Source organism: Pseudoduganella sp. SL102, assembly GCF_027856995.1.
Classification (GTDB): domain Bacteria; phylum Pseudomonadota; class Gammaproteobacteria; order Burkholderiales; family Burkholderiaceae_D; genus Rugamonas; species Rugamonas albidiflava.
Genome location: NZ_CP115554.1, coordinates 5,740,769 through 5,798,108 on the forward strand (window position 1 = coordinate 5,740,769; position 57,340 = coordinate 5,798,108).

51 protein-coding genes, 1 tRNA gene and 1 pseudogene (2 of these 53 cut by a window edge) are annotated in these 57,340 nt (G+C 64.8%); 11 read left to right on the forward strand and 42 right to left on the reverse strand.

Features of this window, described 5'->3' with window-relative positions:
* Positions 1–192, reverse strand: the 5' end (the start) of a protein-coding gene (locus OU994_RS24175; protein ID WP_281608019.1) for a TetR/AcrR family transcriptional regulator. 465 nt of this gene lie to the left of the window's left edge; 192 of the gene's 657 nt are visible here — the first part of the coding sequence; its start codon is at positions 190–192; the stop codon falls past the left edge of the window.
* A gap of 83 nt (positions 193–275) precedes the next feature.
* On the opposite strand from OU994_RS24175, the gene OU994_RS24180 reads away from it, so the two are divergent.
* Positions 276–1,508 (forward strand): MFS transporter, encoded by a 1,233-nt coding sequence (locus tag OU994_RS24180; protein WP_281608020.1) that lies wholly within the window; start codon positions 276–278, stop codon positions 1,506–1,508.
* 172 nt (positions 1,509–1,680) lie between these two features.
* Here the strand turns inward: OU994_RS24180 and OU994_RS24185 are convergent, their stop codons facing one another.
* The 28 genes and pseudogenes from OU994_RS24185 to OU994_RS24320 form a co-directional block, all read right to left on the reverse strand.
* Positions 1,681–1,977: a hypothetical protein gene (locus OU994_RS24185; RefSeq protein WP_281608021.1), complete on the reverse strand. Its 297-nt coding sequence runs from the start codon at positions 1,975–1,977 to the stop codon at positions 1,681–1,683.
* Between the two features lie 11 nt (positions 1,978–1,988).
* Entirely contained in the window at positions 1,989–2,483 is a 495-nt protein-coding gene (gene ispF, locus OU994_RS24190) for a 2-C-methyl-D-erythritol 2,4-cyclodiphosphate synthase (RefSeq protein ID WP_131144721.1), read from the reverse strand.
* Positions 2,480–3,169 carry a 2-C-methyl-D-erythritol 4-phosphate cytidylyltransferase gene (gene ispD / locus OU994_RS24195; RefSeq protein WP_281608022.1) on the reverse strand — a complete coding sequence of 230 codons (690 nt, stop codon included), beginning with the start codon at positions 3,167–3,169 and terminating at the stop codon, positions 2,480–2,482. The genes ispF and ispD overlap by 4 nt, the downstream gene beginning before the upstream one ends.
* A 326-nt stretch (positions 3,170–3,495) precedes the next feature.
* Complete coding sequence (locus tag OU994_RS24200) at positions 3,496–4,191, reverse strand: hypothetical protein (RefSeq protein WP_307731737.1); 696 nt, start codon at positions 4,189–4,191, stop codon at positions 3,496–3,498.
* Positions 4,192–4,292: 101 nt separating this feature from the next.
* Positions 4,293–4,856, reverse strand: a complete 564-nt coding sequence (locus tag OU994_RS24205) for an NUDIX domain-containing protein (RefSeq protein ID WP_131144718.1) — start codon at positions 4,854–4,856, stop codon at positions 4,293–4,295.
* Between the two features lie 79 nt (positions 4,857–4,935).
* Positions 4,936–5,265 carry a DUF2818 family protein gene (locus tag OU994_RS24210; RefSeq protein WP_281608023.1) on the reverse strand — a complete coding sequence of 110 codons (330 nt, stop codon included), beginning with the start codon at positions 5,263–5,265 and terminating at the stop codon, positions 4,936–4,938.
* 3 nt (positions 5,266–5,268) lie between these two features.
* Positions 5,269–6,759, reverse strand: coding sequence for an NADH-quinone oxidoreductase subunit NuoN (gene nuoN / locus OU994_RS24215; protein WP_281608024.1), 1,491 nt, complete (start codon positions 6,757–6,759; stop codon positions 5,269–5,271).
* A 22-nt stretch (positions 6,760–6,781) separates the two neighbouring features.
* The gene (locus OU994_RS24220) at positions 6,782–8,281 is read right to left on the reverse strand and encodes an NADH-quinone oxidoreductase subunit M (RefSeq protein ID WP_281608025.1); all 1,500 of its coding nucleotides are present in this window, start codon (positions 8,279–8,281) and stop codon (positions 6,782–6,784) included.
* A 24-nt stretch (positions 8,282–8,305) separates the two neighbouring features.
* A pseudogene (gene nuoL, locus OU994_RS24225) lies at positions 8,306–10,433 on the reverse strand (NADH-quinone oxidoreductase subunit L).
* Between the two features lie 36 nt (positions 10,434–10,469).
* Complete coding sequence (nuoK, locus tag OU994_RS24230; RefSeq protein ID WP_131144713.1) at positions 10,470–10,778, reverse strand: NADH-quinone oxidoreductase subunit NuoK; 309 nt, start codon at positions 10,776–10,778, stop codon at positions 10,470–10,472.
* Positions 10,775–11,404 carry an NADH-quinone oxidoreductase subunit J gene (locus OU994_RS24235; RefSeq protein WP_131144712.1) on the reverse strand — a complete coding sequence of 210 codons (630 nt, stop codon included), beginning with the start codon at positions 11,402–11,404 and terminating at the stop codon, positions 10,775–10,777. Before OU994_RS24235 ends, nuoK begins: the two co-directional genes overlap by 4 nt.
* A gap of 18 nt (positions 11,405–11,422) precedes the next feature.
* Positions 11,423–11,911: an NADH-quinone oxidoreductase subunit NuoI gene (gene nuoI / locus OU994_RS24240; RefSeq protein WP_130188321.1), complete on the reverse strand. Its 489-nt coding sequence runs from the start codon at positions 11,909–11,911 to the stop codon at positions 11,423–11,425.
* Between the two features lie 12 nt (positions 11,912–11,923).
* Positions 11,924–13,003, reverse strand: coding sequence for an NADH-quinone oxidoreductase subunit NuoH (gene nuoH / locus OU994_RS24245; protein WP_131144711.1), 1,080 nt, complete (start codon positions 13,001–13,003; stop codon positions 11,924–11,926).
* The gene (nuoG, locus tag OU994_RS24250) at positions 13,003–15,342 is read right to left on the reverse strand and encodes an NADH-quinone oxidoreductase subunit NuoG (RefSeq protein WP_281608026.1); all 2,340 of its coding nucleotides are present in this window, start codon (positions 15,340–15,342) and stop codon (positions 13,003–13,005) included. Before nuoG ends, nuoH begins: the two co-directional genes overlap by 1 nt.
* Before the next feature lie 10 nt (positions 15,343–15,352).
* A complete protein-coding gene (gene nuoF, locus OU994_RS24255) occupies positions 15,353–16,651 on the reverse strand; it encodes an NADH-quinone oxidoreductase subunit NuoF (protein ID WP_131144709.1) in 1,299 nt (432 codons plus the stop codon).
* Positions 16,648–17,124 (reverse strand): NADH-quinone oxidoreductase subunit NuoE, encoded by a 477-nt coding sequence (gene nuoE / locus OU994_RS24260; RefSeq protein WP_131144708.1) that lies wholly within the window; start codon positions 17,122–17,124, stop codon positions 16,648–16,650. Before nuoE ends, nuoF begins: the two co-directional genes overlap by 4 nt.
* Before the next feature lie 17 nt (positions 17,125–17,141).
* Complete coding sequence (locus tag OU994_RS24265; RefSeq protein WP_131144707.1) at positions 17,142–18,395, reverse strand: NADH-quinone oxidoreductase subunit D; 1,254 nt, start codon at positions 18,393–18,395, stop codon at positions 17,142–17,144.
* A complete protein-coding gene (locus OU994_RS24270) occupies positions 18,395–18,988 on the reverse strand; it encodes an NADH-quinone oxidoreductase subunit C (protein ID WP_131144706.1) in 594 nt (197 codons plus the stop codon). Before OU994_RS24270 ends, OU994_RS24265 begins: the two co-directional genes overlap by 1 nt.
* A gap of 17 nt (positions 18,989–19,005) precedes the next feature.
* Positions 19,006–19,482 carry an NADH-quinone oxidoreductase subunit B family protein gene (locus OU994_RS24275; RefSeq protein WP_130188314.1) on the reverse strand — a complete coding sequence of 159 codons (477 nt, stop codon included), beginning with the start codon at positions 19,480–19,482 and terminating at the stop codon, positions 19,006–19,008.
* Between the two features lie 3 nt (positions 19,483–19,485).
* On the reverse strand, positions 19,486–19,845 hold the full coding sequence (locus tag OU994_RS24280) for an NADH-quinone oxidoreductase subunit A (RefSeq protein WP_131144705.1): 360 nt from the start codon (positions 19,843–19,845) through the stop codon (positions 19,486–19,488).
* A 181-nt stretch (positions 19,846–20,026) separates the two neighbouring features.
* Positions 20,027–20,111: transfer RNA gene (locus tag OU994_RS24285), tRNA-Leu, on the reverse strand.
* Positions 20,112–20,207: 96 nt separating this feature from the next.
* Positions 20,208–20,687, reverse strand: a complete 480-nt coding sequence (gene secG, locus OU994_RS24290) for a preprotein translocase subunit SecG (protein WP_281608027.1) — start codon at positions 20,685–20,687, stop codon at positions 20,208–20,210.
* 455 nt (positions 20,688–21,142) lie between these two features.
* Complete coding sequence (tpiA, locus tag OU994_RS24295; protein WP_131144703.1) at positions 21,143–21,892, reverse strand: triose-phosphate isomerase; 750 nt, start codon at positions 21,890–21,892, stop codon at positions 21,143–21,145.
* A gap of 155 nt (positions 21,893–22,047) precedes the next feature.
* A complete protein-coding gene (locus tag OU994_RS24300) occupies positions 22,048–23,028 on the reverse strand; it encodes an NAD(P)H-quinone oxidoreductase (RefSeq protein ID WP_281608028.1) in 981 nt (326 codons plus the stop codon).
* 167 nt (positions 23,029–23,195) lie between these two features.
* Positions 23,196–23,636 (reverse strand): hypothetical protein, encoded by a 441-nt coding sequence (locus tag OU994_RS24305; RefSeq protein ID WP_281608029.1) that lies wholly within the window; start codon positions 23,634–23,636, stop codon positions 23,196–23,198.
* Entirely contained in the window at positions 23,627–24,388 is a 762-nt protein-coding gene (locus tag OU994_RS24310) for a LysM peptidoglycan-binding domain-containing protein (RefSeq protein WP_281608030.1), read from the reverse strand. The genes OU994_RS24305 and OU994_RS24310 overlap by 10 nt, the downstream gene beginning before the upstream one ends.
* Positions 24,389–24,745: 357 nt before the next feature.
* A complete protein-coding gene (locus OU994_RS24315) occupies positions 24,746–25,351 on the reverse strand; it encodes a tetratricopeptide repeat protein (RefSeq protein ID WP_229420727.1) in 606 nt (201 codons plus the stop codon).
* A gap of 95 nt (positions 25,352–25,446) precedes the next feature.
* Positions 25,447–26,205 (reverse strand): GIN domain-containing protein, encoded by a 759-nt coding sequence (locus OU994_RS24320; RefSeq protein ID WP_281608031.1) that lies wholly within the window; start codon positions 26,203–26,205, stop codon positions 25,447–25,449.
* A gap of 438 nt (positions 26,206–26,643) precedes the next feature.
* Here OU994_RS24320 and OU994_RS24325 point away from each other — a divergent pair, with 438 nt between their 5' ends.
* Together OU994_RS24325 and OU994_RS24335 are read left to right on the forward strand one after the other, a co-directional pair.
* Positions 26,644–29,073 carry a TonB-dependent receptor gene (locus OU994_RS24325; RefSeq protein ID WP_281608032.1) on the forward strand — a complete coding sequence of 810 codons (2,430 nt, stop codon included), beginning with the start codon at positions 26,644–26,646 and terminating at the stop codon, positions 29,071–29,073.
* Positions 29,074–29,556: 483 nt separating this feature from the next.
* On the forward strand, positions 29,557–30,159 hold the full coding sequence (locus OU994_RS24335) for a transposase (RefSeq protein WP_281608033.1): 603 nt from the start codon (positions 29,557–29,559) through the stop codon (positions 30,157–30,159).
* A gap of 144 nt (positions 30,160–30,303) precedes the next feature.
* On the opposite strand, the gene axe2C is transcribed toward OU994_RS24335, so the two are convergent.
* The 5 genes from axe2C to OU994_RS24360 form a co-directional block, all read right to left on the reverse strand.
* Positions 30,304–31,359 (reverse strand): bifunctional acetylxylan esterase/glucomannan deacetylase AxeC2, encoded by a 1,056-nt coding sequence (gene axe2C, locus OU994_RS24340; protein ID WP_281611709.1) that lies wholly within the window; start codon positions 31,357–31,359, stop codon positions 30,304–30,306.
* Entirely contained in the window at positions 31,359–32,183 is an 825-nt protein-coding gene (locus tag OU994_RS24345) for a GDSL-type esterase/lipase family protein (RefSeq protein WP_373922484.1), read from the reverse strand. The genes axe2C and OU994_RS24345 overlap by 1 nt, the downstream gene beginning before the upstream one ends.
* 128 nt (positions 32,184–32,311) lie before the next feature.
* Positions 32,312–33,625 (reverse strand): cellulase family glycosylhydrolase, encoded by a 1,314-nt coding sequence (locus tag OU994_RS24350; protein WP_131144695.1) that lies wholly within the window; start codon positions 33,623–33,625, stop codon positions 32,312–32,314.
* A gap of 2 nt (positions 33,626–33,627) precedes the next feature.
* A complete protein-coding gene (locus OU994_RS24355) occupies positions 33,628–35,862 on the reverse strand; it encodes a beta-glucosidase (RefSeq protein WP_281608035.1) in 2,235 nt (744 codons plus the stop codon).
* A 34-nt stretch (positions 35,863–35,896) separates the two neighbouring features.
* Positions 35,897–37,171, reverse strand: a complete 1,275-nt coding sequence (locus OU994_RS24360; RefSeq protein ID WP_281611710.1) for a sugar MFS transporter — start codon at positions 37,169–37,171, stop codon at positions 35,897–35,899.
* 357 nt (positions 37,172–37,528) lie between these two features.
* Here OU994_RS24360 and OU994_RS24365 point away from each other — a divergent pair, with 357 nt between their 5' ends.
* On the forward strand, positions 37,529–38,533 hold the full coding sequence (locus tag OU994_RS24365) for a LacI family DNA-binding transcriptional regulator (protein ID WP_131144692.1): 1,005 nt from the start codon (positions 37,529–37,531) through the stop codon (positions 38,531–38,533).
* Between the two features lie 112 nt (positions 38,534–38,645).
* Here the strand turns inward: OU994_RS24365 and OU994_RS24370 are convergent, their stop codons facing one another.
* Positions 38,646–38,960, reverse strand: coding sequence for a hypothetical protein (locus OU994_RS24370; protein WP_281608036.1), 315 nt, complete (start codon positions 38,958–38,960; stop codon positions 38,646–38,648).
* A 32-nt stretch (positions 38,961–38,992) separates the two neighbouring features.
* Here OU994_RS24370 and OU994_RS24375 point away from each other — a divergent pair, with 32 nt between their 5' ends.
* The 4 genes from OU994_RS24375 to OU994_RS24390 all read left to right on the forward strand — a co-directional run bounded on the left by OU994_RS24375 (position 38,993) and on the right by OU994_RS24390 (position 44,497).
* Positions 38,993–40,240, forward strand: a complete 1,248-nt coding sequence (locus OU994_RS24375; RefSeq protein ID WP_373922485.1) for an AGE family epimerase/isomerase — start codon at positions 38,993–38,995, stop codon at positions 40,238–40,240.
* Positions 40,237–41,157, forward strand: coding sequence for a carbohydrate kinase (locus OU994_RS24380; protein WP_281608038.1), 921 nt, complete (start codon positions 40,237–40,239; stop codon positions 41,155–41,157). Before OU994_RS24375 ends, OU994_RS24380 begins: the two co-directional genes overlap by 4 nt.
* A gap of 39 nt (positions 41,158–41,196) precedes the next feature.
* Positions 41,197–42,606, forward strand: a complete 1,410-nt coding sequence (locus tag OU994_RS24385; protein ID WP_281608039.1) for a PQQ-dependent sugar dehydrogenase — start codon at positions 41,197–41,199, stop codon at positions 42,604–42,606.
* A 271-nt stretch (positions 42,607–42,877) separates the two neighbouring features.
* Positions 42,878–44,497: a methyl-accepting chemotaxis protein gene (locus OU994_RS24390; protein ID WP_281608040.1), complete on the forward strand. Its 1,620-nt coding sequence runs from the start codon at positions 42,878–42,880 to the stop codon at positions 44,495–44,497.
* A gap of 99 nt (positions 44,498–44,596) precedes the next feature.
* On the opposite strand, the gene OU994_RS24395 is transcribed toward OU994_RS24390, so the two are convergent.
* The 3 genes from OU994_RS24395 to rpsO form a co-directional block, all read right to left on the reverse strand.
* Positions 44,597–45,643 (reverse strand): serine endopeptidase, encoded by a 1,047-nt coding sequence (locus OU994_RS24395; protein ID WP_281608041.1) that lies wholly within the window; start codon positions 45,641–45,643, stop codon positions 44,597–44,599.
* 173 nt (positions 45,644–45,816) lie between these two features.
* Entirely contained in the window at positions 45,817–47,934 is a 2,118-nt protein-coding gene (gene pnp, locus OU994_RS24400; protein ID WP_281608042.1) for a polyribonucleotide nucleotidyltransferase, read from the reverse strand.
* Between the two features lie 209 nt (positions 47,935–48,143).
* Positions 48,144–48,413 (reverse strand): 30S ribosomal protein S15, encoded by a 270-nt coding sequence (gene rpsO, locus OU994_RS24405; protein WP_130188298.1) that lies wholly within the window; start codon positions 48,411–48,413, stop codon positions 48,144–48,146.
* Between the two features lie 163 nt (positions 48,414–48,576).
* On the opposite strand from rpsO, the gene OU994_RS24410 reads away from it, so the two are divergent.
* Positions 48,577–49,062 (forward strand): hypothetical protein, encoded by a 486-nt coding sequence (locus OU994_RS24410; RefSeq protein WP_281608043.1) that lies wholly within the window; start codon positions 48,577–48,579, stop codon positions 49,060–49,062.
* Between the two features lie 311 nt (positions 49,063–49,373).
* Here OU994_RS24410 and OU994_RS24415 read toward each other — a convergent pair whose 3' ends face one another.
* The 3 genes from OU994_RS24415 to OU994_RS24425 form a co-directional block, all read right to left on the reverse strand.
* Complete coding sequence (locus OU994_RS24415; protein ID WP_131144683.1) at positions 49,374–50,909, reverse strand: 2-isopropylmalate synthase; 1,536 nt, start codon at positions 50,907–50,909, stop codon at positions 49,374–49,376.
* Between the two features lie 37 nt (positions 50,910–50,946).
* Entirely contained in the window at positions 50,947–51,816 is an 870-nt protein-coding gene (pssA, locus tag OU994_RS24420; RefSeq protein WP_131144682.1) for a CDP-diacylglycerol--serine O-phosphatidyltransferase, read from the reverse strand.
* Between the two features lie 292 nt (positions 51,817–52,108).
* Positions 52,109–52,873, reverse strand: a complete 765-nt coding sequence (locus OU994_RS24425; protein WP_131144681.1) for an SIMPL domain-containing protein — start codon at positions 52,871–52,873, stop codon at positions 52,109–52,111.
* A gap of 150 nt (positions 52,874–53,023) precedes the next feature.
* Between OU994_RS24425 and OU994_RS24430 the strand changes: the two genes are divergently transcribed.
* Positions 53,024–54,658, forward strand: a complete 1,635-nt coding sequence (locus tag OU994_RS24430) for an alkaline phosphatase family protein (RefSeq protein ID WP_281608044.1) — start codon at positions 53,024–53,026, stop codon at positions 54,656–54,658.
* 204 nt (positions 54,659–54,862) lie between these two features.
* On the opposite strand, the gene OU994_RS24435 is transcribed toward OU994_RS24430, so the two are convergent.
* Complete coding sequence (locus OU994_RS24435) at positions 54,863–57,121, reverse strand: ATP-binding protein (RefSeq protein WP_281608045.1); 2,259 nt, start codon at positions 57,119–57,121, stop codon at positions 54,863–54,865.
* A gap of 199 nt (positions 57,122–57,320) precedes the next feature.
* Here OU994_RS24435 and OU994_RS24440 point away from each other — a divergent pair, with 199 nt between their 5' ends.
* On the forward strand, positions 57,321–57,340 hold the start of the coding sequence (locus tag OU994_RS24440) for a nuclear transport factor 2 family protein (protein ID WP_281608046.1). Its footprint extends 466 nt past the window's final position; only the first 20 of its 486 coding nucleotides appear in the window; it begins with the start codon at positions 57,321–57,323; the stop codon falls past the right edge of the window.

Below are 57,340 nucleotides of genomic sequence, written 5' to 3' on the forward strand. Positions count from 1 at the left end.
GAGGCTGGGCCGGTTCATGCCCATCGCGGCGGTCAGCTCCGGCAGCGAGCTGCCCTCGTAGCCTTTTTCCCAGAACACTTCCATGGCGCGATCGAGTGCGTCGTCCTCGTCGAACGTGCGCGGGCGCCCCGTGCGCGGGCGGGCCGGCCGGGCCGGCGGCTCGCTTGCCTGATGCTTATCCAGTTCTTTCATACCGATCGGTTAAAAAATTCCTTGACGTGTGGCGCTACCCCGGTAGATTATAACCGGCCGGTTAAAAACTCAAGGAAAACATCATGCACGCACCCGCCACGGCCTCCTCCGATCCCCTTGTCCCCGCGCCCGACGACGGGCCGCCCGGCCTGGCCGCCTGGCTGGCCGTGCTGTCGGTGGGCATCGGCGCGTTCGCGCTGGTGACCACCGAGTTCCTGCCGGTCGGCCTGCTGCCGCAGATGGCCACCGAGCTGCATGTCACCGAAGGGCTGGCCGGGCTGCTCGTCACGGTTCCCGGCATCGTCGCGGCCATTGCCGCCCTGGCGGTAACGGTCGGCGTGGGGCGGGCCGACCGGCGCCACGTGCTGTGGGCGCTGATGGGCGTGATGGTGATCTCGAACCTGCTGGTGACGTTCGCGACGTCGTTCTGGCCGATCCTCATGGGCCGCTCGCTGCTGGGGATCGGCGTGGGCGGTTTCTGGTCGATCGGTGTCGCCATCGGCCCGCGGCTGGTGCCGCTGCGGTACGCCACCCGCGCCACGGCGTTGATCTTCGGCGGGGTATCGATCGGTACCGTGGCCGGCGTGCCGGCCGGCGCCCTGATCGGCGAACTGTTCGGCTGGCGCACCGCGTTCGGCATCGCCGCCGGCATCGGCGTGCTGGTGCTGGCGATCCAGGTATTCCTGCTGCCGCCGCTGCCGCCGACCAGGGCCACCCGGGCGCGCGACCTGCCGCTGCTGCTGAAGAATGCCAAGGCCCGGGTCGGCCTGGCGGCCACGGTGCTGATGTTCATCGGCCAGTTCGCTGCCTACACCTACATCACGCCATTCCTCGTGCAGGTATCGGCGATGAGCGTGCGCACGGTCAGCGTCCTGCTGCTGGCCTATGGCGCCGCAGGCTTTGTCGGCAACATCATCGGCGGCTGGGCCGCGGAACGCAGCGCCCGTGCCGCGCTGGTCGGCACCGGGCTCGTTGTCGGCCTCGCTACCGTGGCCCTGCCGCTGTTCGGCCAGGGCGCGATCGCCGCCACGACCCTTGTCATGATCTGGGGGCTGGGCTTCGGCGCGATGCCGATCTCGCTGCAGAACTGGATGTTCCGCGCCGCGCCGGATGGCATGGAGACGGGCGGCGCGCTGTTCGTCGCCACCGCGCAAGTGGCGCTGGCCTCGGGCGCCGGCGTGGGCGGCCTTGCCGTCGACCACCTGGGGGTGCCGAGCGCGATGGTCGTCGGCGGCATGTTCGCGCTGGCCACTGCCGCCGTCGGCTGGCACTTCGGGCGCGACCGGCACCGCAGCGCCCTGCATGCCGTGCATTGAGTTACCCCGGTCGCCGCCGCCATCTGTGTGCCCGGCAAATGTTTCCTGAAAACCGGTGACAGGCTCCATTTTTTCTGGAACACCTGTTGCCGATTAATCGGAGCCTGTCACCGTTTTTTCTGGAACATCTGTTGCCCATTAAATGGTGCCTGTCACCGGTTTTCGGGGAGTGTCAGATGCGGCCCCGCCGGAATTCGGCGAGGAATTTTCGTGCCTGCGCGGGGCTGAGGACCACCACCGGATCGCCGTGGTAGACGTACAGGAACGGCGGGCCGCCGAGGCGGTCGGTCAGCTTGGCATGCACGAGAAAGCGCGTGCCCACCGGATGGTCGGCGACCAGCGCGCGCGAGCACTGCACGCGCAGCAGCGGGTGGTAGGCCTGGCCGACAACCGGGCGCACGCGCACGGTGCCCCGGTCGTCGAACGATTCCACGGCCACCTCGCGGTAGGCGGACAGGTCGCGTGCCATGGTGCGCGCCGTCAGTCCGCGCGCAGCACCAGCAGCGCGACGGCTTCGGCATTGATGCCCTCCTCGCGCCCCAGGTAGCCCATCTTCTCGTTGGTCTTGGCCTTCACGTTCACCTGGCCCGGCTCGACGCCCAGGTCGGCGGCGATGTTGGCGACCATGGTGGCGATGTGCGGCGCCATCTTCGGCTTCTGAGCGATGATCGTCGCGTCGACATTGCCGATGTCGTAGCCGGTTGCTTTTACCCGCTCTGCGGCGACACGCAGCAGCACGCGCGAATCGGCGCCCTTGAATTCGACGGCGGTGTCGGGGAAATGCCGGCCGATGTCGCCCAGCGCCGCGGCGCCCAGGATCGCGTCGGTGACGGCATGCAGCAGCGCGTCGGCATCGGAATGGCCATCCAGGCCTTTCACATGGGGGATGTCGACGCCGCCGAGGATCAGCTTGCGGCCCTCGACCAGGCGGTGGCTGTCGTAGCCCTGGCCGATGCGGAACGGGAGTTTTTTCATTGGGTGGATTCCATCGATAGATACATTTCAGCGATGCGGATGTCGGCCGGCAGCGTCACCTTCAGGTTGCGCGGATGGCCCTCGACCAGCCGTGGCGACAGGCCGAGCAGTTCGACGGCGCTGGCGTCGTCGGTGATCGCATCGGGATCGGGCGCTTCCTCGAGCGCCCGGCGCAGCAGCGCGTACGGGAACATCTGCGGGGTCTGCGCCAGCCACAGGCCGTCGCGCGGCGTCGTGGTGACGCCGCCGCCGCGCGTGCTCTTCACGGTGTCGACGACCGGCAGCGCAAGCAGCCCGCCGGCCGGTTCCGTGCCCGCCTCGGCCACCAGCTTGCCGACCAGTGCCGGCGTCAGCCCCGGCCGCGCCGCGTCGTGCACTAGCACGCGGTCATCGGCACCGACCATGGGCGCCAGCAGGCGCAGGCCGTTGCGGATGGACTCCATGCGGGTCGCTCCGCCACAGCGCAGTACCGTCACCCCCGCCATGTCGGGCGGCAGGACGTCGGCCACGTAGCCATCCTCCGGGCTGACGACGACATAGGTATGCGCGATCAGTGGGGACCGCAGGAATGCCTCGACCGTATGGCGCAGCATCGGCCTGCCCAGCAGCGGCAGGTATTGTTTCGGATAGCCCACCGCCATCCGGGCGCCCACGCCGGCGGCGGGGATCAGTGCAAAATAATTCATTTCACCTTCAACATCGTAAAAGCCGGCAGAACCGGACCTTCCGACGACACATTTTCAGGGAAGCCGGCTTGACACATGGCGGAATCACCGACCTGTCGCGTACCAGCTACACAATATGTTGCCAAAAATCGGGGACTGTCCCCATTTTTCGGCAACCTTTTTACTTCAGATACCGCATCTGCGCCGAGATTCCGGCAAATACGTTCAACGCCAGGCGATGACTTATATCGCCGACACAAAATTTCCAGGAATCGGGGACAGTCCCCGGTTTTTGGAAATATTTCCTGGATGCGGGGTGATCGGCTGCCCCCCGGGATCGGCAAACCTCAGCGGCCCGCCCGCGTCTTGACCAGGATCTTCTGGATCTCGCCATTGCAGGCCTTCGACAGCCGGGCATATTCGGCCGGCGCGTCGATCGCCGCCTGCACCGCTTCCACCTTGGCCATCTCGGCCTTGATGTAGGGCAGCCAGCCGGAGTCGATCTCGAAGGACAAGGCCGTGCGCGCGGTGCCGCTAGGCGCGTAGAACGGCTTGCCGCCGAAGCGCTTGGCCAGCGCGGCGGCGACGGTTTTTTCCACCTTCGGCAAATGATCCATGTAGGCCTGCATGTGCCGCATCTCGTGCGCCAGGATTTCCCGGTAGCCGCAGGAACCCGCAGGGAACTCGCTGCCCACGTAGATCTTCACCGGCGCATAGGTCAGTTGCACCTTCAGCCGCGGAGCGATGCACTCGTAGCCGCTGAGCCGGTCCTGCAGCATCGCCCCTTCCGCCCCGATCTGCACCATCGATTCGGTGCGCGTCAGGCCCAGCACGAATTCGTTGCGGCGCGCGACGCCCTTCATCGTCGTCAGCATCTTGTACGACAGCTGCGTGTTGATGGTGTAGCCGTTCTGTTTTGCCGAGAACACCGAGACGGTCTTCGTGATCGTATCCTCGCAGCGCGCCTGGAAGGCGGTGCGCGTCGGCGCGGCCTGCGCCTGCGTGGGCAGCCACGGCAACGCCAGCGGAACAAGCGCCAGCAAACGAGGCAGCGAACGTGGCAACCAGCGTGGCAAAAAGCGCGGCAAAGGACGCGGCAGAAAGCTCCAAAGATGAAGCGGCAGCGGCGAAACACGCGGCATGGTCAGTCCAGCTTCCAGTCTCCGCGGTGCAGCTTGTCGAGCCAGAGGGTGCCGATGATCGTCTTCACATCCGTGATGCGGCCGCTGCGCACCCAGTCCAGCAGCTCGTCGAGCGTGGCGGTGATGCATTCGACGAATTCGCCTTCGTCCAGCTTGGCCGGGCCGGGCTTCAGGCCGCGCGCCAGGTACAGGTCCAGGTGCTCGTCGGAATAGGCGATGGCGTTGTGGATGGTGGTGACGAAATGCCATTCGGTGGCGGTGTAGCCGGTTTCCTCTTCCAGCTCGCGCTTCGCGCATTCCAGATGGTCTTCGCCCTCGTCGATCTTCCCGGCCGGGAATTCGATGAAGACCTGCTCGTTCGGGTAACGGAACTGGCGCTCGACCAGGATGCGGCCATCATCCAGCACCGGCAGGATGGCCACCGCGCCCGGGTGGCGGATGTATTCGCGGTGGGTGATGGCGCCGTTGGGCAGCCGCACACGGTCTTTGTGAATCTTGAGGAAACCGCCGTCGTAGGCGATGCCGCCGTCGATCTTCACTTCCTTCAGGTGAGCATCGTCGCTCATGAACGCTCCTGTGATCGTAAAAGCCACAGTGTAGCAGCGCGGGAAGGCAAGTGAAGCCGCGGTGGCGGGCCGCCGCCGCTCAGTGCTTCTTCTTCAGGTAGCGGACGACGAAGCCGGGGAAGGCGAGGACGATGAACATGCAGGCGCTGATCGCGTAGAACTCCCACGTCTGAGGGAACACGGTACCGATGCGCCCTTCCAGCGCGCGGCCGATGCCGCCGACGATGAAGAACAGCACCGTCAGTTCGAGCAGCCGCACGAAGAAGGGTTTGACGGGCGCCTGCCCTGCCGCGCCCGCCGAAGAAAAGGCGAGCGGCACCAGGGCAAACACGCGCTCATTGAAGAACGGCAGGTTGGCCAGCACCAGTGCCAGCAGGATGACCAACCAGGCCGAGGCGCCGACGTCCATCGATTACGACGCCAGCGTCTTGCTCATCGCGTGCATGCACGCGTTCAGCAGCGGGCCGGGCACCACGCCCAGCACCACCACCATCAGGCCGTTCAGGCCCAGCACGATGTTCTTGTCGCCAGCAACGCGGATCGGTGCCGTGTCGCTCGGCTCGTCGAACCACATCACCTTCACGACGCGCAGGTAGTAGAACGCACCCACCAGCGACGCCATCACGGCGAACACCGTCAGCCACAGGTGGCCGGTCTTCAGCACCGATTGCAGCACGGTCAGCTTGGCCATGAAGCCCATCATCGGCGGCACGCCGGCCAGCGAGAACAGCAGCACGGTCATCAGCAGCGCGTACCAGCCGGAACGCTTGCCCAGGCCCTTGAAGTCGGCCAGTTCCTCGGCTTCGTGGCCGGCGCGGGCCAGCACCATGATCAGGCCGAAGGTGGCCAGCGTGGTCAGCACGTAGGTGATCGAGTAGTACATCGCCGAGCTGTACGCGGCCGACGCGTTGGACTGGTCGGTGCCGACCACGCCAGCCATCATGCCCAGCAGCACGAAGCCCATCTGTGCGATCGTGGAGTACGCCAGCATGCGCTTCAGGTTGGTCTGCGCGATGGCGGTCAGGTTGCCGATCACCAGCGACATGACGGCCAGGATCAGCAGCATCTGCTGCCAGTCGAAGGCCAGCGGGATCAGGCCTTCCACCAGCAGGCGCACCACGATGGCGAACGTGGCCAGCTTCGGCGCGCCGCCCAGCAGCAGCGTGACGGCGGTCGGCGAACCCTGGTACACGTCCGGCACCCACATGTGGAACGGCACGGCGCCCAGCTTGAACGCCAGGCCGGCCACCACGAACACCAGGCCGAACACGAGGATCGTGTTGTTGATGGTGCCGGCGGCGATCTTGGCCGACATCGTGCCCAGGTCCAGCGTGCCCGTCGCGCCGTACAGCATCGACATGCCATACAGCAGGAAACCGGAAGCCAGCGCGCCCAGCACGAAGTACTTCATCGAAGCCTCGGTGGCGTTGGTGTTGTCGCGGCGCAGGGCGACCAGCGCATACAGCGACAGCGACATCAGTTCCAGGCCCAGGTAGATGGACAGGAAGCTGCTTGCCGAGATCATCACCATCTGGCCCAGCGTGGCGAACAGCGCGAGGCCGTAGAATTCGCCACCCAGGTTACCGCTCAACATGCCGCGGTCCGTCGTGTACTGGCGCGCATACACCAGCGTGACACCCACTGACAGGTAGGTGAACAATTTCAGCAGGTTGCCCATCGGGTCGGACACGACCATGTTGTTGAACGCATAGGTCGTGGTACCGGCGGCGAAATCGCCGTACGTGATGAAGGCGGCGCCGGCCAGGGCCAGCAGCGACAGCATGTACGTGATGTTGCGTTTCGCGGCAGGCAGGTACACGTCGATCAGCAGGATCGCCGAGGTGGCGATCAGCAGGAAGATCTCGGCGTAGATCGGTGCGAGATTGGTATCGGTCGGATTCATAAAACTAAGGTCCTATCTGCAATCATTGGGCCAGCTTGGTCTGCGACACGTGCTGCAGCAGGTCGGCCACCGAGGTTTGCATCGTGTCGGTGAACGGCGCTGGATACAGGCCCATGTACAGGGTCGCGATCGCCAGGAGACCCAGCATCAGGAATTCGCGGTTATTCAGGTCGACCAGCTCGGCCACGTGGTGGTTCGCCACCTTGCCGAAGATGACGCGCTTGGCCATCCACAGCGAGTAGGCGGCGCCCAGGATCAGCGCGGTCGCGGCCAGGATGCCGGTCACGAAGTTGAACTGCACGGCACCCAGGATCACCATGAATTCACCCACGAAGCCGGAGGTCGCCGGCAGGCCGCAGTTGGCCATGGAGAACAGGATGAAGAACGCGGCGAACTTCGGCATCTTGTTGACGACACCGCCGTAGTCGGCGATCTGGCGCGAGTGCGCCTGGTCGTACAGTACGCCGATGCACAGGAACATCGCGCCGGACACGAAGCCGTGCGAGATCATCTGCATGATGGCGCCCTGCGTGCCCATCGCGTTGAACATGAAGAAGCCCAGCGTGACGAAGCCCATGTGCGCGATCGACGAATAGGCGACCAGCTTCTTCATGTCCTTCTGCACCAGGGCCACCAGGCCCACGTAGATCACGGCGATCAGCGACAGCACGATGACCATCGGCGCCAGGTACTGCGAGGCGTCCGGGGTAATCGGCAGGGAGAACCGCAGGAAGCCGTAGGCGCCCAGCTTAAGCATGATCGCGGCCAGCACGGCGGAACCGCCGGTCGGCGCTTCCACGTGGACGTCCGGCAGCCAGGTGTGCACCGGGAACATCGGCACCTTCACGGCGAAGGCCATGAAGAACGCCAGGAAGATCGCCACCTGCTCGGACATCGTGAGCGGCAGCTGGTGCCATTCGAGGATGTTCCACGAACCGGACTTGTTGTACAGGTAGATGATCGCGACCAGCGTCAGCAGCGAGCCGAGGAACGTGTACAGGAAGAACTTGAACGCCGCGTACACGCGGTTGGCGCCGCCCCACACGCCGATGATGATGTACATCGGGATCAGCGTGGCTTCGAAGAAGAAGTAGAACAGCAGGCCGTCGAGCGCGGTGAACACGCCGATCATCAGGCCGGACAGGATCAGGAAAGCGCCCATGTAGTGGGCCACGCGCTCCTGGATCACTTCCCAGGCGGAGATCACGACGATGATCGTGATGAACGCGGTCAGCGGCACGAACCACAGCGACAGGCCGTCGATGCCGAGGAAGTAGTGGATGTTGAAGCGCTCGATCCACGGGCTGCTTTCGGCGAACTGGATGCCGTGCGCTGCATTGTCGAACTGCGTGAACAGCGGGATCGTCGGCAGCAGCGAGACGATCGAGCCGATCAGTGCCAGCACGCGTACCAGTCCGGCGCGCGAATCGCGGCCGATCGCCAGGATGATGACGCCGAACAGGATCGGCAGCCAGATCGACAGGCTGAGGTAAGGAGGAAGATTATTAATCGTTGACTGCATCTTTTATCTCTTTTGCGTGTGGCGTTAGGCGTGCCAGAACGGCAGGAAGTACACCAGGAAGCCCAGGATGCCGATGATCATCACGAACGCGTAGTGGTAGATGTAACCCGTCTGCGCCAGGCGCGTCAGCGACGAGAACCAGCCCACCAGCTTGGCCGAACCGTTGACGACGAAGCCGTCGATGATGGCGCGGTCGCCCACCTGCCACAGGCCGTTGCCCAGCACGCGCGCGCCCTTGGCGAACACGGCCTGGTTGAACGCATCCATGTAGTACTTGTTGTCCAGCAGCGTGTGCAGGAACTTGAACTTGTCATAGAACCATGCCGGTACGCGCGGATTGACCATGTAGCAGTAGTACGACGCCACGACGCCGGCCAGGGCCAGCCAGAACGGTGCCGTCTGCAGGCCGTGCAGGGCCATCGCGACGGGGCCATGCCACATCTTGTTCAGCTCGGCCATTGCAGGGTGCCTGGCGGCGTCGACGGTGATGACACCGTTGAAGAAGTCGCCATGCAGCATCGGGCCGGCGGCCAGGAAGCCGATGATCACCGAAGGAATCGCCAGCGCGGCCAGCGGGAACCAGACGACGAACGGCGACTCGTGCGGTTTTCTCGCCCGGTGCCAGGCCATGGTGGCCGTGGTCGTCTTCTTCCTCTTCATGGTGCGCGTCCGAATCGTGCAGCGCGTGCGGGTCGCCATGGGCGGCCTTGGCCGTCGCGTGGTCGTCATGCTTGGCATGATGGTCGTCGTGGCCGTGCGCATGGGCTTTACCGAAGTTTTCCGGACCGTGGAACACGCGGAAGTACATGCGGAACGAGTAGAACGCCGTGATGAACACGCCGGCCAGCACCGCGAAGTTCGCGAAGCCGGCGCCCGGCAGGTTCGTGGCGTGCACCGCCTCGATGATCGAATCCTTCGAGTAAAAGCCCGAGAAGAACGGCGTGCCGATCAGTGCCAGGGAACCCAGCAGCGACGTGATCCACGTGATCGGCATGTACTTGCGCAGGCCGCCCATGTTGCGCAGGTCCTGGTCGTGGTGCATGCCGATGATCACGGAACCGGCGCCGAGGAACAGCAGCGCCTTGAAGAACGCGTGCGTCATCAGGTGGAACACGGCCACCGAGTAGGCCGACGCGCCCAGCGCGACGGTCATGTAGCCCAGCTGCGACAGCGTCGAGTAAGCCACCACGCGCTTGATGTCGTTCTGGATGATGCCCAGGAAGCCCATGAACAGCGCGGTGATCGAGCCGATGATCAGGATGAACGACAGTGCCACGTCCGACAGTTCGAACAGCGGCGACATGCGCGACACCATGAAGATGCCGGCGGTAACCATCGTCGCGGCGTGGATCAGTGCCGAGATCGGGGTCGGGCCTTCCATCGAGTCCGGCAGCCACACGTGCAGCGGGAACTGGGCCGATTTGCCCATCGCGCCGATGAACAGGCAGATGCAGGCCACCGTGATGACCATCCAGTCGGTGCCCGGCAGCGTTGCGTTGACCAGCAGGTCTTTCCTGGCGAACGCTTCCTGGTAGTCCATCGTGCCCGTGTAGGCCAGGATCAGGCCGATACCGAGGATGAAGCCGAAGTCGCCCACGCGGTTCACGAGGAACGCCTTCATGTTGGCGAAGATCGCGGTCGGACGCTTGTACCAGAAGCCGATCAGCAGGTAGGACACCAGGCCCACAGCTTCCCAGCCGAAGAACAGCTGCAGGAAGTTGTTGGACATCACCAGCATCAGCATCGAGAAGGTGAACAGCGAAATATACGAGAAGAAGCGGTTGTAGCCTTCGTCCTCGGCCATATATCCAATGGTGTAGATGTGCACCATCAGCGACACGAAGGTCACGACGCACATCATCATCGCGGTCAGCGAGTCGATCTGGAAGCCCACTTCCAGGTTGACGCCGGCCACGGTCATCCAGCGATAGACCGTTTCGTTGTAGGCGATGCCTTTCACGTCCATCACTTGCATGAAGACCTGGAAGGAGATCAGGAACGCGACCAGCACGCCCAGGATCGTTGCCGCCGTGGCGACCTTGCGGCCGACCACGTTGCCGAAGAACTTCGTGCCCAGCAGGCCCGCGATCGCGGACCCCGCCAACGGCGCGAGGGGAACAGCGAGGAGAAGGTTAGGGTTAAGCCCCGTCATGATGAACCTATCTGTTTATTATTCGAGGGTTAAAAACTAGCCTTTGAGGCTGTCCAGGTCTTCGACGTTGATGGTGTCCAGGTTACGGAACATCAGCACGAGGATCGCGAGGCCGATTGCCGCTTCCGCCGCCGCCACCGTGAGGATGAAGAACACGAAGATCTGCCCCGCCGCGTCGCCCAGGAAGTGGGAGAACGCGATGAAGTTGGTGTTCACCGCCAGCAGCATCAGTTCGATCGCCATCAGCAGCACGATGACGTTCTTGCGGTTCAGGAAAATACCGACGATCGCGATCGCGAACAGGATCGCGCCCAGGACCAGGTAATGTGCCAGTGACAGGGTCATGGTGCCTCCTTGGTTGCTACGGTGGACGCGACTTCTTTCTTGACGGCGTCCATCTTGACGATCTTCAGGCGGTCGTTGCGCTTCACGCGCACGGCTTCGCCCGGATCGAAGTACTTGATGTCCTTGCGGCGGCGCAGCGTCAGCGCGACAGCGGCGACGATCGCCAGCAGCAGGATCACGGCGGCCACTTCGAACGCGTAGATGTATTGCGTGTAGATCAGCAGGCCCAGCGCCTTCGTGGTGCCGATCGTGTTGGCCGCTTCAGGCACCGGCGTTTCCACGCCGAAGCTGCGCCACAGCACGGAAGCCATCTCCAGCACGATGATGCCGCCGACGATCGAGGCTACCGGCAGGTAGCTCCAGAAGTTCTTGCGCAACTCGGTCTGGTCGATGTCGACCATCATCACGACGAACAGGAACAGCACCATCACGGCGCCCACGTAGACGAGCACCAGCACGACGGCGAGGAACTCGGCTTTCAGCAGCATCCAGATGCCGGCTGCCTGGAAGAAGGCCAGCACCAGGAACAGTGCCGCCGTCACGGGGTTGCGCGCCGTGATCACGCGTGCCGCGGAAACCACCATGATGGCCGCGAACACGTAGAACAAAACGGTTGTAAAAGTCATGTGTAAGTCCGATCCAGATCAGCGGTACGCGGCATCCGCGGCGCGGTTGGCGGCGATGTCCGCCTCGTAGCGGTCGCCGACAGCCAGCAGCATCTCCTTGGTGTAGTACAGGTCGCCCCGCTTTTCACCGTGGTATTCCAGCACGTGCGTCTCGACGATCGAGTCGACCGGGCACGATTCTTCGCAGAAGCCGCAGAAGATGCACTTGGTCAGGTCGATGTCGTAGCGCGTGGTGCGGCGCGTGCCGTCGTCGCGTTCGTCGGATTCGATCGTGATCGCCATGGCCGGGCACACCGCTTCGCACAGCTTGCAGGCGATGCAGCGTTCCTCGCCGTTCGGATAGCGGCGCAGCGCGTGCAGGCCGCGGAAGCGCGGCGACATCGGCGTCTTCTCTTCCGGGTACTGCACCGTGATCTTGCGCGAGAACATGTACTTGCCCGTCAGCGCGAGGCCCTTGATCAGTTCGGTCAGCATCATGCTGCCGATAAAATCTTTTACTCGAGTCATTTTTGCGCTTCCTTACTTCCAGATGTTCCACGGCGTCTGCATCCAGGTCGCGACGAGCACGAGCCAGAACAGCGTGAGGGGAATGAAGACCTTCCAGCCCAGACGCATGATCTGGTCGTAGCGGTAACGCGGGAAGGTACCACGCACCCAGATGAACAGCGACACGATCAGGAACGTCTTCACGAACAGCCAGAAGAAGCCGCCGAAGCCGCCGCCGAATTCCAGGAAGGCGAACGGTGCGGACCAGCCGCCCAGGAACATGATCGATGCCAGCGCGCCGACGAGGATGATGTTGGCGTATTCGGCCAGCATGAACATCGCGTACGACATGCCGGAGTATTCCACCATGTGGCCGGCGACGATTTCCGATTCACCCTCGACGACGTCGAACGGCGCACGGTTCGCCTCGGCCAGGCCGGAGGTCAGGTAGACCACGAACAGCGGCAGCAGCGGCAGCCAGTTCCACGACATGAAGTTGACGCCCATGTCGGCGAAGCGGCCGGTCTGCTGGCTGACCACGATGTCGATGAAGTTCAGCGAGCCGGACACCATCAGGATCACGACCAGCGCGAAGCCCATCGGGATCTCGTACGAGATCATCTGCGCCGAGGCGCGCATGGCGCCCATGAACGAGTACTTCGAGTTCGACGACCAGCCGGCGATGATGATGCCGTACACCTCCATCGAAGTGATCGCCAGCAGCACCAGCAGGCCGGCGTTGACGTTGGCCAGCACGGCTTCCGGGCCGAACGGCACCACCGACCAGGCGGCCAGCGCCGGCATGATGGTCATCACGGGGCCGATCACGAACAGGCTCTTGGCCGCCTTGGTCGGCACGACGATTTCCTTCAGCAGCATCTTGATGCCGTCGGCCATCGGTTGCAGCAGGCCCATCGGGCCCACGCGGTTCGGGCCGATACGGATCTGGATGAAGCCGATCAGCTTGCGCTCCCACAGCGTGGCGTAGGCCACCATGCCGAGCAGCGGCATCAGCACGCACAGCAGCTTGATCATCGTCCACACGAACGGCCAGGCCGAACCCAGCGCATCGGCGCCGGCGGTGTTGATGGTATTGACGAATTCCAGTGCCATTATTTGCCCTCCCCTGCGGCAGTTCCAGCTTTGGCCACGGAGATCGGACCAAACATGTCGCCCAGCGTCGCGGTCGAAGCGTGGGCTGCGGAGACGCGCACCACGTTGGCCGGCAGGCCGGCATCGACGCGCGCTTCCAGGATCGCGGAGCCGGCGCCTTGCAGCACCTGCACCATGTCGCCGGTCTTCACGCCGATCTGTCCGGCCAGCGCGGCCGAGATGACCGCCTTCGGCGCCTGCGCGTCGACGGTGGCCTGCAGCGGCGGCGAACGGCGCACCAGTGCGTCGGCGAAGTAGATCGGCACGTCGGCGATGCGTTCGAGCTTGTCGCCGGCACCGAACGAGGCAGACGTCAATGCCACGCTGGACACGTTCGACAGCTTCGCGGAGACGTCGGTCACGCCGGCGCCCAGCACTTCGTCGCGGACCGATTCCGAGGTTTCGTAGTCGAAGCCCGGCAGGCCGAGGATGTTGCCCAGCACGCGCAGCACTTTCCAGGCCGGGCGGGCTTCGCCCAGCGGTTTCACGGTGCCGTTGAAGCTTTGCGCGCGGCCTTCGCAGTTCACGAAGGTGCCGGAGGTTTCGGCGAACGGCGCGATCGGCAGCAGCACGTCGGCATAATCGGCGCCATGCTTGAAGGCCGACATCACCACGACCATCTCGGCGCCCTTCAGCGCGGCCACGGCCTGCGCCGGGTTGGCGGCGTCGAACTCGGGCTCGGCGTTCAGCAGCACGTAGGCCTTCTTCGGCGTAACGAAGGCGGCTTCGGCTTTCTGCGAGAACGCGCCGGCGATGTACCCGCCGACGGTGTTGGCCGCTTCGGTCAGGTAACCGAGCTTGGCGCCGGTCGCGTTGGCGATCCACTGCGCGGCGGCGGCGATGGCCGACGCTTGCGGGTGGTGCACGGCGGCGTTGCCAAGGAAGACGGCTTTCTGTTCGCCCGACAGCAGGCTCGCGGCCGCCGCCTTGGCGGCGTCATTGAACTCGCCGGAGAAGCCGCCTGGCGCCGCTTCGCCCTTGGCGGAGGCGATGGCGGAGACGATGCCCGACAGCGCGGCCAGCCAGTCGGACGGCGCGGCCACGATATTGTTGGCCACCGTGATCAGGCTGTCGTCGCGGGTGGCGTGGACCAGCGTCAGCTGGCCGCCGTTCTTCACGGCGGCGCGCAGGCGCGATGCCAGCAGCGGGTGATCCTTGCGCAGGAACGAACCGATGACCAGCGCACGCTGCAGGTTCGACACGTCGGCAATCGGCATGCCCAGCCACGGCGTGACCTGGCCGTCCAGCGCGAAGTCGCTCTGGCGCAGGCGGAAATCGATGTTGTCCGAACCGATGCCGGAGGCCAGCTTCTTCAGCAGTGCCAGCTCTTCCAGCGTGGAGTGCGCGGTGGCGTAGGCGGCGATCGCCTCGGCGCCATGTTCGTGACGGATATTCTTCAAGCCGTGCGCGACATATTCCAGCGCGGTCTGCCAGTCGACTTCCTTCCATTCGCCGCCCTGCTTCAGCATCGGCTGGGTCAGGCGGTCGGCGGAATCCAGGGCTTCGTACGAGAAGCGGTCCTTGTCGGAAATCCAGCACTCGTTGATCGCTTCGTTTTCCAGCGGCAGCACGCGCTTGACCTTGCCCTGCTTGACCTGGACGATCAGGTTGGCACCCAGGCCATCGTGCGGCGAGACGGATTTGCGGCGCGACAGTTCCCACGTACGGGCGCTGTAGCGGAACGGCTTCGACGTCAGCGCGCCCACCGGGCACAGGTCGATCATGTTGCCGGACAGCTCGGAGCTGACGGCTTCGCCGACGAAGGTGGTGATCTCGGCGTGTTCGCCGCGGCCCAGCATGCCCAGTTCCATCACGCCGGCCACTTCCTGGCCGAAACGCACGCAGCGGGTGCAGTGGATGCAGCGGCTCATCTCCTTCATCGAGACCAGCGGGCCGGCCTCTTTCGGCACGACGACGCGCTTTTCTTCCTCGTAGCGGGAGTTGTTCTTGCCGTAACCCACGGCCAGATCCTGCAGCTGGCACTCGCCGCCCTGGTCGCAGATCGGGCAATCCAGCGGGTGGTTAATCAGCAGGAATTCCATCACCGACTTCTGCGCCTGCACGGCCTTCTCGCTGTGCGAACGCACGATCATGCCCGCGGAGACGGGAGTGGCGCAGGCCGGCAGCGGCTTCGGCGCTTTTTCCACCTCGACGAGGCACATGCGGCAGTTCGCTGCGATCGACAGTTTCTTGTGATAGCAGAAGTGCGGGATGTAGGTTCCCAGTTTGTTGGCAGCGTCCATCACCATTGAACCCGGTGGGACTTCTACCTTTTTGCCGTCAATTTCGATTTCAACCATGATCAACGCTTTAGAAGGCCGACACAGGCACCAGGCAGTGCTTGTGCTCGACGTGATATTCGAATTCTTCGCGGAATTGCTTGATGAACGCGCGCACCGGCATCGCCGCGGCATCGCCCAGTGCGCAGATGGTGCGGCCCTGGATGTTGTCGGCGATCGAGTTCAGCATGTCCAGGTCGGTCTGGCGGCCCTGGCCATGCTCGATGCGGTGGATCATCCGGTACATCCAGCCCGTGCCTTCGCGGCACGGCGTGCACTGGCCGCACGATTCCTCGTAGTAGAAGTACGACAGGCGTTCCAGCGCCTTGACCATGCAGCGCGTCTCGTCCATCACGATCACGGCGCCGGAACCCAGCATCGAACCCGCTTTCGCGATCGAGTCGTAGTCCAGGTCGGTCTGCATCATGATCTCGCCGCGGATCACCGGGGCGGACGAACCGCCTGGGATGACGGCCTTGATCTTCTTGCCGCCGCGCATGCCGCCGGCCAGCTCCATCAGCTTCGCGAACGGCGTGCCGAGCGGAACTTCGTAGTTGCCCGGACGCTCCACGTCGCCGGAGATCGAGAAGATCTTCGTGCCGCCGTTGTTCGGCTTGCCCAGGCCCAGGTAGTTCTCGGCGCCGATGTTCAGGATGAACGGCACGGCCGCGAAGGTTTCCGTGTTGTTGATCGTGGTCGGCTTGCCATACAGGCCGAACGAGGCCGGGAACGGCGGCTTGAAGCGCGGCTGGCCCTTCTTGCCTTCCAGCGATTCCAGCAGCGCGGTTTCCTCGCCGCAGATGTAGGCGCCATAGCCGTGGTGCGCGTGCAGCTGGAAGCTGAACTCGCTGCCCATGATCCGGTCGCCCAGGAAGCCTTCGGCGCGGGCTTCTTCCAGCGCTTCTTCAAAGCGCAGGTAGTCCTGGAAGATCTCGCCGTGGATGTAGTTGTAGCCCACGGTGATGCCCATCGCGTACGCGCCGATGGCCATGCCTTCGATCAGCGAGTGCGGGTTGTAGCGGATGATGTCGCGGTCCTTGAACGTGCCCGGCTCGCCTTCGTCGGTATTGCAGACGAGGTATTTCTGGCCCGGGAACTGGCGCGGCATGAAGCTCCACTTCAGGCCGGTCGGGAAACCCGCGCCGCCGCGGCCGCGCAGGCCGGACGTCTTCAGCTCGGCGATGATCTGCTCGGGCGGGATCTTTTCTTCCAGGATGCGGCGCAGCGCCGAATAGCCGCCACGCTTCACGTAGTCGGCCAGGTGCCAGTTGTCGCCGTTCAGGTCCTTCAGGATCAGCGGATTGATGTGGCGGTCGTGGAGGGAAGTCATTTCTTCAGTTCCTCCACCAGCGCGTCGAGTTTGTCGTTGTTCATGAAGCTGCACATGCGGTGGTTGTTCACCAGCAGCACCGGCGCGTCGCCGCAGGCACCCATGCACTCGCCTTCCAGCAAGGTGAACTCGCCGTCGTCGGTGGTGTCGCGGTAGTCGATGCCCAGCTTCTGCTTCAGGTGCTCGCCGGCCTTCACGCCGCCGCTCAATGCGCACGGCAGGTTGGTGCACACGGTGATCTTGTGCTTGCCGACCGGCTTCAGGTTGTACATGTTGTAGAAGGTCGCGACTTCCTGCACGGCAATCGCCGGCATGCCGATGTAGTCGGCGATTTCCTTCATCGTTTCAGGCGACAGCCAGCCCAGTTCGACCTGGGCATGAGCCAGCGAGGCCATCACGGCCGACTGGCGCTGGTCGGCCGGGTACTTGGCCAGCTCGCGGTCGATTTTTTTATAGCACTGCTCGGATAACATAATCTTTTCCTGCCTCGTTAGCGGTCGATACTGCCGAACACGATGTCCTGCGTGCCGATGATGGTGACGGCGTCGGCGATCATGTGACCGCGCGCCATTTCATCCAGGCTTTGCAGGTGCGTGTAGTCCGGCGTACGGATCTTCAGGCGGTACGGCTTGTTGGCACCGTCGGAAACGATGTAGATGCCGAATTCGCCCTTCGGGTGTTCGATGGCCGTGTAGACCTCGCCCGGCGGTACGTGGAAGCCTTCCTGGAACAGCTTGAAGTGGTGGATCAGCGATTCCATGTTGGACTTCATGTCCACGCGCGACGGCGGAGCGACCTTGCGGTTGTCCGTCATGACCGGGCCCGGGTTGTTGCGCAGCCATTCGATGCACTGCTTGATGATGCGGTTCGACTGGCGCAGCTCTTCCACGCGCACCAGGTAGCGGTCGTAGCAGTCGCCGTTGGTGCCGATGGGGATGTCGAAGTCCATCAGGTCGTACACTTCGTACGGCTGCTTCTTGCGCAGGTCCCACTGCACGCCGGAGCCGCGCAGCATGGCGCCGGTGAAGCCCATGGCCAGCGCGTCTTCCGGAGTCACCACGCCGATGCCGACGGTACGCTGCTTCCAGATACGGTTATCGGTCAGCAGCGTTTCGTATTCGTCGACATAGCCGGGGAAGCGGGTCGTGAACGCTTCCAGGAAGTCCAGCAGCGAACCCTGGCGGTGTTCGTTCAGGCGGTCGATTTCCTTCTGGCTGCGGATCGACGACGGACGGTGCTTCGGCATCGCGTCCGGCAGGTCGCGGTACACGCCGCCCGGGCGGTAGTAGGCCGCGTGCATGCGCGCGCCGGATACCGCTTCATAGCAGTCGAACAGGTCTTCGCGGTCGCGGAAGCAGTACAGGAACGGGCCCATGGCACCGACGTCCAGCGCGTGCGCGCCCAGCCACATCAGGTGGTTCAGGATGCGGGTGATCTCGTCGAACATCACGCGGATGTACTGTGCGCGCAGCGGCACTTCGATGCCCAGCAGCTTCTCGATGGCCAGCACGTAGCCGTGCTCGTTGCACATCATCGACACGTAGTCGAGGCGGTCCATGTACGGCACCGACTGCAGGTAGGTCTTCTGCTCGGCCAGCTTCTCGGTGGCGCGGTGCAGCAGGCCGATGTGCGGGTCGGCGCGCTGGATCACTTCGCCGTCCAGCTCCAGCACCAGGCGCAGCACGCCGTGCGCTGCCGGGTGCTGCGGACCAAAGTTCAGGGTGTAATTCTTAATCTCAGCCATTATTTCATCCCGTATTTTTCTTCCCGGATCACGCGCGGCACGTTTTCGCGCGGCTCGATCGTCACGGGCTGGTAGATCACGCGGCCCTGTTCGGCGTCGTAGCGCATTTCCACGTAGCCGGCGACCGGGAAGTCCTTGCGGAACGGGTGGCCGATGAAACCGTAGTCGGTCAGGATGCGGCGCAGGTCGTTGTGGCCTTCGAACAGGATGCCGTACAGGTCGAACGCTTCGCGCTCGTACCAGTTGGCGGCACGCCAGATGTCGGTGATCGACTGCACCAGGGGCATCTCGTCGTCCGGGCAGAACACGCGCACGCGTACGCGCCAGTTGTGCTTGACGGACAGCAGGTGGGTGACGGCCGCGAAGCGCGGGCCTTCCCACGTGCCTTCGCCATAGGCGGAATAGTCGATGCCGCACAGGTCGATGAAGGTATCGAATCCGAGTGCGGCATTGTCGCGCAGCGTCTGCATCACTGCGTGGTAGTCGTCGGCCTTGACGACCAGGGTGATTTCACCGAGGGCCACGCTGAGCGTGACGCGCTCGCCCAGGGCGCCGGTAATGGCGCCTTGCAAAGCTTCCAGTTGTGTTGTCATATATCTTGAGCGCCCCGTTACCGTGCAATCGTATTGGTGCGCTTGATCTTGTTTTGCAGCTGCATGATGCCGTACAACAGTGCCTCGGCGGTCGGCGGGCAACCCGGCACGTAGACGTCGACGGGCACGATGCGATCGCAGCCGCGCACGACGGAGTAGGAGTAGTGGTAGTAGCCGCCGCCGTTGGCGCACGAGCCCATCGAGATGACCCAGCGCGGTTCCGGCATCTGGTCGTACACCTTGCGCAGTGCCGGCGCCATCTTGTTGCACAGCGTGCCGGCCACGATCATCACGTCGGAGTGACGCGGCGACGGACGGAACACGACGCCGAAGCGGTCCATGTCGTAACGGGCAGCGCCCACGTGCATCATTTCAACCGCGCAGCACGCCAGGCCGAACGTCATCGGGAACATCGACCCGGTGCGTGCCCAGTTGATCAGCTTGTCGGCCGAGGTGGTGATGAAACCTTCGTTTAATACGCCTTCAATAGCCATGGCTTATTCCCAATCAAGGGCACCTTTCTTCCAGATATACCAAAAACCGACGACGAATTCAGCGATGAACACCATCATCGTCACGTAGCCCTGCCAGCCCAGTTCGCGCATGGAGACGCCCCATGGGAAGAAGAAAGCCGTTTCAAGGTCGAACAGAATGAAGAGGATTGCGACGAGGTAGTAACGCACGTCGAATTTCATGCGCGCGTCTTCGAAGGCTTCGAAGCCGCACTCGTAGGGGGAAAGCTTCGCCGCGTCGGGGCGATATGGACCCAGCAGACGGCCCAGTACCTGGGGGGCTACACCGACACCGATGCCGACCAGGATAAATAGAAGTACGGGGAAATAAGTTTCGAGGTTCACGATAGGGTCACAGCTGTTGTTGAACGACCGGTTGGCGAGGCACCACACCATTGCGGTGCGGTCTGGAAGCTCGACCCCTATCGAATGCTGAGACGGGGACCGAACGACACATCCTCGTAAAAAAACCAGCTAGAGGCTGTGAGGACAAACTCCTGGGCCTTTTGCTGGCTTCTCAAATTTCTGGTGCCGACGACGAGACTCGAACTCGTACAGCTTGCGCCACTACCCCCTCAAGATAGCGTGTCTACCAATTTCACCACGTCGGCATTAAGGCCGCTATTCTACTCGTCTTTGCGCCGTTTGTTAATGTCAATTGCGCGATATCAAGGAGAAAAACGGCAAAAACTTCAAAATTATTCGTTTTACTTCGGTGCTGCGGGCGCGGGAGCCGTTGCCGGCGCAGCGCCTTCAGTGACACCTTCAGCGGCACCTGCTGCAGCGCCTTCGTTCGTGGCAGCGGGCACGCCGGCATTCGAGGCAGGTGGCACGCCGGCATTCGCTGCCGGTGCTGCCGGCGCGGCCGGTGCCGCCGCCGGAATGGCCGCCGAACCCTTGACCGGCACGGTCACGTTCTGCAGGATGCCGCCACCGCTGTTCGCGGTACGGCCATTGGACATCACCGCCAGCCCGAGCGTCGCACCGAAGAAGATCGCCGCCGCCAGCGCCGTCGACTTCGACAGGAAGTTCGACGAACCGCTGGCACCGAACAGGCTGCCGGACGAACCGGAACCAAACGCGGCGCCCATGTCGGCGCCTTTGCCGTGCTGCATCAGCACGAGGCCGATGATGGCCAGCGCCGATAAAACCTGTACTACCACGACCAGATTGAACAAGGTGTTCATGCTATTCCATTCTCAATTTTAAATGCGCGGGCTTGCGGCCCGCCTACCCCACCCGTTGCCGGGATGTTCATGCACTGCCGGCCGATTGGCCGTTCAGTTAATATCATTATCGGTACGCCAACCCGGCAATTACCGCATTTGCTACCGGGCCATTGTCAGCCGATTACCAGCGGCTACCACGCAATAGCTGGTCAATAGCCGCTCAATAGCCGGTCAATCAGCGATTCAGGCGCGATTACCGTCCGGTTACCACATCACCGGCAGGCTATTACCAGCCGTTACTTATCCGGCATTACCGCTGGCGTTTGAAAATCCATTTACGGCCGAATCTGCTGCTTGATTTGCTGCTCAGTTCGCTGCTCAGTTTGCCGCTCAGTTTGCTGCTTGATTTGCCGCTCAGTTCGTCACCAGTTTGCCGCTCAGTTTCCTGCTCAGTTTCCTGCTCAGTTTCCTGCTCAGTTTCCTGCTTTCGCGATGCCCAGGAAATCCTGTGCCTTCAGCGATGCGCCACCGATCAGGCCACCGTCGATATCGGCCTGGGCCATCAAATCTCCCGCATTCTCGGGCTTCATGCTGCCGCCGTACAGGATCTGCAACTTCGCCGCCGCCTCCGCGCTGCGCACCGCTACCTGCTTGCGCAGCGCTGCGTGCACTTCCTGCGCCAGCGCCGGCGTGGCCGTCTTGCCGGTGCCGATCGCCCACACGGGCTCGTAGGCCAGCACGATCTTTTCCAGCGCCGGATTTTCCAGCACGTCGAGCACGGCTTGCAGTTGCGCGCATACCACGACGTTGGTCCTGCCCGCCTCGCGCTGCTCCAGCGTTTCACCCACGCACACCACCGGGGTCAGCCCGGCGTTGAGTGCGGCAAGCGCCTTTTGCGCCACCAGTTCATTGCTTTCGTGGTGGTACGCGCGGCGCTCGGAGTGACCGACGAGCACGTAGCGGCAACCGAATTCCTGCAGCATCGAGGCCGCCATCTCGCCCGTGTAGGCACCGGCGGCATAGGCCGACACGTCCTGCGCGCCCCACGCGACCGGCGTTCCGGACAGCTCCGCCTGGCACTGCGCCAGGTACGGCGCCGGTACACACACTGCCATATCGGCATTGCCGGCGGCATGGCCTGCGACGATCCCGCGTAATAATACAGAATTGCCGGCAAGGCTGCCGTTCATCTTCCAGTTTCCGATGACGAGTTTGCGACGCATGGCTGTCCGAGTTGTTTGAGTTGTAAGGTAACCCGGGATTGTAACGTGCTCGGCAATACAGGGTCAAACCCGCAATCGTCAATTCGATGAGCAAGCCTGCAGGGGTACTATAGCGCCCTGCCGTGACAGCCCGGTGACGCGGCCATCACGGCGCCTCAGGTCACCTGCAGCATGATCTTGCCGACGTGGGTGCTGCTCTCCATCAGCTTGTGCGCCTCGACCGCCTGCTCGAGCGGGAAACTCTCATAGATCACCGGGCGGATCTTCTTCGCCTCCAGCAGCGGCCACACCTTGTCGCGCAGCTGGTGGGCGATCGCGGCCTTGAATGCCACCGAGCGGGGCCGCAGCGTGGAGCCGGTGACGGTGAGGCGGCGGCGCAGCACCTGGCCCATGTCCAGCGTGCCCTTGGCGCCGCCCAGCAGCGCGATGATGGCGATGCGGCCATCGTCGGCCAGGCAGTTGATCTCGCGCGGCAGGTAGTCGCCGCCGACCATGTCGAGGATGACATCGACGCCGTTGTCGCCGGTGAGCTGCTTGACGCACGCGGCGAAATCCTCGCGCCTGTAATTGATGCCGCGCTCGGCGCCGAGCTGCTCGCAGGCGCGCGCCTTGTCGTCGGTGCACGCCGTGGCGAACACGCGGTGGCCCAGCGCGCTGGCCAGCTGGATCGCCGTCACGCCGATGCCCGACGTGCCGCCCTGCACCAGCAGCGACTCGCCGGGGCCGAGCCGGGCGCGGTCGAAGACGTTGCTCCACACGGTGAAGTAGGTTTCCGGCAGCGAGGCGGCTTCGATCAGGGACAGCCCGTGCGGCACTGGCAGGCACTGTTCGACGGGCGCGACCACGTATTCGGCATAGCCGCCGCCCTGCACCAGCGCGCAGACCAGGTCGCCCGCGCGCCATTCGCTGTTGGCGAAATCGCCCTCGACCACCTCGCCCGCCACTTCCAGGCCCGGCAGGTCGGACGCCCCGGGTGGCGGCGCGTAGCTGCCGAGCCGCTGGAACACGTCAGGGCGGTTGATGCCGGCCGCGTGCACGCGGATCAGCACTTCGCCGGGACCGGGCTGGGGCTTGTCGCGGTAGCACAGCCGGAGTACGTCCGGCGGGCCGGCCTTGGTGATCTCGATTGCGCGCATGGTCATCCTTTCAGGGAAAGGGCGATTTTAGCGCGCCGGCCGAAAAACCGGGGACAGGCTCCGATTTTTGGGAAAGATTGCCTGGGAATGGGTGTTCCAGCGTCGTATTGTCCAGCGGGTGTGAAAACCCGGTAGAACATTTGATTCGCTACCCCCTGGCTGAGGGATTACCAGTCCAGCGGGCCGGTTGGGTCCGGGTCACGAATCACGTAGCAGGCAAGCGTTCCAGGGTGATTCGTGGAAAAACCGCTGGCCTTGTGTTGACGATAGCTGAGTTCATCGGGATAGCCGATGGCGTTCCATCCCATGTCAGGCCCCTCCGCGGTTCTGTGGGTCAGTGACACGACCTGGTATCGGCACTCCGACGCGATCTGCTCCATCCGATAGGTGGTTCGCCCGCGACCCTGTTCGATGATCCCGAAACGCACGGGCTCGCATCGGCTGAAAGGCGTCACCCAGGACATTTCCCCGGGCGTAATGGTCAACGCGCCGTAGCATGCGCGGCCAGTCCCAAGGAAACGTTCTGTCTTTGGCGGCACGGCACTGGCGGCCATGGCAGCAGCAAGGCCGGCGACGACAGCGCAGCACCGCCAGCGTTTCATTCGCATGCCGGTTCTCCTGGCTTGCTGCGTCGCATAACCTCCAGGCAGTAGTTCAATTTACGGCTGTACTCTGAGTCCCCGACGTTGTAACGCCTTGCAATGCTGGCGGGGGTGATTAATTCCCATCCAACGATGGCCTTCCTCAAGCGTCCCTTTTGGTATTGCAGTGTTTGCCCCGGGCGCAGTACCGCGGAGCTGGCATTGCGCTGCTTGAGGATCTCGATTGTCGTATCGTTTTGGCGGGCTATCTTGTCTAGGCTGTCACCAGCCCTGACCTCAACAGTGTGGATGCGCGTGTCATCAACCTGGCGAACTGTCCGGATATCATATCGAGCATGCCGCATGAGCAGATAGGCGGTACCTGCCTCGATATTCTTCCGCGGCGTACTGGCAACCGAAGTGATGGTAAGTTGTTGGCGTAGCGTGGCTGGCATGATTAGTTCACCACCTTCATTCCCGAATAACAGAGCACGTAACCCGGGATCACCTTCGTTTCCGATTTGCATAGGGTTACTTTTCCATGCCGGATTCTTGGGACCGCCGCTCTCAGTCCAGATCATCGCCTTTACGATCCTCCAATCCAGAGGTACATAACCACTGCCGGTCAGGTGACGATTGAACGTCGTCACCGTACGCTGAATATCGCAGTCATACTCATGCCACCTTGCATCCCGCACCGCATCGTCGACCGTTGCCTGCCATCGTTCATATTTCGATTTCCCGGGTGACTGCTTTGTAAGTGCTCCAGCCTTGCTCATGTCGCCTCCAGTTGTGCATTGACTGAGGCATCGTAGAGCGACAATCGCATGACAAAGATGCGCTACCGCAACAATCGCTAAAAGGAAAGGACGACTTAGGCGGCACCAGGGCATCTTCGACACTGCTTCGACTCAGGCGCAAATGATCATGCATCCAGCCGTAGTCTTTCAAGGCTGCGTCGTTCAGCGGACGCGAAGCAGTGCTTCGCGAAGGTGCGGCAATGCAGGGCCGCACCGCTCGGCCGGCTCGAAGCGATGCTTCGCGAAACCCGACTCGAATGATCATGCATCCAGTCGCAGCCTTGCAAGGCTGCGTCGTTCGGCGGGCGCGAAGCAGTGCTTCGCGAAACCACCGCCTCACCCTCCGGTGCGCGAAGTGCGGGGGAGTGGCTTGCCGGGGCGCCAGGCGGCGGAGAGGGCTTGCCCTTCCTCGATCTGCTCGGGCGTCATCTTCTTGGCGACGGCGGTGCGCTGTTCGGCGGCGTTCGGGTTTCCGCCGGCAGCGGCGAGGTTCCACAGCATGTAGGCGATCACGTTATCCTGCGGCATGCCGCCGATGTGGTACCGGTACATCAGCCCCAGCACCTGCTGCGCGTCCGGGTGGCCCTGCTCGGCCGCCTTGCGGAACCACGTGACGGCCTGCCGGTGATCCTGGATCACGGCGTTGCCGGTGTAGTACATGGCGCCGACCACATACTGCGCGTCGGCCTTGCCCTGCAGCGCGGCGCGGCGGTGCCACATCAGCGCCTGCCGGTAATCCTGCTGCACGCCGCGGCCCATGTAGTACATCAGGCCCAGCAGGTGCTCCGCGTCGGCGTTGCCGGCCCGCGCCAGCGGCAGGATTTCCTTGTAGGCGAGGCCGTAGTTGCGGTTGTTGTACGCGGTCGCGCCCTCGGCAAAGCCGGCGATCGCGCTGCCATGCAAGGCCAGCGCGATCACGGTGGAGGCGGCGAGCGCCATCATGAAACGTCCTAGTTTTTTCATCGCGAGAATGGGATTCGTTCTTTTACTTGTTCCGTCTCGTCCGGAGCCAATGTCCGGTCGCGTTTTCTTTGTGGCTACTTCCAGCTGACCTTGCCCAGGCCATCGACGCTGACGTTGCGGTTCAGCGGCTTGCCATACACGGTGACCGAGCCGAGGCCGGACAGGTGCAGGTTGGCGTTGGTCCGCGCATTCACCGTCGCATTGCCCAGGCCGGACAGGTCGATGTCCACCGAATCGGCCTGGAACTGCTGCGCATTCAACCCGCCCAGCCCGCCCAGCGACGCGCGCAGCTGCTTGCTGGTGCCGCCCAGCGTCACGTAGCCGGCGCCGCGCAGGTCGAGTTCCACTTCCTCGCCATCGGCGACCCACACGTGCATGCTGCCCATGCCGCACAGGGTCGCCCTCAGGCGCCGGTACGCGCTGACGATCTTCATGCTGCCGGCGCCGTCGAGCGTGATGTCGATCTCGTCGCCGGAAAAACCGGAGACTTCCGTGCTGCCCACGCCTTCGGACACCACTTCGCGCAACTGCGGCAGCACCAGTTCGGCGCGCAATCCCGCGCGGCGGAGCTTGCCGTCATTGGTATCGCTGTCCAGCTGCAGCGTATCGCCCGTCTGCACCGCGATCGCCTTGTCGACGAAGCGCCGGTCGCCGATGATCCGCAGCGACGGTTCGGCACCCTGCATCAGCCTCAGGTCCATCACCCCGTCGAGCTTGACGCGCACCACCCTGGCGTCGATGGTCCTGGTCGCGGTGGCGTCCTCGGCGCTGGCCGCGCCGAGCATCAGCCACAGGGTCGTCATCAGGAGGGCAAGGCTGAGTGGTTTGTGCATGGTGCTTCCTGTTCTCGGGTTGATTGCTCAGCGGGCGGCGTGCGCCGGCTGGACCCGGAAGGGACGACAGGTAATGTGTGCGGTGATCATGGCGTGCTCCTTCCGGGTATGTTGGGTCGATGCTGCCATGGTAGCCCGGACGGCGCCCGGTGGACCGCCGGCTGCGACGAAATGCACGATTCGCGGTGCAGACGACGAAATCGGGGTCCTGGCCGCGCCTTCCACGCCGCATGCTCCCCGGTGCAGCGCCATCTTCACGCAACAACGGAAGCGGGCACCACGGGGCCTTCCGCCGCCAGCGGGCGCCATTCCACCGCTGTTTAGTAAAGGCGATTAAACAGCAACGGCATTTTGGGAATTGCTTGATCTTGCTTTTTTAAAAATGAATACTCGTCTCGACAAAAAGGCCGCCCCCGGCCGATATTCCAAGGAGACGAAATGCGATTCAGAAGAACCATGATCAGCCTTGCCGTGGCCAGCGCCTGCAGCCTGGCCGCGGCAGTGACACCGCTGTCCGCGCATGCCCAGGCCGGCGCGACTGCCGAAACCGATCCCGCGGCGGCCGCCAACGCTACCCCGCCGGCCGAGGCGCCGACGCTGGGCCCGACCAATGCCGGCGACCAGATCCCCGAAGTGAAAGTGACGGCGACGCGCTATTCGACCTCGCTGCTGCGCACGCCGCTGGCCGTGTCGGCGTTCAGCCAGGAGCAGCTGACGCGCAAGGGCGCCACCAGCCTGCGCGACCTGGCCAATGAAATCCCCAACGTGGTGATCGAGAGCGGCAGCCTGGATTCGGCCGTGCAGGTGACGATCCGCGGCATCACGTCGTCCAACTTCACCGAGACGGGCGATCCGGCCGTCGGCTTCCACGTCGACGGCATGTATTCGCCGCGGCCGCAGGGTGCGCAGGCGCTGATGTTCGACATCGACCAGGTGGAGGTGCTGCGCGGGCCGCAGGGCACGCTGTTCGGCCGCAATTCGACCGGCGGCAGCATCAACGTCATCTCGGCCAAGCCGGACTTCTCGGGCACCTATGGCAAGGCCAATATCGACATCGGCAACTACCGGAAGAAGCAGGTCTCGGTGGTGCAGAACGTCGCCGTCAACGACAAGCTGGCCCTGCGCGGCACCTTCATGGTGGTGCGGCGCGACGGCTATGCAAACCAGATGCGCGACCTGTCCGAAGCCAATGCGCCGGAATATGGCTGGGTCCCGAACGGCAAGCCGGATGTCGACCAGCGCTTCAACGCGGTGATCGGCAAGGACAAGTTCTACACCAACCAGGACCAGTGGGCGGCGCGCCTCTCGGCGCTGTACAAGGTGAACCAGGACCTCACGCTGAGGGCGGCCTACGAGCACTTCCAGGACAACGGCGCGGGCGGTGCCGACTTCCGCGATTGCGCCGCCACCGTCGGCACCCGCTACGCCTGCGCGCCGGGCACCGGCAAATGGGACCTGCTGATCAACGTGCCCGGCTCGGTCGACATGCAGATCCGCACGCTGCGCACCGGCCTGTCGTGGACGATCAATCCCGACACCACCTTCGACTACACGTTCCAGGTGGCCGACCAGAAGCGCTCCGAAATCACCGACGACGACCGCGGCATGCAGCACGCCGCGCCGTTCCAGGTGAACGGCATGTATCCGAACACGCCGACCGGCAACTGGGGCACCTGGCCGATCAAGGACGTGTTCCACCGCACGCTCGACTCGCGCTACCTGTCCACCGTGCATGAAGCGCAGCTGAAGCAGACGTTCGGCCCGTTGCAGTACGTGGCCGGCCTGTTCTGGATGCACGAGCGGAACAGCATCGACTATGAAATGACGGAGACCATCCAAAAGCCGTTCGGCGACGTCGGCTCGGTGCTGTACCACCAGCCGAACCGCCAGGTCGACGCCAAGGCCGCGTTCGCGCAGGCGGACTGGAAGTTCGCGCCCGGCTGGACCGGCACGCTGGGTGCCCGCTACAGCCGCGACAGCAAGGAAGACCAGGGCGGCGAGGTGTATGGCGCCAACTGGATCGGCAGCCCCAATTACTACAATGGCCTGTACAGCCAGGGCACGCCGGGCACGCCGGGCTTCCATGTGCACGACGGCACCGACCTCACGCCGGCGATGGGCGGCAGCGTGGGCGCATATCACCTGTATGGTTCGCCGACCTCCAACGACCACAAGGAAACCTGGAAGAAGGTCACCTGGCGCGTCGGCCTGCAGAAGCAGTTCACGCCGAACCAGATGGGCTACGCGTCCGTCTCGACCGGCTACAAGGCCGGCGGCTTCGCCGACAAGACCGACAGCTGCAACTACCAGATGTGCGCGGATGGCAAGCCGGGCGTGGTGACCTTCCTGCCGTACGGCCCGGAAACCGTGACCAACTTCGAGCTGGGCTACAAGGGCAAGTTCCTGGACAACCGGCTGTCGCTGTCGGCCACCGCCTTCTTCATGAAGTACAAGGACATGCAGCTGACCGGCACCTACTTCATCAACCAGATCATTCCGGCCGCCGGCCTGCCCTGCCCGTCCGACCAGCCGAAGTGCGACGTGTATGAAGGCTGGCGCACGATCAACGTCGGCAAGGTGGACATCCCCGGCCTGGAGATCGAGTGGGACTACCGGCCATGGCGCGGCGCGCGCTTCGGCGGCGGCTTCGCGTTCATCAACACCGACGTGCACGACTTCAAGGAGGTTCTCCGACGACTACCAGTGCGACGTGCGCGTCGAACTGGGCATCGAGCCCTGCCCGACCGCTTACGCCGGCCCGGACAAGGCGCTGATCGGCCGGCGGCTGTACAACGTCGACGGCAACCACCTGCCGAACACGCCGAAGTACCAGGTCAACCTGAACTTCTCGCAGGAATTCGCGCTTGAAAACGGCTACCGCATCACGCCGTACGTCAAGGTCAACTGGCGCGACAAGGCCTACTTCGACATGCGCAACTCCGAGTTCGCCCACATCGGCCGCTACCAGAAGGCTTACGCCATGGGCGACATGTCCGCCCGCCTGGATGCCCCGAATGACAAGTGGTACGCCGAGCTGTACGTGCGCAACGTCTCGAACAGCCACGCCGCCAAGAACCGCGACTCCGTCAACGGCGGCTTCATGAAAGCCAACTTCGTCGAACCCCGCATGTTCGGCGTGCGGCTGGGCGCCGAGTATTGACCCCTGCTCCGAGGTGACCTCACAGCCGCGCTCCGCGCGGCTTTTTTACAACAGGGACAGTCCCTCTCAGGGGGACAGTCCCCAAACTTTTTACAACACCTTGTCGTGGTGCAAGCGTGACAAGGTTGAGCAACCGCAGTAGCGCCAAGTCGTCGGATGGCAATGTTGAGCTTTTCCCGACGGAGTCACTCATGCCTCGCCGCGCCAGACTTCTACTGCCCGGATATCCACTACACATCATCCAGCGCAGCCACAACCGCCAGCCCTGCTTCCTTCAGCGTTCCGACTTCTCCCGCTATCTCGAATGGCTTGATGAGTATTGCAGAACCTACGATGCAGCGATTCACGCATATGTGCTCATGACGAACCATGTGCATCTGCTGGCATCGATCGCCGATGTCGCCATGTTTCCGGTACTAATGAAAAGCGTCGCGCAGAACTATGCGCAGTATCTGAACCGGCGCTGCGGACGTAGCGGCAGCGTATGGCAAGGGCGGTATTACTCTTCGCCCGTCACGAACGATCGATATTTCTTGACCTGCCAGCGCTACATCGAACTCAATCCGGTACGGGCACACATGGTTGGTACCCCTTCCAGATATCGATGGTCGAGTTTTTCCGGCAACGCCGGCCTGCTCGCAGACGACTTGCTGAGTCCCCACGCAACCTATCTCGGTCTCAGCGCGAACGAACCGAAACGGTACGAAGCCTATCGGGGCTTGTTTGCGGACGCCATTTCGCCGGGCGACCTGCACTTGATCCGCCGCGCTATAACCGGCAATCGGCCACTCTGAACGTTCCAACTCTGAATCACTGCCCTGGCTAGGTCGTCGGGGCAGCACAGCGCCTCGCGACAACTGTTGTAAAAAACTTGGGGACTGTCCCCGGTGTTGACAACTGTTGTAAAAAACTTGGGGACTGTCCCCGGTGTTGTTTTGCTACCAGCTCATCAGTTGTCGCAGGGCTGGAACGAGGTCGTTGGCCATTTGCTGGTGCTGGTCGCGGGTGGGGTGGGCGTCCTGGGTGTCGCCGGGGTAGTGGCGGGAGGGGATGTGGTGCACGCGGGGGCTGGCCGTGCGGGTGATGGTTTCGGTGATATAGGCCGTGAGGGCGGCTTTCTTGTCGCCGTCGAGGATGGCGCCTTCGGTCAGCACGATCTGCGCCTGCGGGTGGTCGCGCAGCAGCGTGCGGACGAACGCGGCATAGGTTTCGACGTACTGTGCGCGATCGGGGATGCCCTGGTTGAAATCGTTGGTGCCGATCGCGCTGACGATCAGGTCGGGCGTGTAGCGACGCTGGTCCCACGGCTCGGGCGCATCGGGCGCGGCGATGGCCAGCCCGTAGAAGCGGTCCAGGTTGAATTCATCGGTGCGGCCGTTCCAGCTGCGCACCAGGCCCCGGCCGCCGTGGCAGACCAGCTGCACCTGCGCGCCGAGCGCGTTGGCGGCCAGCATGCCGTACGACAGCCGCGGGTTCCACCAGACGGGCTGCTTCGCTCCCGGCGGCGTACGCTCGAGGGCTTCGCCGCAGGTGACGGAGTCGCCAAGGAACAGCGCCCGGCGCGCCGGCAGCGAAGGCGGCGCGAGCACTTGCCCGTCGGTCGCGAAGCCGTGCAGCGTGACGATGCCATGCCACGTTTCGGAACGATGCAGCACCTGCACCGTGTGCGGGCCGGGCGCCAGGCCTTCCGCCAGACGATAGGCCGAGCGGCGCGGCGACAGCTGGATGGAGCGCGCGTAGGCGCCGTCGACGATCACGTCCAGGTAGCTCTTGTCTGCCGTGGTGGAAGCCTCGAGTACCAGTTCGCGCCCTGCGAAGTGGATGAACGACGACACGCCCGGATAGGCGAACCGCACCGCCCCACCGGGCGCATCGGCCATCCGCCCCATCCGCGCGACGCTGTCGCCACCGGCCAGCACCGCCTCGGCGCCATGTGCCGCGCCGGCGCCACCCAGCAGTACCGCGAGGCAGGCAAGCTTGCCCGGCCAGCGCATCACTGTGCAGGCTTGCTCTGCGCCGGCTGCTCGCGCGCTGGCTGCTCGGGCGTCGCCTGCTCACGCATCGGCTGGTCGCCCATCAACGGCTCACGCATCAACAGTTCGATATCCGGCCCCATCGCCTCCGCCCACGTCGCATAGGCCTTCGGCGTCAGGTGCAGGAAGTCCGGCATCGTCTCCGCCGCGATATCGCCGTTCGGCTCCAGGAAGCGCGCACCGTAATCGCGGAAGAACACGTGCCGGCCATCGTCCAGCGCGGCGATCGCGCCGTTCACGGCCCTGGCCTTGGCGCGCCGTTCGTCCTGCGCCAGCTGCCCGTTCGGCAGGATGCCGTTAAGGAGGATCCTGGCATCCGGATACAGCGTGCGCAGTTCCGCGACGACCGCCTTCACGCCGCCGGTCACCTGCTCCGGCTCCTCGTTGCACAGGCCGAAGTTGTTCACGCCGATCAGCAGCACCACGACCTTCGGCCGCAGCTTGTCCATGCCGTCGTTCTTCAGGCGCCACAGCACGTTGCCGGTGTGGTCGCCGCCGATGCCGAAGTTCGCCGCGCGGTACTTGCCGAAACGGCCGTCCCAAGCGGTCTTGTCCCACATCTCGGTGATCGAATCGCCGAGGAACAGCACGTCGACATCGCCCTGCGTGGCGCGCGCCTTCAGGCCATCGTTCATTTCATGCCAGCGCGCGATCGACATCCATGGATACTCCACCGTGCGCGGCTCGACGTTCAGCGCGCACGAACGCTTCTCGTCCGCGGCCGAGGCGGCCCCCGAGAACCCCAGCGCGGCCAGCGCCGCCAGCAACATCACCTTCTTCTTCAACTTCATCTCCTGTGTGGTCGTGAACCGGTGGCGGAATGATAACCCGCCACCGGCCTCCAGGGGCCGCGCTGAGCCGCCCGGCGCAGCTTCAAGCGCCGCACTATCGATCGGCCCGGCCGTTGGCCTGCTTACTTGCGCTCCAGCGCATGCAGCCGGTCGGCATAGCCGCGGATCAGCGCGATGGTCGACTTGTCGGTGTCGAACACGGAATACAGGCCCTGCTCTTCCTGTGGCGGGTCGCCCATCAGGTCATTGCCCTCTTTCCACCAGTAGTCGGCGTTGGCGGCACGGCCGGCGCCACCCCAGGCCCAGAAGTTGAATCCGGCGATCGGGTCGCCCTGCTCGGCACGGCCGACCACCACGTCGAACACCACTTTGTAGAAGCGGTCGCGCACCGTGGTCGGCGCCTTGATGTCGAAGGAGGCGCCGTCGCGGTCCATGCCGAATTCCTCCAGCACGATCGGCTTGCCCATCTTTTTCGCGTAGTCGATGTGCACGTTCAGGTAATGGCTGCTCTTCTCCAGCGCGCCGTTCCAGGTGGCGTCGACCCGCTTCGAATCGATCCAGCCCCAGTTCTTCGGCCACAGGTGGTAGGTCAGGTAGTCGACATCCTTCGATGCGTGGGCTTTCTCGAACAGTTCGGCATCGTGCGCCGAGCCGGCCAGCCCTTCGCTGCCGGTGCTGACCAGGTGGTTCCTGTCGAGGCCACGGATGTAGGCCGCCGTGTCGGCGATCCATTTCACGTAGACCGCCTTTTCCTCCGGCGTGGACGAGGCGTTGCCCGGGCGCGGCTCGTTGGCCAGCTGCCACGACATGATCACCGGATCGCCCGCATACGGCTTGCCGGTCACCGTGTTCTTCCGGTTGATGAAGGTGCGGATCACGTTGCGGTACTCGGCCTGCGCCTTCTCGTTCGTGTAGAAGCGCGCCGTCTCGCGCATGTAGGTCTCGTAATCCTTCGTCACGTTCGGGTCGAGCGCCGGCGTGCCGGCGAACCAGTTCAGGTACTGGGTCATGCCGCCCGACCATTGCCAGAAGTTGTTCAGGTAGATCACCGCCGTCATGTCGCGCTTGGCCATCTCGGCCAGCAGGTAGTCCATGCCGGCCAGCAGGCGCTCGTCGTACTTGCCCGGCGCGCTGGTGGTGGCGGGACGCACGGCGCTCTTCATGTCGGTCTTCTCGGAAACGGCCAGCACGCGCAGGTTGTTGATACCCATCGCCTTCATGGTATCGAGTTCCTTGAGCAGCCGCGGGCGGTCGTTCGCGCCCAGGTACGCGCCGTACCAGAAATTGGCGCCGGCGATGTAGTACGGGTGGCCATTGCGGGTGAACTGCGTCTTCTTCACGGCCACGAACTCGGGAGCCGCCGCCGAAGCCGCCGGCGCGGTCGCCACAGCACCCATCATCAGCAGCGAGGCTGCCAGTGCGATCATCTTTTTCATCGTCATCCTTTCTTCTTCATCGTTATCGGTCGGCCTGCCACGTCCAGCACCTGGGCAGGCAATTGAATCGTTACGGTCTGTGCTGCGTCGTCGCGCGCGTGGCGCGCCAGTTTCACCTGGTAGCGGCCACCGGCCACGTGCCAGGTATTGGCGCTGCCCTTCACCATGCCGAACAGGCGCGGGTCGATGGCCAGCGTCACGTTCGTGCTGGCGCCGGGCGCCAGGTCCACCTTCTCCCAGCCGGCCAGGCGCTTGGGTGCCTCCCATTTCGCGGACAGGGGCGACACGTACACCTGCGGCACGTCCTTGCCCCGCACGCCGCCGGTGTTGGTGACGGTGAAGCGCACCTGCACCTTGCCGTCCACCAGCTGCGCCTTCAGGTCCCGGTAGCCGAACTGCGTGTACGACAGGCCGTGGCCGAACGGGAACAGCGGCTGATGGCCCTTCAGGTCGAACCACTTGTAGCCGATGGCGGCGCCCTCGTGGTAATCGACGGTGAAGCGCTGCTCGGGCTTGGCCGGGTCGCCGTCCAGCTTCGGCCGCGGCAACTGCTGTTCGGAGACGGGGAACGTGGCCGGCAGGCGGCCCGACGGGTTCACCTCGCCGAACAGCACGCGGGCGATGGCTTCGCCGCCATTGGTGCCCGGGTACCATGCCTCGACGATTCCGGCCACCCGGTCCACCCACGGCATCAGCACGGGGCCGCTGTTTTCCAGCACCACGGCCGTCTTCGGGTTGGCTGCCGCCACGGCGGCGATCAGCGCGTCCTGGTTGTCGGGCAGCGACAGCGACGTGGCATCCAGCGCTTCGCCGACCCACTGGGTGGCGAAGACGAGCACCACGTCGGCGCCGGCCGCGGCGGCGGCCGCCTTCGCCGGATCGCTGCCGCTGTCGAACACCACCTGCGCACCGGGCACGCGGGCCTGGATCGCCTTCAGCGGCGACGACGGGTAATACATGATCGGTCCCGGCCAGGTGGCCGGCAGCAGGCCGGGCACGGCATTGCCGCCGCGCGGATACACCAGCGACGAGCCGCCGCCGGCCAGCACGCCCTTGTCCGCATGCCCGCCGATGACGACGATCTTCTTCGCCTGCTTCGACAGCGGCAGCAGATTGCCGGCGTTCTTCAGCAGCACGATGCCTTCCTCGGCGTCGGCCTGGCTGACGAGGCCATGGGCCTGGTAGTCGATCGCGCCGTCCTGCTTCACGGGATGGTCGACCACTCCCTTCGCGAACATCGTGCGCAGCACGCGCAAGGCCATGTCGTCGAGCCGCTTCTGCGGCACGAAGCCGCTTTCCACCGCCTCTTCCAGCGCGCCGCCGAAATAATGCGAGCGGTCGAACTCGAAGCCGGACTGCTGGTCCAGGCCCGCATTGGCCGCTTCCACCGTGCTGTGCGTGGCGCCCCAGTCGGACATCACGAATCCCTTGTAAGCCCAGTCGCCCTTCAGCACGCCGTTCAGCAGCCACGGATGCTCGCAGCCATACGGCCCGTTGAGCCGGTTGTAGGCGCACATGAACGACCCGGCATCCGTGAGTTCCAGCGCCACCTGGAATGCGAACAGGTCGGACATGCGCAGCGCGGCCGGATCGATCCGGGCATCGAGCTCGAAGCGGCCGGTTTCCTGGGCGTTCAGCGCGTAGTGCTTGATGGTGGCGATCAGGTGGTTCGATTCGATGCCGCGCACCTGCTCGCCTACCATCACGCCGGCCAGCAGCGGATCTTCCCCGCCGTATTCGAAGTTGCGGCCATTGCGCGGTTCGCGCAGCAGGTTCACGCCGCCGGCGAGCATCACGTTGAAGCCGGAAGCACGCGCTTCGGCGCCGATCATCCGTCCGCCTTCGTAGGCCAGCTTGCGGTTCCATGTGGCCGCGGTGGCGATGCCCGACGGCAGCGCGGTGCGTTCGCGCGGCGTGGTGGTGTTCTGCGTGGCCACGCCGATGCCGGCATCGGTCAGGAACAGCGCCGGCAAGCCCAGGCGCGGAATCGGCGGCACGTAGCCGGCCGAGAACGGGATCGCTTCCGGCACTTTCTTGGTCTTGTTGCCGGCATGGTCCGCGCCGAAGTGGCTCGACACCCAGTTCAGCTTTTCCTTCTGCGTCATTTCCTTCAGGACCAGCGCGGCGCGCCGGTCGGGATCCAGGCTGCCGTCCAGCCACGGCCTGGCGGGATCGGCGGCCGCGGCCAGGCACGGCAATGCGGCCAGCGCCATCAGGAGTGCTGCGTTGTGCTTCATGGTTTTCCTTGTTCTATACGAGATCGGCGACCGGTTACTGCTGCACGTACATGCGGGCATAGCGGATGCCGAAGTACAGGATGTAGACATAGCAGGCGGCCGGCACGAAGAACGACCATTGCAGGCCGATCGCATCGGCCAGCCCACCCTGCACGAACGGCACGATGGCGCCGCCGACGATGGCCATGCACAGGATGCCCGAGCCCTGCCCCGTCTGCGCGCCCAGCCGGTGCAGCGCCATGCTGAAGATGGTCGGGAACATGATCGAATTGAACAGGCCCACGGCGATCACCGCCCACATCGCCACCGCGCCGGTACTGAAGATGGCCAGCAGCAGCAATGCGATGCTGGCCGCAGCATTGAAGGCCAGCGCCTTGCCGGGGCTCACCCGCCGCATCACGAAGAAACCGGCGAAGCGGCCGATCATCGCCGCGGTCCAGTAATAGCTGACATACTTCGCCGCCGCGCCGTGATCCAGGCCGGCGATCTGCGGCTCGCCGATGAAGTTGATCAGGAAGCTGCCGATGGCGACTTCGCCGCCCACGTACAGGAAGATGCCGATCGCGCCCAGCACGAGGTGGCGGTGCGCCAGTACGGACGCGTCCACGGCCTGCGGCGTATCGTCGGCATGGCGGATCACCGGCAGCCGGACCAGTGCGAACAGCACGGCCAGCACCAGCAGCGCGGCGGCCAGCGCCAGGTACGGCCCCTGCACCGCCGCCGCTTCCTGCAGGCGGTAGCGGGCCAGCGCCTCGCCGGTCAGTTGCGCCACGTCGGCCGCGGCCGGGAAGCCTTCCAGGATCAGCAGGCCGCCCAGCGTGGGGGCGATGGCCGTTCCCAGCGAGTTGAACGCCTGCGTCAGGGTCAGCCGGCTCGACGCCGTCGCCGGCGGGCCGAGCACCGTGACGAACGGATTGGCCGCCACCTGCAGCACCGTGATGCCGGCGGCCAGCACGAAGAAGGCGAACAGGAACAGCGCATAGCCGCTCGTAGCCGCCGGATAGAACAGTGCGCAGCCGAGCGCCGCGACCGTCAGGCCGGCTACCGCGCCGCCCTTGTAGCCGATACGGCGGATCAGCGCGCCGGCCGGCAGCGAGACGATGAAATAGGCGCCGAAGAAGCAGAACTGCACGAGCATCGCCTGCACGTAGTTCAGTGTATAGACCGATTTCAGGTGGGGAATCAGCACGTCGTTCAGCGATGTGAGCAGGCCCCACATGAAGAACAGCACCGTGATCACGACGAGGGGGAAGGTTTGCTGCGGCTGCGCGGGCGCGCTGCCCTGCGGCGCCAGCGCCGCGGGTGACATCTGAGCCATCGATCGTCTCCTGGTATCCGGCCACGCCGGGTGTTGTTATGGCAATGATTCTCCATAAGCGTTCAGCACGGGTCAAACATGATCGGCGAAACGGGGCCAGTTTAGCGGCGTTCACTAAACAGCCAGCGCCACCTGTTCCCCATGGCGCGCTGCAACATGGACGGCGCGTGCCCACCTTGTTTAGTAAATGCGACTAAACTGCCGCGCCCCGCCCATCGGCTGTTTGACCATGCGCGCGCCGCTGTGCAAGACTGTGCCCATAAAGAGCGGCCAGTGATTCCGTCACCCAGGCGCCGCTCGACCATAACGGAGGCAATCCATGAGCAGAATTCCAGCGGGCGGCCGTCCATGAGGGCCGCCGGCGCAACCCAGGGCGGCGTCACGATCCGCGACATCGCACGTGCCGCCGGCGTATCGGCGGGAACCATCTCGCGGGCATTGAAGAACGAACCGGGGCTGACCGAAGTCACGCGCCAGATGGTGCTGGAAACGGCCCGCGACCTGGGCTACGACTTCTGCAAGCTGCGGCCGAAGCGGCTGCGGCGCCTCACCTTCCTGCTGCATCGCCAGCACAACACGGCTTCCAGCAGCCCGTTCTACTCACCGGTGCTGCACGGCGCCGAGGAAGCCTGCCGCAAGCAGGGCATCGTGCTGTCGTTCATGGCGGTCGGCCCGGCGGACGGGCTGGTGGACCAGCTGCGCATGCATGCGCCGGATGCCATCGTCTGTGCCGGATTTTTCGAACCCGAGCTGCTGACGGCGCTGCGCGCCACCGGCAAGCCGATCGTGCTGATCGACATGAAGCTGCGCGGCTACAGTTCCGTGAACCCGGACAACATGATGGGCGGCTACCTGGCCACCCGGCATTTGATCGAGCGTGGCCGCGAACGCGTGGGCTTCATCTGCGGTTCGCTGTCGCACTACAGCATCCGCGAGCGGGCGCGCGGCTACCGGCAGGCGCTGTTCGACGCCGGCATCCTGGCCGATCCGCGCCTGGAAGCGCCGCTGCCCGATGGCGTGGAACTGGAACAGGGCGCGTGGGAAGCGATGGAAGCGCTGCTCGCGCTGCCGAAACCGCCGGATGCGGTGTTCTGCTACAACGACAGCGCCGCGCTGGTGGCGATGCGCTGCTGCCTGGCCAAGGGCTTGAAGGTGCCGCATGACGTGGCGATCGTGGGCTTCGACGATATCTCGACGGCCGTGCTGGGCCACCGCCCGCTGACGACGCTGCGCATCAACAAGAAGGAACTGGGTGCGCTGGGCGTGGAGCTGTTGCTGAACGGCCGCGCCGACGATGTGGTGGAACGGGTCGCGCCGGTCGAGCTGGTGGTACGCGCCAGCACAGTTTGCTAGGAGGACAAACTCTGCCAGGAGGACAAACTCTGCCAGGAGGACAAACTCTGCCAGGAGGACAAACTCTGCCCGGAGGACAAACGGACCGCCACGCTTCCAAACCTATCCCGTATTAGCCCGGGCATCGCCTGGTGCGTCTGCCGCGGCCCTGGCCGCGCCGGGCACCGCTTTGCCCGCGAAACGCAACGACAGCACAGCGATGTGCACTGCCGCTCGATTTGTGCTGCCGGTCGATTTGCAGTGCCGGTCGATTTGCAGTGCCGGTCGATTTGCAGTGCCGGTCGATTTGCAGTGCCGGTCGATTTGCAGTGCCGGTCGATCTGTAGTGCCGTCGATTTGTAGTGCCGATCGATTCGTGCTGCCGGTCGATTTGAATTGCCGATCGTTTTTTACTGCCGATCGATTTGTATTGCCAGACGATTTTCACTACCCGCTCCAAGCCCGGCACTCATCCTTCAAATGAGCATCGGCACAGCGCAAGAACCTTTTAGAAACGGACGATCGATGTTACCAGATTTCCATTCCCGCGAAACGCTGCTGCGGCATATCCGCGACACCCGCAATTTCTACGATCCCCGCTCGGTCGACCCCGGCGGCGGCTTCTTCCATTTCTACAAGGACGACGGCACGGTCTACGATGCGCACACGCGCCACCTGGTCAGCAGCACGCGCTTCGTGTTCAACTACGCGATGGCGTACCGCCACTTCCACGACGCGGCGGACCTGCAGCGCGTGCGCCATGGCCTGGCCTTCCTGCGCGACGTGCACCGCGACCCCGCCACCGGCGGCTACGCGTGGGAGCTGGACTGGCGCGACGGCGCGAAGACCGTCCGCGACGCCACCAACCATTGCTACGGCCTGGCGTTCGTGGTGCTGGCCTATGCGCATGCGCTGCTGGCCGGCGTGGAGGAAGCGCGCGGCTGGCTGGCGGAAACGTACGACCTGATGGAAGCGCATTTCTGGGAAGCGGAACACGGCCTGTATGCCGATGAAGCGTCGGCCGCCTGGGAAGTGTCGCCGTACCGTGGCCAGAACGCCAACATGCACTCCTGCGAAGCGATGCTGGCCGCGTACGACGCCACCGGCGAAGTGCGCTACCTGCACCGCGCCGAAACGCTGGCGCGCAACATCACCGTGCGGCAGGCGCAGCGCGCGGACGACCTGGTGTGGGAACACTACCGGCAGGACTGGTCGGTGGACGCCGACTACAACCGCCACGACAGCACCAACATCTTCCGCCCGTGGGGCTACCAGCCCGGCCACCTGACGGAATGGGCCAAGCTGCTGCTGATCCTCGAGCGCCACGCCGGCCAGCTGGCCGGGCCGGCCGACTGGCTGCTGCCGCGTGCGATCCACTTCTTCGACACCGCGCTGGCGAAGGCGTGGGACCAGCGGCATGGCGGCATCCACTACGGCTTCGCGCCGGACGGTTCGATCTGCGATGGCCATAAGTACTTCTGGGTGCAGGCGGAAAGCTTCGCCGCCGCCGCGCTGCTGGGCGCGCGCACCGGGGAACGGCGCTACTGGGACTGGTACGACCGCATCTGGCAATACAGCTGGGAGCATTTCGTCGACCACGCGCACGGTGCCTGGTACCGCATCCTGGGACCGGACAATGCCAAGCTGACCGATGAGAAGAGCCCGGCGGGCAAGACCGATTACCACACGATGGGCGCCTGCTACGAAGTGCTGGCGGTGCTGCCATGACGGAGCCGGTCTTCATCTCCGCCGGCGAAGCGTTGACCGACCTGATCGTGGCCGATCCTGCGCGCACGCAATGGACCGCGCGCACCGGCGGCTCGACCTGGAACGTGGCGCGGGCCATGGCCAGGCTGGGCGTGCCCAGCGCGTTCGCCGGCGCGATCAGCCGCGACGTGTTCGGCGACGCCTTGTGGGAAGCCTCGATGGCTTCCGGACTGGACGCCCGCTTCCTGCAGCGCCTGGACAAATCGCCGTTGCTGGCCATCGTGCACCAGCTCTCGCCGCCCAGTTATTTCTTCGTGGGCGACGACAGCGCGGACTTGCACTTCGACCCGCGCGCACTGCCGGAAAACTGGCGCACGCACTGCCGCTGGATGCATTTCGGCGGCATCAGCCTGGCGCGGCGGCCGCTGGCGGACGCCCTGGTGGAACTGGCGCGCGAGGCGAAGCGCGCCGGCATCCGCATCAGCTACGACCCGAACTGGCGTTTGCTGATGGACGAACGCTACGACGCCACGCTGCGCGCGATGACGGAACTGGCCGATGTGGTGAAGGTCTCGGACGAAGACCTGGCTGGCCTGTTCCGTACCGATGACATCGAAGCGGCGTTCGCCACGCTGCGCAGTTTCAATCCGGCGGCGCAGTACCTGTACACGCGGGGCGAACATGGCGCTTCGCTGCACGTGGGCGACGCGGCATGGCATGCGCCGGCGGTGGCCGTGCCGGTGGCGGACACCGTGGGGGCCGGTGACGCCAGCATCGCCGGTTTTGCCTTCAGCCAGCTGGCCGCGCCGGCACGGGCCCCGGGCGAGCACCTGCGTTTCGCCGTCGCGGCCGGCGCCGCGGCCTGCATCGGCGCCGGCGCCACGCCGCCAGCGCTGTCGGACGTGGAAAAACTGGTGCTGGAGGCCAACCTCAGTTGAGATTATGATGGCGGATTGCCAACCCGACCGGAGTAATCGATGAAGTTTGTCCTCCCCTTCGCCCTGCTGGGCGTTGGACTCGCCGCCGCCGCCCATGCCGCGCCGGCCGCGAACCAGGTAGCCGAGGCCGCGCGCCTGTACCAGAACAATTGCGCGTCGTGCCATGGCGTGAAGCTGGAAGGCGCGACGGCGCCCAGCCTGGCCGACAACCAGTGGATCCATGGCACGCCCAACCGCGCCAACCTGTCGAAGATCATCGCCAAGGGCTTGCCGGACAAGGGCATGCCGGGCTGGGAAGGCACGCTCGACAAGGCACAGATCGCCCCGCTGGCCGATTACGTGGCGCCGGGCGGTCGCAAGAACGCCGTCCCCGCCAAGGCCACGCACCCGTCCGCGCCGGCCAGGGCCGACGACGGCCTGGCGCGGCTGACACTGCCAAAAGGCTTCTCGATTTCCGTGTATGCCGAGAACGTGGACACGGCCCGCTCGATGGCCGTGTCGCCCGGCGGCATCGTCTACGTGGGTTCGCGCAAGGCCGGCAAGGTGTACGCGGTGGTCGACGAGAACGGCGACAAGAAGGCCGACAAGGTCGTCACCATCGTCCAGGGCCTGGACAACCCGATCGGCGTGACGCTGCTGGACGGCGCGCTGTACGTGGCCGAGATCGGGCGCGTGATCCGCTTCGACGCGATCGACAGGACTTACGCGAACAAGCCGGCCTACGAGGTGGTCAAGGACGACCTGCCAAACGACAAGTGGCACGGCGAGAAGATCATCAAGGCCGGCCCGGACGGCAAGCTGTACATCCCGGTTGGCTCGCCCTGCAATACCTGCGACAGGGACGACGAGGTGTACTCGAAGATCTGGCGCATGAACCCGGACGGTTCGGGCTGGGAAATGGTGGCCAACGGCATCCGCAACACGGTCGGCTTCGCGTGGCATCCGGTCACGAAGGACCTGTGGTTTACCGATAACGGCCCCGATGAAATGGGCGACAACAACCCGTCCTGCGAATTGAACGTGGCGCCGAAGACGGGCCTGCACTTCGGCTTCCCGTACTGCCATGGCGGCGTGGTGCCGGACCCGAAATTCGGTACCGCCCGCAGCTGCGCGCAATTCACGCCGCCGGTGGCCAAGCTCGGCCCGCACGTGGCCCCGCTCGGCCTGGCCTTCTACACGGGCACGCAGTTCCCGTCGCAGTACCGCAACCAGGTGTTCGTGGCCGAACACGGATCGTGGAACCGTACGCAGAAGATCGGCTACAAGGTCAGCCTCGTCACCTTGCAGGGCAACCAGGAAGTGACGACGACCACCTTCATCGACGGCTTCCTGCAGGGCGACGACGTGAGCGGGCGGCCGGTGGATATCGCCGTTGCCGCCGATGGCGCGATGCTGATCTCCGACGACCATGCCGGGAAGATCTATCGCGTGACCTATACGGGCAAATAACCCGCCGTATGCGCCGATAAGCAACTTTCAAGCATAAACGCAACAGTGGTGCGACGTCGTACCACTTCATATGTTGCGTTGCGTCAATACGCATGCTAAGGTTAGGGTCTTCGCTCCTGGAACGAGACGGCCCCAACCTTCCGCCCGCCTCCCAGCCCGCAACACGGAATTCCGGCAGCATCGCGCCACGTCCCTGCGCATACGTCCGCCATGTCACTTGGCGATCCGACATCGCCAGGGCACGCTCGCCCTGCTCTCAACGGAACCATCCATGTTCAAGCGCCTTACCATCCGAACCCGCCTCATTGCCACCATGGCCGTCCTCGGCCTGCTGATCGCCGTCACCGGCACACTGGGCATCTACGGCGTCCACTCCGTCAACGTGGCACTCGAAGAGACCTATGGCAACCAGCTCGCGTCATCGCAGGCGACCGCCGACGCGAAGACCCTGCTGATGCGGGCACGCCTGGTACAGGATCGCGCCGTGTTCCACCCCAACTCGCCGGAAATCCCGGCCCTGCTCAAGCGGGCCGATGACTTCGTGGCCAAGTCGGAAGCGGCCTGGCAGCGCTACCTGGTGCTGGAACAGGACGCGGAAGAGAAAGCGCTGTCCGACCAGGTGGCGGCCACGCGCAAGGACATGATCGACAACGGCCTGGGCGCGCTCGCACAGGCGCTGCGCGATGGCGACACCCCCCGCATCAACCAGGTCGCCATGAAGGACATGCAAAAGCTGTTCTCCGCCTACAGCGACGCTTCCGACAAGCTCGACGACTACCAGATGCAGGCCGCGAAGGGCAGCTTCGAGGACAGCCAGCGGCTGTACGGCACCGTGATGAAACTGTCGATCGGCGCCATCGTGGCGGGCATTCTGCTGATCGTGGGCGCTTGCGCGGCGCTGCTGCGCGCCATCATGGGCCCGCTGCGCGAAGCCCTGGAGCATTTCGATGCGATGGCGGCCGGCGACCTGTCGCGCCAAGTCGACACCGCTCGGCAGGACGAAATGGGCACGCTGATGAAAGGCCTGGCCCGCATGCAGGAAAAGCTCGCCGACACGGTGCGCATCGTACGCGAAGGCAGCGGCTCGATCGCCGTGGCCAGCAACGAGATCGCCGACGGCAACCTGGACCTGTCGCGCCGCACCGAGCAGCAGGCGGCCAGCCTGGAAGAAACCGCCTCGTCGCTGGAAGAGCTGACGTCGACCGTGCGCCAGAACGCCGACAATGCGCGCCAGGCCAACGGCATGGCGGTCTCCGCATCGCAGGTGGCGCAACAGGGCGGCCAGATCGTGGCCAAGGTGATCGACACGATGGGCGCGATCACCACGTCGTCGAAGAAGATCGAGGACATCATCGCCGTCATCGACAGCATCGCGTTCCAGACCAATATCCTGGCGCTGAACGCGGCCGTGGAAGCGGCCCGCGCCGGCGAACAGGGCCGCGGCTTCGCCGTGGTGGCCAGCGAGGTGCGTACGCTGGCCCAGCGTTCGGCCGCCGCCGCCAAGGAAATCAAGGAACTCATCGATGCCTCGGTGGCCAGCGTGGAAGCCGGCTCGACCCTGGTGGGCCAGGCCGGTACCACAATGGACGAGATCGTGACCGGGATCGCGCGCGTGGCGGACATCATGGCCGAAATCATGTCGGCCACGTCCGAACAAAGCACCGGCATCGACCTGATCAACGACGCTGTCACGCAGATGGACCAGGTGACGCAGCAGAACGCCGCCCTGGTCGAGGAAGCCGCGGCCGCCGCCGGTTCCCTGCAGGAGCAGGCCGCCACGCTGGAGCAGACCGTCGCCGTGTTCCGGCTGGACCAGCAGGCGCCGGCACGCGCCGCTGCTGCGCCATCACGCTCCGCCACCCGCCCGAGCGCCCAACTGGCCTGGCAGTAGATAACTGCTCGGCTGGTCTCAAAACAACATGGGGACAGTCCCTCCGGGAGGGACAGTCCCCCTGTCTTTTACAACACTTCCTGCGGCTTCAAGCCACGCTCACGCCTTGTTCGCGGCGGCCTGGGTGCCGCAGCTGTAGCAGAAGCGCGTGAAGGCGTTCTTGCGGGCTTCGCAGCAAGTGCAGCGGTTGAACAGGCCGATGCCGCAGTGCGGGCAGAAATCCAGTTTCGGATCCTTCAGGTCGACCCCGCGTTCGCAGCCGGGGCAGACGCTCTTCCCCATCCGCGCCAGCGCGATGTCATAACCGAGGCTTTCGCGCCGCTGCGCATCCGGCTGCGCCTCGGCGGTACGCTGGCGTTCCAGGTAGCGCTGCAGGCCGAGGATGGCCTGCCGGCCGACGACCACCGTCAGCAGGATGCCGACCACGTAGCGCACGTAGCCGCCGTAGCTGGGCAGGTAAGGGACCAGTTCGACGAAGAACGCGAACAGCGCGAAGAAGATGAAGCCCCACACGAACGGCCACCACGTGCTCTTGCGCCTGTTCTTCCACAGCCAGCCGGCGACCAGCAGCAGCGGCAGGGTCAGCGCGAGGCGGTAGCCGAACACGCGCAGCTCGCGCATGTGCAAGGCCCGGTCGAAGGCAGGATGCGCCGCCTCCTGGAGGGATTGCAGCTGGGTGTGGGCTGCCGCCCGCGCCTGCCGCGCATTCAGCTGGATCTGCTCCTGTTCCTGCACGCCGGTCAATGCCTTCCGCTCCGCCGCGGCCAGGCCATCGAGCTGGCGCGTGCGGGCGATCAGGTCCGGATCCTGGTCGGGCCGGGCCGTGGCGTGGCGGGTCGACAGCCAGTTGTCGAATGTTTCGCGGGCCGATGCCGTGTTGGCCTTGGCCACCCGGTGCTGCTGCTCGGCTTGCTCGAGCGCGTTGTCGGCGGCCCGCGCATTGCGCTCGGCGACCTCGATCGTGTCGCGCACGGCCGCCAGCCTGGCGGGATCGATGAACTGCTCCAGTTCGATCGGTTCCTCGACAAGATTCAGGTTGTCGACGATCTTGCCGCCCAGGCCGATCAGGAAGCCGGCAAACAGGAAAGCCACCAGCCATAAACCGCGCTGGAACCATTTTTCGGAGAGACGCAGGGCCTTGCTCATCGTGATGCTCCCGGTTAGTTGGACCGGAACGGAGCATAGCGGCTTTCGCCGGCGCGATGCTGTGGCGGCACTCTAATTATGGGCTGGCGGTTCGCGGGGGACCGGGAAATCACAGCCCATAAAAAAACCGCCGGGCTTGCGCACCGGCGGTTCCTGTCATCCGCGAAGGACGATTACTTGGCGGCGGCGCCTTCTTCGGCGGCAGCCTTCATCGACAGCTTCAGGCGGCCGCGATCGTCCGTTTCCAGGACTTTCACGCGCACTTGCTGGCCTTCCTTCAGGTAGTCGGCCACGGCGTTGACACGCTCGTTGGCGATCTGCGAGATGTGCAGCAGGCCATCCTTGCCCGGCATGACTTGCACGATCGCGCCGAAGTCCAGCAGCTTGAGCACGGTGCCGTCGTAGGTCTTGCCCACTTCGACCGACGCGGTCAGCTCTTCGATGCGGCGCTTGGCTTCCTGGCCGGCGGCAGCGTCGACGGAAGCGATGGTGACCACGCCTTCGTCGCTGATGTCGATCTGCGTGCCGGTTTCCTCGGTCAGCGCGCGGATCACGGCGCCGCCCTTGCCGATCACGTCGCGGATCTTCTCGGGGTTGATCTTGATGGTGATGAGGCGCGGCGCGAAGTCGGACAGTTCCGTCTTCACGTGCGGCATCGCCTTCTGCATCTCGCCCAGGATGTGCTGGCGGCCTTCTTTTGCCTGCGCCAGCGCGACCTGCATGATCTCTTTCGTGATGCCCTGGATCTTGATGTCCATCTGCAGCGCCGTGATGCCGTTGGCGGTGCCGGCGACCTTGAAGTCCATGTCGCCCAGGTGGTCTTCGTCACCCAGGATGTCGGACAGCACGGCGAACTTGCCGCCTTCCTTGATCAGGCCCATGGCGATACCGGCCACGTGCGCCTTCATCGGCACGCCGGCATCCATCAGCGCCAGGCAGCCGCCGCAGACCGAAGCCATCGACGAGGAACCGTTCGATTCGGTGATCTCGGACACCAGGCGCACGGAGTAGCTGAACTCTTCCGGCGACGGCAGCGCGGCGACCAGGGCGCGCTTGGCCAGGCGGCCGTGGCCCACTTCGCGGCGCTTCGGCGTACCGACGCGGCCCGTTTCGCCGGTGGCGAACGGTGGCATGTTGTAGTGCAGCATGAAGTCGTCGGTGTACTCGCCCATCAGCGCATCGATCTTCTGCGAATCGCGCGCGGTGCCCAGCGTGGCGACGACCAGTGCCTGGGTTTCGCCACGGGTGAACAGCGCGGAACCGTGGGTACGCGGCAGGACCGAGGTGCGGATCGCGATCGGACGCACGGTGCGGGTGTCGCGGCCGTCGATGCGCGGTTCGCCGTTCAGGATCTGCGAACGCACGACCTTGGCTTCCATGTCGAACAGGATGTTGCCCACTTCGACGGAATCCGGTGCGTCGACGCCTTCGGCGGCGGCTTGCGCGGCCAGGTCGGCGATCACTTCGCTCTGCATGGAACGCAGGGCTTGCTGGCGGGCCTGCTTGTTCTTGGTCTGGTACGCTTCGTTGATCTTGGCTTCGGCGAACTGGGCGACCTTGGCGATCAGCGCTTCGTTCTTGGCAGGCGCGGTCCATTCCTGCTCCGGCTTGCCGCCTTCTTCCACCAGCGCGTGGATCGCGTCGATCACGGCCTTCATCTGGTCGTGGCCATAGACCACGCCGCCCAGCATCACTTCTTCGGACAGCTGCTTGGCTTCCGATTCCACCATCAGCACGGCGGTTTCGGTACCGGCCACCACCAGGTCCATCTCGGACGTCTTCAGCTGGCTGGTGGTCGGGTTCAGGATGTACTGGCCGTTGGCGTAACCCACGCGGGCTGCGCCGATCGGGCCGTTGAACGGCACGCCGGCCACGCACAGGGCGGCGGAGGCACCGATCATCGAGGGGATGTCAGGGTCGATTTCGGGATTGACCGACAGAACGTGGATGATGACCTGCACCTCGTTCATGTAACCTTCCGGGAACAGCGGGCGGATCGGGCGGTCGATCAGGCGGGACGTCAGCGTCTCCTTCTCCGACGGACGGCCTTCGCGCTTGAAGAAGCCGCCGGGGATCTTGCCGGCTGCATAGGTCTTCTCGATGTAGTCGACCGTCAGCGGGAAGAAATCCTGGCCGGGCTTGGCATCCTTGCGCGCCACCACGGTCGCCAGCACGACGGTGTCGTCCATCGACACCAGGACCGCACCGGAGGCCTGGCGAGCGATCTCGCCGGTTTCCAGGGTCACGGTATGTTGGCCGTACTGGAAGGTTTTCGTAACTTTGTTAAACATGGGTAATCCCTTTCTATTTGCCGACAGATTTTCAGGCGCTGTCGTTCACCTCACCACGGGCGACTGGCTGATGCCTGGCGCCTTCTTGCCCTACTTTGCCTGGCAAAACGCAGAGTGCATTCCGCTTGGCAATAAATCATGATCCAGAATGCAAAATGCCCGCGTCAGCGAACTGGCGCAGGCATTTACTGAAGCCGGTGATGCAAGTATTACTTACGCAGGCCGAGCTTGGCGATCAGGTCGCGGTAGCGGGTTGCGTCCTTGTTCTTCAGGTAGGACAGCAGGCTCTTGCGACGGTTGACCATCATGATCAGGCCGCGGCGGGAGTGGTGATCCTTGCTGTGGGCCTTGAAGTGGCCGTTCAGTTCGTTGATGCGTGCGGTCAGCAGCGCAACTTGCACTTCCGGCGAGCCGGTGTCGTTCTGGGCACGTGCGTTGTCCGCGATGATCGCGGATTTGTTGATGTTTTCTACGGACATGATAAACCTTTCACATGCGATGCGCGGAGTAAGAAACCCTGCACATCGTGAATTACGATAAATGAATAAGCCTGCCCGAAAGGACAGGCCCGCAAGTATAACGGAATTCGCGCGCCCCGTATCGACTTCTCACTACAATTATTGGATGACCCGGGGGAAAAACATGAAAAATCTGATGGTTGCGGCAATTTTCGGGACGGCATTGGCCGGCTGCGCGCTGGGCCCGCCGCCCCAGCCCGGCGAGCCGATGGCCGCCGTCGAATCGCGCCTGGGCCATCCCAGCGCCCGCTATGCGGCCGAAGGCGAAACCATCCACGAATACGGTGCCGGCGCGTTCGGCCAGTTCACCTACATGGCGCGCTACGGCGCCGATGGCCGGCTGCTGTCGTACGAACAGGTGCTGACCGACGAGAAATTCGCCACCATCAAGCTCGGTGTCGACGACAAGCGGACCATCCTGCACACGTTCGGGCAGCCGGCCGAGACGATGTACCTGTCGCGCCGCGACCTGGAAGTGTGGAGCTACCGCTATAAACAGTCGGGCGTGTGGGATGCGATGATGCACGTCCACTTCAGCCGGGACGGCAAGGTGCGCGAGATGATGGCCGGGCCGGATCCGATGCGCGATCATCGGGAAGGGTTTTTCTGAGGGTGCGGCGGGTGAAAACTGGGATAGGACTAGTATAAGCGCACCCCAAGTGCAAATTCGGGGGTCAGACGGCAGTCCTGGCGTGCATGCCAGCACCGTTCCGCAGGCGCGAAGCATGCTTCGCGAAACCCCTGCTTCACCCCGGCGGGTCTGACCCCAGCCCTTCGCTGTTGGGGTGAATCCGTGCGCCTTCAATTTGACGGATAACGCATAACTCACCTCTGGTGTCCGACACCAGGCTGCGAGTGGTGCCCGACACCAGGCCGCTGGCAGGATCGGGTTCCGCTAACCGAACGGTATCGGGGCTGGCCCTACTCCGTCTGCGGATTGACCCGCGCCTTCGCATGCAGCTTGTTCAGGGCGGCCAGGTAAGCCTTGGCGGAAGCGACCACGATATCCGGATCGGCGCCCACGCCGTTGACGATGCGCCCGGCCTGCGACAGGCGCATGGTGACTTCGCCCTGCGATTGCGAGCTGGGGCTGATCGCGGCGATGGAAAACAGCACCAGCTCGGCACCGCTCCTGGCCTCGCCTTCGATCGCGTTGACGATCGCGTCCACCGGCCCGTCGCCGCTGCCTTCGCACGCGACTTCCCGCTCGCCCATCGCGAACACCACGCGCGCGTGCGGCAGCTCGCCCGTTTCGCTGCGCTGGGACAGCGACACCAGCCGGTAATGCTCGCCCTCCTCGCGCTCCTCGGTGGAAACGAGGGCCATGATGTCCTCGTCGAAGATCTCGGCTTTCCGGTCGGCCAGGTCCTTGAAGCGGGCGAAGGCGGCATTGACATCGCCTTCCGAATCGAGCTCGATGCCCAGCTCCTGCAGCCGCTGCTTGAAGGCATTGCGGCCGGACAGCTTGCCGAGCACGATCTTGTTGGCGGTCCAGCCCACGTCCTCGGCGCGCATGATTTCATAGGTTTCGCGTGCCTTCAGGATGCCGTCCTGGTGGATGCCGGAGGCGTGCGCGAACGCGTTGGCGCCGACCACCGCCTTGTTCGGCTGCACGGCGAAGCCGGTAATCTGCGACACCATCTTCGACGCGGCCACGATCTGCGTGGTGTCGATGCCGCATTCGAGGTTGTAGTAGCCGCCGCGCGTGCGCAGCGCCATCACCACTTCTTCCAGCGCCGTATTGCCGGCGCGTTCGCCCAGGCCGTTGATCGTGCATTCGATCTGCCGCGCGCCGCCGATCATCACGCCGGCCAGCGAATTGGCCACGGCCAGGCCCAGGTCGTTGTGGCAGTGCACCGACCAGACGGCCTTGTCGGAGTTGGGGATGCGTTCGCGCAGCCGGCGGATCGATTCGCCGAACAGTTCCGGTACGGCATAGCCCACGGTGTCGGGGAAATTGATCGTGGTGGCACCCTCGGCGATCACCGTTTCCAGCACGCGGCACAGGAAATCCTCCTCCGACCGGCTGCCGTCTTCCGGAGAAAACTCGACATCGTCGGTGAAGCGCCGGGCAAAGCGGATGGCCTGGGTGGCCTGCTCGAGCACCTGCTCGGGTTCCATGCGCAGCTTCATCTTCATGTGCAGCGGCGAGGTGGCGATGAAGGTGTGGATGCGCTTGCGGGCGGCCGGCTCGAGGGCCTCGGCGGCGCGGGAGATGTCGCGGTCATTGGCGCGCGACAGCGAGCAGACGGTGGAATCCTTGATGGCGGCGGAAATGGCGCGGATGGCCTCGAAGTCGCCCGGCGAGGCGGCGGCAAAGCCGGCTTCGATCACGTCCACGCGCAGCTTTTCCAGCTGGCGCGCGATGCGGATCTTTTCTTCCTTGGTCATCGACGCGCCCGGCGACTGCTCGCCGTCGCGCAGCGTGGTATCGAAAATGATCAGGCGGTTGCTCATGGGGTCTCGCTCCTTGATATGGCCGCTGATCCAAAGCTCAACGGCGTTCGTTGTCCTCGGGTTCCTCGTCGACCTGCACGATCGACACCGGCTTGCCTTTCGCCAGCCGCACGGCGAACACCACGTAGCCTGACAGCCCGTACAGCACGAACAGCAGGAACATCACCTTCGGCGGATCCAGCGACACCAGCGTGAAGGCCAGCGCGATGAGGAACACGGTGATGAACGGTACCGACTTCTTGAAGTTGACGTCCTTGAAGCTGTAGTACGGCACGTTGGTGACCATCGTCAGGCCGGCGAACAGCGCCAGCGCCCACGAGGCCCACGGGTAGTACACGCCGTGCTCGCCCATGTCGACCATCACCAGCACGAAGCCGGCGATCAGCGCCGCCGCCGACGGACTAGGCATGCCCTGGAAGTAGCGCTTGTCGACCACGGTGATGTTGGTGTTGAAGCGGGCCAGCCGCAGCGCGGCGCCGGCACAGTAGACGAAGGCGGCGATCCAGCCCAGCTTGCCCAGGCCGCGCAGCGACCATTCGTAGATGACGAGCGCCGGCGCGGCGCCGAACGACACCATGTCGGACAGGCTGTCGTACTGCGCGCCGAATTCGCTTTGCGTGTTGGTGAGGCGGGCCACGCGGCCATCGAGGCCGTCGAGCAGCATGGCCACGAAGATCGCCCAGGCGGCGTGCTCGAAGCGCTGGTTCATCGCCATCACGATCGCGTAGAAGCCGCAGAACAGCGCTCCGGTCGTGAAGGCGTTCGGCAGCAGGTAGATGCCGCGGCGCGGCCGGAGTTCGCCCCGCTCGTTGTACTTGCGGGCGAACCTGCTGAAGGCGCTGCGGCGCGGCGCCTTGCCATTGGGAACGGCGCCGGGCTTGGGCCGGCGGCGAGGGAATTTAGCCATTGAGTACCTGGTGCAAAATTATTGCATCAGCGTGCTGCATCACCGTGCTATATCAGCTTTCGACATCAGCTTTCGACATCAGCTTGCGACATCAGCTTGCGACATCAGCTTGCGACATCAGCTTGCGACATCAGCTTGCGACATAGGCCTGCTACAGAGCGCTGCGCTATTGTTGTGTTCCGCCAGGGCATTCCTGCCCGGCCGGCTGAACCCTATTATAGAGGAGCACGCGGATCGGGGAGCACTCAGGTCGGGTGGCTGGCGTGCGGGACGATCGTCCCGCCCCTCCTGCTCAGCGGAAGCGCACCTTGCCCACCAGGCGCATCTGCAGCGTGGTCTCGCCCGGCTCGAACGACGGCTCGGCCACTTCGGCCGTATCCATCGCGCGCTTGCTCATCGCCATCATCGGCGCCGGGGCGCCGCCTTCCGGATGAGCGTAGTTGCCGGAACCTTCGAAGTCCACGGTATCCAGCACGGCATCGGTCACCGGCCGGCCCATCGCCGTGGCCACCGAGGCGATGCGCTCGTTCAGGTTCCTGTAGGTGGCGGCGATGCGCTGGTCGTCCAGCTTCTTCGTCGCCGCCGGCGTCAGGCCGAAGTTGATCGCGTTCAGCGTCAGTACCTTCTGCGCCGCGGCCACGGTCTTCGGCAGGCCGGCCAGGTTGGTCGTCTTCACCTCCACGTAATGTCCCACGCGCCAGGCGGTGGGCACGCGCGGCTTGTTGCCCGCCATCGGCTGCACCGGCCGGTCTTCCGGATACACCGGGTAGGTGTAGTAGTTCATCGTCGTCAGGCTGGCCTTGGGGTCTTCGCGCTTCAGGATGTCCAGGCCCTGCTTCATCTTCTGGTTGACGCGCGAGGCGGCGGCGGCCTTGTCCTTGTCCTGTTCCTCGATCGCCAGCACGGCGGTGGCCTGGTCGTTCGGCGCCGTCACCTCGCCGTAGGCGGGGATGATGACGGTGGTGCCGGTCGTCGGCACCTGCGCGCCCGCGTGGGCGGCGCCGAGCAGGAACGTCATTGCGAGTGCGGCGGGGGCCACGGTTTTCAGCAGGGTCATGAGCCTCTCCTCGGTTGAAATGGTGAGCGCACTTTAACCGATCCGCCCCGCCCCGCAGGGAACAGTTGGTGAACGTTTGTAACAGCGCGTCATCGCGCCGACACGCGGATCTGGCATGATGGCGGACTGACCGTTTTACGCGACCAAACAATGAAAGCAACCATCTTCCTGCCGCTGGCCCTGTCGATATCGGTGTTCTTGCCCACCCTTGCCTCGGCCGCCCCCGCCAAACCCAACCCCGCGCCGAAACTGGTCGTCGTGATGGCCGTCGACGGCTTGCCGCAGGAGCAGCTGGTGCGCTACCGCGAGCAGTTCGGCAAGGGCGGCTTCCGGCGCCTGCTCGATGGCGGCGCCTGGTTCAGCGATGCACACCAGGCGCATGGCACCACCGTCACCGCGGTGGGGCATGCCGCCATCCTCACCGGGGCCTACCCGAACCAGCATGGCATCGTGTCCAACTACTGGATCGACCGCGCCACCGGCCAGCAGATCTACTGCACCGAAGACCGCAACCATCGCTACATCGGCGAAGAGACCGCGCCCGACGACGGCACCTCGCCGGCCAGGCTGCGCGTCGACACGCTGGGCGACCAGCTGCGCTATGCCACCGGCAACCGCGCCAAGGTGGTGGCCGTTTCCGGCAAGGACCGCGGCGCGATCCTGCTGGCCGGCAAAGGCGGCACGGCCTATATGTACATGGAAGACAGCGGCAATTTCGCCAGCAGCACCTGGTACATGCAGCAGCACCCGCAATGGGTGCAGCGCTACCTGGCCGGCAAGCCGCAAGACCGCTACTACGGCCGGAAGTGGCGCCCGCTGCTGGCCGACAGCGCCTACGCCGGCGATGCGGAAGGGCCGCTGTTCGATTTTTCGTACTACAGCGAGAGCGGCAAGCCCGATGCCGGCTACTACAAGCGCCTCAAGGAAGGGCCGGCCGTCGACGAGCTGACGCTGGACTTCGCGCGCGCCGCCATCGATGGGGAGGCACTCGGCGCCAACCCGGCCGGTGTGCCGGACCTGCTGGGCGTGAGCCTTTCCGGCCATGACTACGTGAACCACCGCCACGGCCCGGAGAGCAAGATGTCGCACGACCACCTGCAGCGGCTGGACCGCATGCTGGCCAGCTTCTTCAGCTACCTGGACCAGCGCGTGGGCGCGGATGAATGGATGATCGTGCTGACGGCCGACCACGGCTTCGCCAACAGCGCCGAATTCTCGCAGCGGCAGCGCATCGATGCCGGCCGCATCGACGGCAAGAAGATGCTGGCCGGGCTGGAACAGCACCTGGCCGCCACGTTCAACGGGGTGAAACCGATCGCCAACGCCGTGCCGCCGAATATCTATTTCGATGATGCGGCGATCGGCAAGGCCGGGCTGAAACGCGCCGACATCGAGGCTGCCGCCAGCACATGGCTGCTGGCGCAGGCCGGTGTCGCCGATGTCTACACCCGCACGCGCTTCGAGGAGAGCGGCGCCACCGGCACCCGGCAGGACTTGCTGATGCGCCGCGGCTGGCACCGCCATGAATCCGGCGACCTGGTCGTGGTGCCGCGCGCCTACTGGGCATTCGGCTCGGGCACCAGCGGCGCAACGCACGGCACTCCGTACCGCTACGAAACCAGCGTGCCGATGATCATGATGGGCAAGCGGTGGGTGGCGCCGGGCAACTACACGCAGTATGCCGAGGTGGTCGACATCGCGCCGACGCTGGCCGCGCTGCTGCAGGTGCGGGCCCCGGCCGGCGCCGAGGGGCGCGTGCTGACGGAAGCGCTGCGCCGCCGATAGGCCTGGTGCCGGACATTGCTTCCAGCGGAATCAGTGTCCGGCACAAATGGCGCTTGGCCAGGTGAACCCCAAGTGCAGATTCCGGGGTCAGACCCGCCGGGTCTGACCCCAGCCCTTCGCTGTTGGGGTGAACGCATGCGCTTTCAATGTGCCGACTACGCTCAACTTAACGGCCTCAACGTCCGGCACCGCTCGTCGCCAGCCTCACCTGAGCGCCTGGTACAACTCGGCGATATCGTAGGGCTTGGCCAGCAGCCGCACGCCGGGCAGGTTGACCCGGCTGTCCGTATAGCCGGTGGCGAGCACGATCCGCACCTGCGGGAAGCGGGTCAGCACGATGCGCGCCAGTTCCACGCCACCGATCGCGCCGGGCATCACGATATCGGAAAACACCTGGCGCACCGGCGCGCCCGACTCCAGCACGGCAAGCGCCTCGTCGCCACTGGCCGCCGCGCGCACCTCGAAGCCGGCGGTGACGAGCGCGGCCAGCATGGTTTCCCGCACCAGGGGATCGTCCTCGACGAACAGCACCAGCCCCTCGGCCGCCTTCAGGTCGGGTGGCGCGGCTGGCGCGCCCTCTTCCACGGCCGTCGCCGCGCCACCCGCGCGCGGCAGCCAGATCGTCACCGTGGTGCCGGATCCCGGTGCGCTGTCCAGCACCAGCCTGCCGTTCGACTGGACCGCGAAACCATAGGCCTGCGGCAGGCCGAGACCGGTGCCCTTGTCGACGCCCTTGGTGGTGTAGAACGGTTCCAGTGCGCGCGCCAGCGTATCCTGGCTCATGCCGGTGCCGGTATCGGCCACCGACACGCGCAGGTAGTCGCCCGGCGCCAGCTCCACTGCCTGTCCTTGTCCTTGTCCTTGTCCTTGTACCTGTCCTTGTCCTTGCCCCTGCGCCGCGGCCGGCAGCGTTTCGTTGCGCAATGCGACGCTCACCTTGCCGCCGGCCGGCATCGCATCGCGCGCGTTGATGACGAGGTTGAGCAGGGCCAGTTCCATCTGCAGCGGATCGATGGTGACGGGCCACAGGCCTTCCGGCGCCGGCTGCAGGTCGAGCGCCAGCTCCACATTGTTCGGCAACGCGTTCCTCAGCATCGGCAGCACGTTGTGCACGGCCGTTGCCGGGTCGATGGTGGCCAGCCGCGCGTCCTGCACCGTCCCGAACGAGCGCATCTGCCCGGTCAGCGTGGTGGCGCGCGCGATGGCGCGCTGGCATGTCCCGGCCAGCGCCTGCACCCGCGCGCGGTCCTGCGTCAGCGGAATCAGTTGCAAGGCGCCGGACAGGGTTTGCAGCACATTGTTGAAATCATGGGCGATGCCGGCCGTGAGCCGGCCCAGCGCCTCCAGCTTCTGGCCCTGCAACAGCGCGCGCTGGGCACGCTCGGCCGCGGCCACCGCCTCGGCCACCTTGCGTTCCAGTTCCGCCTCGTTGTCGCGGATCCTGGCGGCGGCATCGGCCAGGGCCCGGCTGACCGCATCCGCTTCGGCCATGCCGGAACTGAGCGCCGCCACCGGCTCGCCGGCCCCCAGCGCTTCGGCACTGCGGCGCAGGCGTTCGATGGGCGCGGCGGTGCGCCGCGCATACCAGTGCGCACCGGCGATCGAGAGCACCAGCATCACCACGATCATTGCGGCAAAGCCGGTGGCGGCGTAAATCGCCGGCCGGCGTATCTCCTCGAGCGGCACGCTGAGGATCACGGTCCAGCCGGACAGCGGTGCGCGGCTGAAGAACGCCATGGTCTGGATGCCCGACAGCGTGACGCCCTGGTGCACCCCGGACTGTTCACCGGCCTGGATGCGCGCGCGCAGCGCCGGCCGCACGCTCATGCCGATGTACTTCTGCGCATCGCGGCTGCGCGCGATCACACGGCCCTGCCGGTCCGTCAGCGAGGCGGTCCACTGCTGCGGCAGCCCTTGCTGCACCAGCAGTGGCACCAGCCGCTCGGCCGCCAGGCCCATCGCCAGGTAATAGCGCAGCCGGCCGTCGACCTGCACGGGGATCTGCACCGCGATATCCGGACGCTTGCCGACCGGTGCGACGAACAGGTCGGACACCACGGTGCCTTGCGCGCCCTTGACGCGGCGCAGCGCCATCAGGTTCGACCGCCCCTTCGGCAGCGGCCCGCCGAACGGCTGCCGGCTGTTGAGCAGCTGGCGGCCTTCCAGGTCGGTCACGACGATCACCGAATGGCCGGGCGGCGCCACGCGCCGGGCCTGGTCGTGGAACGCGCGGAGGTCGCCCCGATGCAACGCCGGCGCCGCGGCCAGTGTGCGCAGGATGCCTTCCATCGCCAGCAGCTCGCGATCGGCCAGCAGCGACAGCGCGCGCACCGCTTCCTTCGTGCCGGCCAGCTCGGCCTTGCGCTGTTCCTGGTACACGTACCACAGCGCGACCGATGCCACCACCACGGCGGGGAACAGGATCGACAGGATCAGCAGCAGCAGGCGGGTTCGGATACGCATGGACGTCGGGGCGAGGGTCAGGAAACGATGAGGGCCAAGAGGCGATGATAACGAAACGACAATACCGATTCTATCCGAGCAAGGCTTCGCGCGTTGGAAACGCTTCGGCGCGTACCGCCACCGGTTCGCCGCAAAGGGTTTCCGCCGGACCGGCCGTGGCGCTACATTGCCAGCACCGCCCCTGTCCTGGAGGAACCCGATGAAAAAACTGCTGGCGAC

Bases quoted from the DNA above. Each gene is read 5' to 3' on its own strand.
- OU994_RS24180 (WP_281608020.1), top strand. From the start codon at position 276: ATGCACGCACCCGCCACGGCCTCCTCCGATCCCCTTGTCCCCGCGCCC.
- OU994_RS24185 (WP_281608021.1), bottom strand. From the start codon at position 1,977: ATGGCACGCGACCTGTCCGCCTACCGCGAGGTGGCCGTGGAATCGTTC.
- ispF (WP_131144721.1), bottom strand. From the start codon at position 2,483: ATGAAAAAACTCCCGTTCCGCATCGGCCAGGGCTACGACAGCCACCGC.
- ispD (WP_281608022.1), bottom strand. From the start codon at position 3,169: ATGAATTATTTTGCACTGATCCCCGCCGCCGGCGTGGGCGCCCGGATG.
- OU994_RS24205 (WP_131144718.1), bottom strand. From the start codon at position 4,856: ATGAGCGACGATGCTCACCTGAAGGAAGTGAAGATCGACGGCGGCATC.
- OU994_RS24210 (WP_281608023.1), bottom strand. From the start codon at position 5,265: ATGGACGTCGGCGCCTCGGCCTGGTTGGTCATCCTGCTGGCACTGGTG.
- nuoN (WP_281608024.1), bottom strand. From the start codon at position 6,759: ATGAATCCGACCGATACCAATCTCGCACCGATCTACGCCGAGATCTTC.
- OU994_RS24220 (WP_281608025.1), bottom strand. From the start codon at position 8,281: ATGCAGTCAACGATTAATAATCTTCCTCCTTACCTCAGCCTGTCGATC.
- nuoK (WP_131144713.1), bottom strand. From the start codon at position 10,778: ATGACCCTGTCACTGGCACATTACCTGGTCCTGGGCGCGATCCTGTTC.
- OU994_RS24235 (WP_131144712.1), bottom strand. From the start codon at position 11,404: ATGACTTTTACAACCGTTTTGTTCTACGTGTTCGCGGCCATCATGGTG.
- nuoI (WP_130188321.1), bottom strand. From the start codon at position 11,911: ATGACTCGAGTAAAAGATTTTATCGGCAGCATGATGCTGACCGAACTG.
- nuoH (WP_131144711.1), bottom strand. From the start codon at position 13,003: ATGGCACTGGAATTCGTCAATACCATCAACACCGCCGGCGCCGATGCG.
- nuoG (WP_281608026.1), bottom strand. From the start codon at position 15,342: ATGGTTGAAATCGAAATTGACGGCAAAAAGGTAGAAGTCCCACCGGGT.
- nuoF (WP_131144709.1), bottom strand. From the start codon at position 16,651: ATGACTTCCCTCCACGACCGCCACATCAATCCGCTGATCCTGAAGGAC.
- nuoE (WP_131144708.1), bottom strand. From the start codon at position 17,124: ATGTTATCCGAGCAGTGCTATAAAAAAATCGACCGCGAGCTGGCCAAG.
- OU994_RS24265 (WP_131144707.1), bottom strand. From the start codon at position 18,395: ATGGCTGAGATTAAGAATTACACCCTGAACTTTGGTCCGCAGCACCCG.
- OU994_RS24270 (WP_131144706.1), bottom strand. From the start codon at position 18,988: ATGACAACACAACTGGAAGCTTTGCAAGGCGCCATTACCGGCGCCCTG.
- OU994_RS24275 (WP_130188314.1), bottom strand. From the start codon at position 19,482: ATGGCTATTGAAGGCGTATTAAACGAAGGTTTCATCACCACCTCGGCC.
- secG (WP_281608027.1), bottom strand. From the start codon at position 20,687: ATGAACACCTTGTTCAATCTGGTCGTGGTAGTACAGGTTTTATCGGCG.
- tpiA (WP_131144703.1), bottom strand. From the start codon at position 21,892: ATGCGTCGCAAACTCGTCATCGGAAACTGGAAGATGAACGGCAGCCTT.
- OU994_RS24300 (WP_281608028.1), bottom strand. From the start codon at position 23,028: ATGCGCGCAATCGAGATCACCAAGGCCGGCCCGCCGGACGTACTCCGG.
- OU994_RS24305 (WP_281608029.1), bottom strand. From the start codon at position 23,636: ATGCGAATGAAACGCTGGCGGTGCTGCGCTGTCGTCGCCGGCCTTGCT.
- OU994_RS24310 (WP_281608030.1), bottom strand. From the start codon at position 24,388: ATGAGCAAGGCTGGAGCACTTACAAAGCAGTCACCCGGGAAATCGAAA.
- OU994_RS24315 (WP_229420727.1), bottom strand. From the start codon at position 25,351: ATGATGGCGCTCGCCGCCTCCACCGTGATCGCGCTGGCCTTGCATGGC.
- OU994_RS24320 (WP_281608031.1), bottom strand. From the start codon at position 26,205: ATGCACAAACCACTCAGCCTTGCCCTCCTGATGACGACCCTGTGGCTG.
- OU994_RS24325 (WP_281608032.1), top strand. From the start codon at position 26,644: ATGCGATTCAGAAGAACCATGATCAGCCTTGCCGTGGCCAGCGCCTGC.
- OU994_RS24335 (WP_281608033.1), top strand. From the start codon at position 29,557: ATGCCTCGCCGCGCCAGACTTCTACTGCCCGGATATCCACTACACATC.
- axe2C (WP_281611709.1), bottom strand. From the start codon at position 31,359: ATGCGCTGGCCGGGCAAGCTTGCCTGCCTCGCGGTACTGCTGGGTGGC.
- OU994_RS24350 (WP_131144695.1), bottom strand. From the start codon at position 33,625: ATGAAAAAGATGATCGCACTGGCAGCCTCGCTGCTGATGATGGGTGCT.
- OU994_RS24355 (WP_281608035.1), bottom strand. From the start codon at position 35,862: ATGAAGCACAACGCAGCACTCCTGATGGCGCTGGCCGCATTGCCGTGC.
- OU994_RS24360 (WP_281611710.1), bottom strand. From the start codon at position 37,171: ATGTCACCCGCGGCGCTGGCGCCGCAGGGCAGCGCGCCCGCGCAGCCG.
- OU994_RS24365 (WP_131144692.1), top strand. From the start codon at position 37,529: ATGAGGGCCGCCGGCGCAACCCAGGGCGGCGTCACGATCCGCGACATC.
- OU994_RS24375 (WP_373922485.1), top strand. From the start codon at position 38,993: ATGAGCATCGGCACAGCGCAAGAACCTTTTAGAAACGGACGATCGATG.
- OU994_RS24380 (WP_281608038.1), top strand. From the start codon at position 40,237: ATGACGGAGCCGGTCTTCATCTCCGCCGGCGAAGCGTTGACCGACCTG.
- OU994_RS24385 (WP_281608039.1), top strand. From the start codon at position 41,197: ATGAAGTTTGTCCTCCCCTTCGCCCTGCTGGGCGTTGGACTCGCCGCC.
- OU994_RS24390 (WP_281608040.1), top strand. From the start codon at position 42,878: ATGTTCAAGCGCCTTACCATCCGAACCCGCCTCATTGCCACCATGGCC.
- OU994_RS24395 (WP_281608041.1), bottom strand. From the start codon at position 45,643: ATGAGCAAGGCCCTGCGTCTCTCCGAAAAATGGTTCCAGCGCGGTTTA.
- pnp (WP_281608042.1), bottom strand. From the start codon at position 47,934: ATGTTTAACAAAGTTACGAAAACCTTCCAGTACGGCCAACATACCGTG.
- rpsO (WP_130188298.1), bottom strand. From the start codon at position 48,413: ATGTCCGTAGAAAACATCAACAAATCCGCGATCATCGCGGACAACGCA.
- OU994_RS24410 (WP_281608043.1), top strand. From the start codon at position 48,577: ATGAAAAATCTGATGGTTGCGGCAATTTTCGGGACGGCATTGGCCGGC.
- OU994_RS24415 (WP_131144683.1), bottom strand. From the start codon at position 50,909: ATGAGCAACCGCCTGATCATTTTCGATACCACGCTGCGCGACGGCGAG.
- pssA (WP_131144682.1), bottom strand. From the start codon at position 51,816: ATGGCTAAATTCCCTCGCCGCCGGCCCAAGCCCGGCGCCGTTCCCAAT.
- OU994_RS24425 (WP_131144681.1), bottom strand. From the start codon at position 52,873: ATGACCCTGCTGAAAACCGTGGCCCCCGCCGCACTCGCAATGACGTTC.
- OU994_RS24430 (WP_281608044.1), top strand. From the start codon at position 53,024: ATGAAAGCAACCATCTTCCTGCCGCTGGCCCTGTCGATATCGGTGTTC.
- OU994_RS24435 (WP_281608045.1), bottom strand. From the start codon at position 57,121: ATGCGTATCCGAACCCGCCTGCTGCTGCTGATCCTGTCGATCCTGTTC.